The following is a 57671-nucleotide window of genomic DNA, read 5'->3' on the forward strand; positions in this document are numbered from 1 at the left end:
GTTTCTCTACACTCCACTTTCAGGTGAGGAAGTTGAGTCATGTCTTTAAAGAATAAATTGAACCGTTTAAAACCGCATCTTTCAATTAGTACTCATTCTGAAAAAGAACGAAAACTTCTTCCAAAGGTAACTGCCATTGAAATCCCATTTCTTGATAAATGGGAACAAGAAAAAGTCACTCCATATTTTTTAGATGGAAATTATTGTTTCATTCGAGAAGTAAGATACCCGCTTGCATATCAGCATGGGCTTTATCGTTTTGATGAATTACGAACTGCGGTCAATAGCTGGAATGAAAGCGAAATTATCCATCCATTATCATCTAAAGGGCATAGAGTAGAAGAATTATTCTTTTTTGACACAGAAACGACCGGGCTTGGCGGCGGGGTAGGAAATACTATTTTTATACTTGGTTATGCCAGCGTTTTAGGCGATGAGCTTATTTTAAGACAGCACATTCTGCCGAATCCAGGTGCTGAGGTCCCTCTTTATCAAAGTTTTTTGGAAAAAGTGAACTATCGAACCCTTGTCACATATAATGGAAAATCGTTTGATTGGCCGCAAGTAAAAACACGACATACGCTAGTTAGAGAACATGTCCCAAAACTGCCTGCGTTCGGACACTTTGATCTTTTTCACGCGGCTAGAAGACTTTGGAAGCATAAATTAGACAGAATGAAGTTGTCCATTGTTGAAAAAGAGGTATTAGGGGTAGAAAGGTTGGATGATATTCCTGGATATCTGGCTCCTATCATATATTTTGACTTTATAGAAAGTAAACAACCTGATGGAATGATTGGTATCCTTAAACATAATGAAATTGACATTTTATCCCTTGTAACGTTGTATACTCATCTGACATTCCAGATCACCGGAACAGACCGGAATCAATCACGCCCTGAAACGTATGAGGTAGGACGTTGGTTTGCCAGTTTAGGAGAAACGGAACAAGCGAAAAAGGTATTAACGACTTTAACTAAAGAACAGGATATAACATCAACAAAGGCAAAGCTAATTTTAGCCTATCAGCAAAAAAAGGAACGTAATTGGAACAGCGCACAAGAGTTGTTTTTGGATGTTGTTGAATCCGAGGATCTACAAATCAGGGCAGAAGCCTGTGTAGAGCTGGCCAAAATATTTGAGCATAGGCATAAAGACCTTTCAAAAGCAATTAGCTATTGCCAAGAAGCCATTAACTCTGTCTCTGTTGATCCAATAAACATGAGTAAACCTATGTTTGATCAACTTCAGACAAGACTTAAAAGGTTGGAACAAAAGTATTTAAAGTATCATGGATAAGCGTATTGTTCGTTCATTTCTTCCTAGTAAACAATTAATTTGAATGATTTAATCTTATGACACAAATTTTTAACATTTTTAGAGAAAAAATCGGCATTTCCATATTGTTTATCATAGTTGAAAAAGGTAAAATTGAAAATTGGGTTGAGAAAAAAACGACTATAAAACATATGGAGCTGGTAGTATGTATAAAGCAATTCTTTTCTTATTTTTTATTGTCGTCTGTTTGACTGCCGTTGTGTTTACAAGCCTAAAAGACAGTTTTTATACTATGTTATAAAGAAATATAGCTTCCATAACGAAAAATAGGTATTTTCATTAGTACAAGAGTAGCTCCTTTTACATAGGCTGTTAATGTAAACAGAATATTTGAAGGGAGATTATTATATGTATCTAGGAACTAATTTTTTACCGCCAGTCATTCATCCGACGCAACAAATCGTGAACCATACGTTTTCAACAACGGTGGTGCCGCATATTCATCCGGTTCATACAACCACAGTGAACCACCACATGTATCAACATAAACATTACTGTCCGCAAACCGCATCATGTGCAGAAGAGTGCTGCAATCAGCACATCGACTGCTGTAACACATGTGCACCGGCACCAGCGCCAATAGCGCCAATAGCAGCGCCAATGCCTAATGCATTACCAAATGCAGTACCAAATGCGCCAGGCTTTGGTGGAATGGGAGGTCCTGGCTTTGGTGGAATGGGAGGTCCTGGATTTGGCCCAGGCGCACCAGGATTTGGCCCTGGCCCTGGACCATATATGGGCCGCAGACGATAGTCTTAGGGATGTTATCGCAAGGGCTTCTTAGCCCTTGTTTTTTTATTTCTTTTTACTATATGTTATGTTCTTTATAATAAAATGTTTGTCCCATTTTTAAAAATTTTTTTAAAAAGGAGAACTAGTTTGCTAAAAGTTTTAGCCATTTCAGGTTATAAACCTTTTGAATTAGGGGTATTTAATAAGGATCATCCATCTGTTCTATATATCAAGGCAGCCATAAAGAAGGCTTTATTGCCAATGATTGAAGAAGAAGAAGTAGAGTGGATATTAATCAGCGGTCAACTAGGTGTAGAACTTTGGGCGGCCGAAGTGGTCTTTGACTTACAATCTGAATATCCTAAGTTAAAGCTTGCTGTCATTACACCGTTTTTAGAACAGGAATCGAAATGGAATGAAACTAATAAAGAGTGGTATGAAACGATTTTAATGCAAGCGGACTTTGTTGATTCTGTAACGAAAAAAGTCTATGAAAAGCCATGGCAATTCCGTTTGAAAAATCAATTCTTTGTTGAAAAAAGTGACGGCCTTCTAATGATGTATGATCATGAAAAAGAAGGAAGTCCTAAATACTTATACGAATTAGCATTAGAGTATAAAAAAAAGCACGACTATCGGGTAGAATTAATAACTTTTTATGATTTGCAAATGATTGTTGAGGAAGAGCAGTTCAAGCACTCGGACTTTTAAGGAATATAGCTTCTCCCCATAGTATGAAATGACTGCACAAATTCTGAATGTAAAAGAAAATTGACAAAAGGACATATTTTTGGAAAAATAAAAGGTAATGATTGGCTAAACTTGAGGTGATTTGAATGTTGGCTGATAAGGTCAAATTAACAGCTAAGGATATTTTAGAAAAAGAGTTTAAAACAGGTGTTCGTGGTTACAGGCAAGAAGATGTGGATAAATTTTTAGATTTAATTATTAAAGATTATGAAACGTTCCATCAAGAAATTGAGGATCTACAGCAGGAGAACCTTAGGCTTCGTAAGCAGCTTGAAGACACATCCAAAAGGCAGCCGGTGGCACAGCCAGCCGGTACGACCAATTTTGATATTTTGAAAAGATTGTCTAATCTAGAAAAGCATGTTTTTGGTAATAAACTTTACGATTAACATTTTGTACCGCTGTTTCCTAATAAAAACCATTGTATATTGAACAAGAAATACATATAATAAAAAGGTGTCATTAATGACGTTCGGGTAATCGCTGCGATGAGCGTTTCGCGAATCGTTGAGGAAAGTCCATGCTCGCACGAGCTGCGATGCTCGTAGTGTTCGTGCCTAGTGAATTCATAAGCTAGGGCAGCTGAGTCTAGCATTCAGTTGACGGCCGGGAAAATACCTAAGTCCCATCCGGATATGGTATGAATACCTATAAAAGTGCCACAGTGACGTAGCCTTTCTGGAAACAGAAAGGGTGGAACGGGTAAACCCCACGAGCGAGAAACCCAAATTATGGTAGGGGCGTTTTCTCTGAGGAATTGAACAAGGAGAAAGACAGGTTCTTTCTGAATCTGTAGATAGATGATTACCACCTAAGTACGAGACCTAATAGTCGCTTGCAGTACTATGGTACAGAACATGGCTTACAGAACGTTATTAATGTCAAGAAATGCTGGATATTAAGGGCTCTCCTAATATGGGGAGCTTTTTTATTGCAAATTACTGCATTCGTTTCCTTCATTTTGTCAATAATGTAAGCGACAAGTTGAACGATTAGCATGATTTTACATACATATGAAATATTTAAGGGTGAAGACATGGGAAAATATCAATTAATTGCAACTGCAGCGATGGGATTAGAATCCTTAGTAGCTAAAGAGGTTCGATCACTTGGCTATAATTGTGAAGTGGAAAATGGCAAGGTTACCTATACAGGTGATGAAGTAGCCATTGCACGTAGTAATTTATGGCTGCGAACAGCCGACCGCATCAAGATAAAGGTTGGAGAATTTAAGGCCTTTACCTTTGACGAACTGTTTGAAAAGACAAAGGCGCTCCCCTGGGAACAATTTTTACCTGAAGATGCAGAATTTCCGGTAATCGGAAAGTCTGTTAAATCAAAGTTGTTTAGTGTTTCAGACTGTCAGGCTATTGTTAAAAAGGCCGTGGTTGAACGTTTGAAAAAACATTATAATCGTAATTCTTGGTTTGAGGAAAATGGTGCTCTATACCGAATTGAAGTGGCTTTGTTAAAGGACGTTGCGACCATTACCATTGATGCCAGTGGCAGCGGTCTTCATAAACGAGGATATCGAGTTGATCAAGGTGAGGCGCCGCTAAAGGAAACATTGGCGGCTGCACTCGTGATGCTTACGAATTGGCAGGCTGACCGACCCTTTATTGACCCTTTTTGTGGATCAGGAACTATTCCAATTGAAGCAGCCATGATTGGGCAAAACATTGCACCCGGATTTAACAGAGAATTTGTTTCTGAAGCTTGGAAATGGATACCCGAAAAAGTGTGGCATGATGCTCGGATGGAAGCGGAGGACCTGGCAAAATATGACCAGCCATTAGACATTACCGGCTCTGACATCGATCATCGCATGGTTAGAATTGCGGAAGGCAACGCTGTAGAAGCTGGTTTTGGTGATCTAATTAATTTTAAACAAATGCAGGTACGAGACATATCCACGAATAAGGAGTATGGTGTCATTGTAGGAAACCCGCCATATGGTGAGCGGCTAGGGGATAAAAAGGCAGTGGAGCAAATGTATAAGGAAATGGGACAGGCTTTTAGTAAGCTCGATACCTGGTCCATTTATATCATGACTTCGAATGAAGATTTTGAGCAATTTTACGGTAAACCTGCAACCAAGAAACGGAAGCTGTTTAATGGATTCATTCGAACAGACCTATATCAATACTGGGGCAAAAAACCCCCAAGGCAATAATGTTTTGAAGTAGATGAATGGGGGAGGGGTTATCATGCAAAATCGGATGCCGTTTGAAATTTCCAAAACCGAGTCTTTTTATGACAAGTTAGGGGAATGGATTGGCGACCTATTTTATGATATTTTACCTGAAGCGGGTTTTGAACTGCGAGATGAGCAGATTTATATGGCTTTTCAATTAGAAAAAGCCTTTAAAGAGAAAAAAGTAATGTTTGCTGAGGCGGGAGTAGGAACGGGGAAAACCATTGTTTATTTACTTTATGCCATAATGTATGCTCGTTATACGAATAGGCCTGCCGTAATCGCTTGTGCTGACGAGACCTTAATAGAACAGCTGGTTAAAAAAGAAGGCGATATTGCAAAACTAGAGAAGATTTTAGACTTACAGATTGATGTTCGTTTGGCAAAATCGAGGGACCAATATCTCTGTTTAAAAAAGCTGGAGCAGGTTAAAAATAATGATTTTTCAGATGAGATTTCGGAAGTGTATCAAAAACTTCCTGATTTCGTTCATTCTGTTGGATCGATGCAGTCTTTTGAAAGATATGGTGATAGACGGGATTTTCCTTCTCTGTCTGATGAAGTATGGGGTAATGTGAATTGGGATGCGCTGCAGGATTGCTTTTCTTGTGATAAACGTCATCGCTGCGGCTTAACATTACACCGTGAGTTTTATCGACATGCAACTGATTTAATCATCTGTTCACATGATTTTTATATGGAGCATATCTGGACAAAGGAATCACGAAAGAGGGAAGGTCAGCTTCCTCTTTTGCCAGATCATTCTTCTGTCGTATTTGATGAAGGCCACCTGCTCGAATATGCTGCACAGAAAGCTTTAAGCTACCGTTTTACAGATTATACATTAGATACCTTACTAACAAGATTAATGGAAAATGAAGTACGTGAAAAAACGTTGTATACAATTGAAGAGGCACTTTTAGCAAATGAGGCATTTTTCGATGCCATCTCTCAATTTTCTTCTCAATCAAAAGGTTCTGAAAAACAAGTCATTACCAAGCATCCGTTAGTAATGAAAACCTGCAGAAAGCTGCTGTCTACGCTGCAGGCACTTGAAGAAGAACTTGTCTTTGAGAGTGAGTTATATGTCATTAATGAGTATGATTTAAAGATTGTCGAGGAGTATTTAGAACAAATAACTTATTCACTTTCTTTATTTCTTCAAGAACTAAACGGGATCACCTGGTTTGAAGAAAAGGGTGGAGAACGTACCCTAGTTATCATGCCTAAAATGGTCGAGGAAGTCATGCGAGAAGAAGTATTCTCACAGAAGAAGCCTTTTATTTTTTCCTCAGCGACACTTTCAAATCATAAGTCCTTTGATTATATGGCAAATAGTCTTGGCGTTAGCGAATACTTATCCTTTTCAGTTGCCTCGCCGTTTGATTATGATGAAAAGATGAAAATATATTTACCGCATTTTCCACAAGAAAGCCTTGAAGAGAGAGTTAAATATGTAATCAACAAAATTCACCAATCAGAGGGTCGAGCGTTAATCCTCCTTAATAACAATGAAGAAATGTTATACCTTAAGAAGCAGCTGCCGGATTTAATTCCTTACCCAGTCTATTTTGAAGGAGATGAGGAGATTAGCACGCTAGTTTCGAAATTCCAAAATGAAGAACATGCTGTGCTTTGTTCGATTCATTTATGGGAGGGGCTTGATATACCGGGCAGATCGTTAGAAAATGTAATTATTTTTTCCCTTCCGTTTCCGCCCAATGATCCAGTCTTTACCGCAAAAAAGAATGGGCTTAACAATCCATTCTTGGAAGTAGACTTACCCTATATGCTTCTCCGGCTTCGTCAAGGAATAGGGCGGTTAATTAGGTCTGAAAAGGACGAAGGAACCGTTTATATTCTTCTTGATGGTGATATTGATTTGAATGTATTACAAGAAATAAAAGCTGTTTTGCCGACTGAGCCAATTGAAAATTAAATGAAGAGTAGTGGAAGAACGTTTTCTTCCACTTACTTTTTTAATTGAATAATTCCTGTTCAAGAGCTTCCCGATTTATTAAGTAAAACCCATTCTCATTCTGGGAAACCAATGATTTCTTCTTCACTTGAGTAATCGTTCTGCTGACGGACTCTCTTGAGGTTCCAATCATATTGGCTAATTCACGATTGGTAAATTGAGTAGTTAATTTATAAAGTCCTCCAACCTTTTCCCCGTTAGATTTACATAACCTGATAAGCAATAATATAATTTGTTCATAAGTATTATGAAGTACCTGCGCTTCTAGCCTTCCTTGCAAGTCCGCAATCTTTTCGCCTAATACCTTAAAGAGTTTAATACATAATTCCGGGTAAGATATTAATATTTTTTCAAACCCATCAATAGGAATTACGATAAGCTGGGCATCCTCCAATACTTCTGCATACGCAGGGAAATTTCCCTTCCTAAAAAAACCGGCATGAGGAAACATTTCGCCTGGTTCTAAAATAGAGATTAATTGTTCCTTCCCCATAAAATCTGATTTATAGATTTTAATTTTACCAGAGTGAATAAAGAACACCCGATCAAGAGGGTCATCCTGCATAAAGACATACATTTTATGTTTATAAAAACGTGTTTGGGTAATTTTTACAATCGGATCAAGTTCTTTAGCTGATAACTCTTTAAAAATCGGCACTCTTGATAATCTTATTACAATATCTTCATGTTCCATTAATTTCACCTCAAATAAGTAATTCTCTTAATTAGTTACATTTTAGCAGTGTTTACCTTGGAATTATGTGACCTCCATCATAGTAGCTAAAATTATTGATACCCATTCTCATTGGTGTGGAAAAAATCACTAAGAGTTGATGAGGTACTTCACTTTAAAAGTTAGCTTTCAACGTTACAATACGAAATGTGATGAAACAAGAGAGGATGAATAGAAATGGAAATACAGCGGGGGACAACATTGAATAAAGTGGTAAAGACCAATCGGAATGGTTTATTAAAATCAGTTTGGTTACTATTTTATTAAGCTTTACTGTCCTGCTTGCCGGAGGCTATTGGATTTTCAAGGAACAGGCACCAAGACCATTAAAGGTAACAAATGAAAAGGGTGAGGTTCTTTTTACAAAAGAGTCGATAATGGGGGGCCAAGCCGTTTTCCAAAAGTATGGTTTAATGGATTACGGAACAGTGCTTGGACATGGTTCATATATGGGGCCAGATTATACGGCTGAAGCCTTGAAAATTTATACAGAGGGCATGCAGAATTTTAAAGCCAATGAACAATACGGTAGAGATTTTAAAGCCCTAACGGCAGACCAACAAACGGTTATCAAAACGAATGTGATAAAAGAGATGCGGAAAAATCGCTATGACAGTGCCAAAGATACAATGAAATTAACGAATGCTCAAGCTTTTGGCCTTAAGAAAGTAAGAGAACATTATCAAGAAGTGTTTACAAAAGGAGACGGCTGGGGGCTTAAGGCTAATTTAATTAAAGAAACGGGTATGCCGGAAAACAACCGTGCTTATGTTGCTAAAGGCGACCAAATTACACAAATATCTGATTTCTTCTTTTGGACTGCATGGTTATCTAGTACAGTACGTAAAGGCGATACCATTACGTACACGAATAACTGGCCATATTATGAAGATGCCGGAAACCATCTGTCCTTTTCTGCAGTTTGGTGGAGCGGGGCCAGCATCACATTATTCGTATTAATGGTTGGAATTATTTTATTTGTATTCTACCGTTATCAGTTTGGGATGAAGGAAGCATATAAAGAAGGGCATTTCCCTAAAATCGATTTAAGGAAAATTCCTGTGACAAGCTCACAAGTAAAGAGTGGAAAATATTTTGTAATTGTTTCTGCATTGTTTTTTGTGCAGTGTATGTTTGGTGCATTACTTGCACATTATTACATTGAACCGGATAGTTTCTTTGGCATTAAGTGGATACACGATATCCTTCCATTCAATATAACCAAAGGCTATCATCTACAGCTGGCCATTTTTTGGATTGCAACCGCTTGGCTTGGAATGGGAATCTATGTTGCACCTTTGGTGGGAGGTTATGAGCCAAAGAAACAAGGTCTTTTAGTTGATATCTTATTCTGGGCCCTCGTTGTTCTCGTAGTCGGCAGTATGGCAGGAGAATGGCTTGGAGCCAATGGGTATTTAGGCAACAATTGGTTCCTTCTTGGACATAATGGCTGGGAATATATCGAACTCGGACGGATATGGCAGCTAATTCTTATTGTCGGAATGCTGATCTGGCTGTTTATCGTTTATCGTGGTATTCGCGCCGGCCTTAAACGTGAACAAGATAAGGGTGGACTCATTCATTTATTATTCTACTCCGCCATAGCGGTTCCTGCTTTCTACATCTTTGCTTTGTTTATTAATCCTGGAACTAGCTTTACGTTTGCTGATTATTGGCGCTGGTGGATCATCCACTTATGGGTAGAGGGAATCTTTGAAGTATTTGCAGTTGTAGTCATCGGATTCTTAATGGTTCAGTTAGGACTTGTAACAAAAAAATCAACAGTTAGACAGTTGTATTTCCAATTGATTCTTTTATTAGCCAGCGGTGTTATTGGGATTGGCCACCACTATTATTATAATGGTTCCGCAGAGGTTTGGCTTGGTCTTGGGGCTGTTTTCTCGGCCTTAGAAGTTATTCCATTGACATTATTGATTCTTGAAGCGTACGAACAATATAAAATGATGCGAGAAGGCGGGATTGATTTCCCTTATAAAGGAACATTCTGGTTCTTAATTTCAGTCGCAATTTGGAACTTAGTAGGCGCAGGTGTTCTGGGATTTCTAATCAATCTGCCGGCAGTAAGTTATTTTGAACACGGACAATTCTTAACGCCAGCACATGGTCATGGTTCCATGATGGGGGGTTACGGAATGTTTGCCATTGCTGTTCTCCTGTACTCACTGCGTAATATTGTCAAACCTGAATTCTGGAATGACAAATGGATTAAAGTTAGCTGCATTTTGCTTAATGTCGGATTGGCAGGTATGGTCTTCTTATCCTTACTTCCTGTCGGGTTCATTCAAATAAAAGAAGCTTTCCATCATGGATATGCAGCATCCCGCTCAGCATCCTTCCTGCAAAAGGATCTTGTCCAGACACTATTAACCTTGCGTGCGGTGCCTGACACCATTTTCCTTATTGGGGTTGTGATATTGTTGTTATTCTGTATTAGAGCACTATTCCATTTGCGTAAACCAACACACAAAGAGGGAGAAAAGCTTCCTGTAAAGGACTTAGCGCTGGACGAAGATTAATAAAGAAAATCCGCAAAGCTAACTTTGCGGATTTTCTTTTTCATTTTGGAGTTTTTCAAAGCATTCAAAACAATAGATTTCTTTTTTGTCTCTATGGACACCATTTAAGAAACCATCTAAACAGTAAACCTCTTTCCTGCAACTGCAACAACAACCCACCAGCTCCATCATGTTTTAAGCCCCTTTTTCACATATTATTAATAAAATTTTATAAAAGGTGTGATAAACAGCACAATAGTATTTTACTTTTTTCATCTATAATAAAAATGAAGTAAACAAACTTTAGGAGGTGCAAATGTTATAAACCTTAAATGGTTAATGGACACGGGTTTTTTGTCTAAAAACCTCACTTATACCCTTTAACGGTACTATTATTTTCCAAAAACATCTCTACTTTTTAACAACAGATATGTTATTCTGTTGTTTTTTTATCCACTTCAACGACAGCTATTCATAATATTATGTTAAAATTTAACTAATGAGTAGGGAGGTTTTAATATGAATATGAAGCAAATAGAAAAGGAATTTTTAGACTTTGTAAAAAAAATCTCCGCTTATAATGAAGCACTTGGACTAATTTATTGGGATTTGAGAACCGGCGCTCCAAAACATGGGGTTGAGCAGCGGTCGGAAGTAATTGGCCTGCTTTCTTCTGAAGTATTTAAAATGTCTACTTCCGAGGAAATGGCAGCATACATAGCTACCCTTTCAAAACAGCGACTCTCAGAAAAGACAAGTAAAATTCTGCAAGAATGCAAACGGGAGTATGAACGAAATAAAAAGGTACCAGAAGAAGAGTACAAAGAATATGTCATCCTCCAATCAAAGGCTGAAAGTGTTTGGGAAGAGGCTAAAGAAACCGATAATTTTGCTTTGTATAGTCCTTACTTAGAAAAGCTGGTAGATAAGACAAAAAGATTTGTCAGCTATTGGGGATATCAAGAAAATAAGTATGATGTGTTATTAGATATGTATGAACCTGGGATGACAGTAAGTGTATTAGATCAGGTATTTTATGAACTTAAAGACAAGATTGTCCCCTTAGTTAAAGCCGTTTCTAAATCTCCCTATAAGCCAAAAACCGATTTCCTATTTGAAAAGTTTCCAAAGGAGTTACAACGGGAAGTTAGTTTAAAAATTCTAGAAAAAATGGGTTATAACTTTAATGCAGGGAGATTGGATGAAACAGTCCATCCTTTTGCGACCGGACTCAATCCGGGTGATGTCCGTGTTACCACAAATTATAATGAAAATGATTTCCGAACCGCCATTTTTGGTACTATTCACGAAGGTGGGCACGCATTATATGAACAAAATATCTCAAAAGATTTGATTGGTACACCGCTTTGTACTGGAACCTCAATGGGCATCCATGAGTCACAATCCCTTTTCTATGAAAATATTTTAGGCAGAAGCTATTCTTTTTGGAAAAACAACTTTGAACTTTTGAAGCAATATGCAGCAAATGGCCAGTTTGATGGAGTAGAACTGGAGGACTTCTATCGAGCTATCAATGAGTCAAAACCATCCTTCATTCGAATTGAGGCAGATGAATTAACCTATCCGCTCCATGTAATGATTCGCTATGAAATTGAAAAAGAGTTATTCAATGGTGAATTGGAGGTAAAAGATTTACCAGAAATCTGGAATAATAAATATGAAGAGTACCTTGGAATCCGTCCGAAAAATAATGCAGAAGGAGTCCTGCAGGACGTTCACTGGGCCGGAGGCAGCTTTGGTTATTTTCCGTCCTATGCATTAGGCTATATATATGCAGCTCAATTTAAACATAAAATGCTTGAGGAATTTGCCGATTTTAATCACATGGTGGAAAGTGGAGAACTTTTACCTATTCAAGAATGGTTGACTGAAAAGATTCATCAATACGGAAAATTAAAAAAACCGATCGAGATTTTAAAGGATGTTACTGGTGAAGGGTTAAATCCAAACTACCTAATAGATTATCTATATAAAAAATATACAGATGTTTACAAACTAAATTGACCATAAACAGACTCCAATCTCAAAGATTGGAGCCTGTTAAAATCCAATGATCTGTTACCATTTACCCCAAGTTTGGAATCCCTTTGAACCAGGAGGAGCGTTCTGGATAATATCAATAAACGGAATAGTGTAAGCAAATAGAATAAGTGCTGCTGTAATGCCAAGCCATAATTTCCAATTCTCAAATACCATTGGGGCTTGTTCCTCACTATTTTCAGCTTCTGCCACGGGAAATTCCTGTTCTCCTTTAGGAGCAAAGAAAGCAAGATTAACAAAGATAATGATGACTAAGATAATCCCAAGGAATAAAATAGTTCCGCCAACTGCTTGAGCGATTTGGTAAGGAATCCACTCAGCTGCCTGCTTTGATCCACCATAAGTTGAGAAAGCAGACCGTCTTGGTCCGCCTAGCAGACCTTGTATATGCATGGCCCCTGACATGAATACCATACCGATAAACCAAACCCATGCCTGGATTATTCCCAATTTATTCATGGCCTTCGTTAATTTACGTCCAGTTAAATGTGGTACCAGCCAATAAGAGATGCCAAAGAAAGTTAATACAACAGATGTTGCGGCCGTTAAATGGAAGTGACCTGTTACCCAAATTGTATTATGAACAACTTGGTCCATTTGGTTAGAGGCATTAATGATCCCGCCTGCACCAGCTGGTATAAATGAAGCCATGCCTATAAATGGAACAGTAAATCGGGCATCATGCCATGGCAGTACCTTAAACCAGCCAAAAAGACCAGTTGCCCCTTTGGAGCGGCCATACCTTTCAAAAGTCGCAAATAATGAGAAGGCAGTCATTAAAGATGGAATAATAACCATAAATGTTAAGATAACCTGTAAAAACTTCCAAGCTGGATCAATACCTGGCTCTGTTAATTGATGGTGAAACCCAACTGGAATGGAGAATAGTAAAAACAAAATAAACGAAAGTCGTGCTAACGAATCTGAGAAAATTTTTCCTCCAATTACTTTTGGGATAATAGCATACCAGCACATATACGCAGGAAGGAGCCAGAAATAAACTAATGGGTGACCGAAGTACCAGAATAATGTACGGCTGACTAAAACATCAACAGTGTCAACTAATCCCAGTGACCAAGGCAGCAGCTGGAATAAAACTGTTGCAGCAACACCTAATGTAGCAACAATCCAAAGGACTGTATTGATGACAGCCATAAAGCTTAATAATGGACTTGGTTTTCCTGGATTATTTTTGCGCCATCTGGCATAAGTCATGATTTGCGCTGCACCGTCAACCCAGCTTCCTACTACAACAAAGGTTAAACCTAAGTAAAAAATCCAGTGTGCTTTAAGAGGTGCATAAAAAGTATATAAAACGGATGCTTCTTTTAGTAAAACCATTGTTGCGGCCATTAGAGTACCAACTAACATCACCCAAAAACCAACCCAGCCGGTACGTCTCGCAGCATTTGAATGACCACCGGTTGTTCTGCTTACAGCAGCATATTGAAATCCCATAATAAAAAAGGTTGTTAATACAAGACCCATTAAAACACCATGGACCGTCAAAATTTGATAATAATCAATTCCCCAAGGAAGTTCCCATTTACCGGATCTCACAAGGGTTTGCAGGAGTCCCATTAATCCGCCAAGAGCAAGTGCCGAAAAGGCAACGAAAAAGTGTGCCATTGAAAGCATTGCATCACGCGGGTCTACTTTTACTTTAGCTTTATCGTTAGCCATTATTTAACCACCTCAATCTTTGCACTCATTAAGTGGTGTCCTGAACCACAGTATTCATTACAAACAACTAAATATTCGCCTGTTTTGTCAAATGTAGTCGTATACTCACTGACATACCCTGGCTCGAGCATCATATTTATATTCGTACCAGCCATTTCAAAGCCATGGATAACATCCTTTGTTGTGGCAATAACCTTCACCTTCGCTCCGAGCGGTACTTTTACCTGTGCAGGATTATATGAGAAAGTGGATGCTACAAAGACTAATTCATAGTCCCATTCTTTTCCCTCCACCTTATGTAAACCAGGTTTATCAAAAGGCTTAGTCTGATCAACTTTTTCAGAATTAATCGTAGTTAAACAACTTGCCGGTTTGTTGCCTAGGTAGAAAGCGCTGACACCAACAACCGATAGGAAAATGACAAGGCAGCCAATACCAAAGGTCAACCAGATTTTTTCAAATTTATGCATGTGCATAATATCTTCCCCCTTCCAACAGTTAAAAACGCTCGACGAATAGATAATAGACACCTACCCAAGTAACAATAATAAACGCTCCCAAAAAGAAAACGGACGCTAATGTCCCTTTAAGAGAAGAGCTATCTTCCACTTCTGTTTTTTGTTTTGTTTTCAGTTCCGCCTTCGCCATCCCCCTAGCACTCCCTTCAGAAAATTAAATGAATCCTTTCTCTCTTTCATAATACAAAACAATTGCGAAAGAAAAATAAGAATTTGCGAAGTTCACAAATAGTTCATTCCTTATCTAACTACAATGTTAATGGTAAAAACTTGATACAACAGTGATTAATATCACTAACTCGATCTGTAAATATGAATAAACTGTGAACACGTTAAATACTCATGTGATATATGTAATTGATATTATTTTACAAACACTTGAGTGCTTGTTTAAAGAACGAGGTAACACTCTTGAATTTAAAAAATAAGCTAATGATAGATTCTTATATTTTATTGGAAAAGAGTGATGATGTTGGAGAAATATTATTGTGAGAACTGTCGCCTATTATATGATGAAAAAGAGTATTGCAAGGTGTGTGGTGTATTGGCAAATAACAAAATTAAAATAGAGGTACAAAAACAGTCAGAAAAATAGAAGAGGAGAGAATGCTTGAAGGACATATAATTGGAAAAGTTTATCTAATGAAGGAAATCCAAAACCGCGATATAATTTAAATGCACAGCAACAACCTTCAAAACGTTTGCTTCCCGGCAGTGGGAAGCTTTTTTTTTGCCTTTAACTACTGGGAATAATTTCATCTTCAACGGAAAAAATAGCCTTATCCATGCTGAAGGAGATAGATAAATGCCTGCCATTATTTCCGTTTCTGAAGTTATTCCACCCTACCAAGTAAATCAAGATCAAGCATCTGCGTTTGCTCGAGAGCTTTTTGCAGACTCATTTAAGGATATTGAGAGGCTATTAAAAGCCTTTCAGAACGGGCAAATTGAAAAAAGACACTTTGTTCAAGGATTAGAATGGTTTAAAGAGAGCCATACCTTTGAAGAAAAAAACAATGCCTACATTGAATCCGCTGTAGCTCTCGGCCGAGAGGCAATCGTTAAATGCTTACAAAATGACAGCTTTCTTAAAGAAGAAATTTCCTTTGAAGAAATTGACGCCATTTTCTTTATCTCGACAACAGGGTTTTCGACTCCAAGTATAGATGCAAGGATTATTAATCTTTTGCCTTTTAATGCGCATATAAAAAGAATTCCAATTTGGGGATTGGGCTGTGCCGGGGGGGCTGCAGGATTATCTAGGGCATTTGAATACTGTTCAGCCTTTCCTATGGCAAAGGTACTTGTCCTATCAATTGAGCTCTGCAGTTTGACATTCCAAAAGAATGACCTTTCAAAAAGTAATTTAATCGGCACATCACTATTTGCCGATGGTATCGCCTGTGCGTTGGTGATAGGTGATGAAGTTAGAAAAGACGCATTTAGTAAAAAGGCAGCCGTACCATTCATTGTAGCCACTCAATCAACACTAATGCCTAATTCCTTAGATGTGATGGGTTGGGACATACGAAATACAGGATTATTTGTCATTTTTTCTCGAGATATTCCTCACATTATTGAAGCTTGGTTAAAACCAAATGTGATTGGTTTTTTAACAGAGCAGCAATTGGAGCTTTGCCAAATCAACCACTTTATTGCTCATCCTGGCGGTAAAAAAGTATTAGACGCTTATGTTAAATCATTAGAGATTCCTTCTTCAATGAATGAGACCTCCCGAGATATTTTAAAGAATTATGGCAATATGTCTTCAGCAACTATTCTGTATGTGCTAAAGCGTTTTATGGAGCGTGATGTAGCTGTAGGTGATTTAGGACTTGCAACAGCCCTTGGCCCGGGATTTAGCTCAGAATTACTTCTTTTGAGGTGGCAATAAATGATAGTCATGACTCCGTTAGTTTTGTTAATAACTTTTATCGTCGTTCAACGGGTCGTCGAACTTTTTGTTGCCAAAAGGAATGAGATATGGATGAAACAGCAAGGTGCAGTTGAATTCGGAGAGAAGCACTATAAGTTTATGGTTCTCATACATATGATGTTTTTTATATCCTTATTGACTGAAACGTTACTACTTAAGCGAGGGATTTCACCTTTATGGCCTGTGTTATTAAGTTTATTTGCTCTTGCACAGGTTGTGAGAATATGGGTAATCACTTCACTAGGAAGATTTTGGAACACAAAAATACTTGTTTTATCAAACGCAAAGATCGTGAGGAAAGGACCATACCGTTATTTAAAACATCCCAATTACATGGTGGTCGCACTGGAGTTGTTTGCTGTTCCGATGCTGTTTAGCTCTTACTTTACAGCCATTCTTTTTACAGTCTTAAACATCATAATCCTAATGATTCGAATCCCGACTGAAGAAAAAGCTCTTAAAACATTAACTGAGTATGATGTCACCTTTCGAGACTGTCACCGTTTTATCCCAAAGATTGTTAAATAATTGTGACAATTGCCTATTGTTATTGAAAATCATTATCACCCATGTTAAAATAACGATAATAATGAAAATCATTCTCAGATGATTCTAACAAGGAAGGTGTAAAAAATGACTTTTGCTTTTGTTGGTGGAACGGTGATTATATATGCATTTGTCATGAAGCACGTCTTGAAAAATGTAACTCAATAAATTATTTCAAAAGCCAGGGAGAAATCCTTGGCTTTTGTTTTGATTAAAAATTTTCACCCCAAATGGAGTGTGCATTATAGGAAATATTTGAATTATCGTATAAAATAAAAAATATTACTACGATGCTAAGGGGAATATCAATGGTGCAAACAGCTAGACGGGAAGACACTTTTCTTACACTTAAAAGCAAAATGGTTTCGGTATATGAATATTTAAGAAATCAGCACGATCAAGTCCAAGCTGAAAAGGTAAAACAGCTCGCAAGAAAGTTAGAGAATCGAGAGTATTCGATTGCTTTTTGCGGCCATTTTTCAGCTGGGAAATCGACAATGATCAATCAGGTGGTTGGGGAAAATCTGCTTCCATCAAGCCCCATTCCAACAAGTGCAAACTTGGTAAAAGTAAAATCTGGTGAGGATTATGCAAAAGTATATTTTAAAAATGAAAAACCAAGGCTTTATTTAGCTCCCTATGATTATGATTTAGTCAAAAATTATTGTAAAGACGGCGACAAAATCGAGGAAGTAGAAATCAGCCATAGCGACACTAGATTACCGTCCAATACAATGATATTGGATACACCAGGGATAGATTCAGCTGATGATGCTCATCGGATCGCTACAGAATCCGCTATCCACCTAGCCGATGTCATTTTTTATGTCATGGACTACAATCATGTCCAAGCTGAATTGAATTTCTTATTTACAAAGGAGTTAACGGAGGCAGGTAAAGAGGTATACCTCGTTATCAATCAAATTGATAAACATAAAGATGAGGAATTAACTTTTCAAGCTTTTCAAAAGAGTGTTGTAGATTCATTTGCCTCTTGGGGTGTGAAACCAGCAAGGATCTTTTATACCTCTTTAAAAGATAAAAGACATCAATTTAACCAGTTTCAAGAATTACAAGAATTTATTGCTGATAAATTGGCCGAGAAAGACGAACTGATCGTTCCATCTATTTTCCATTCATTAAAGAAAATTGCCTTTGACCATTTAAGGTTTGTAAATAAGCAGGAGGCAGAAGAAATTGCCTCTTCACTCGAAGTACTGAATGAACTACCAGATAAGCAGAAAGAAGATTTATTAATAAACTTTCAAACACTTGTATCCGATCTTAATAAAGTTAAAGATGTACCTTTAGAAAAAGAAAAGGAATTTGATTTAGAAATTGCCCAAATCATGAAAAATTCCTACCTTATGCCATTTCAAACAAGAGAATTAGCTGAAAAGTATTTGGAAAGTTGTCAAAAGGATTTTAAAGTTGGTTTTTTATTTTCGAAACAGAAAACCGAAGAAGAGCGGAATAAAAGGTTAACCAGTTTTTATAATGATTTGCTTGAGAAAACTAGAACTCAGCTTGAGTGGCATTTACGGGAATTTTTACTGTCTATCTTAAAGGTAACAGAACTTGACAAACCTGAACTCCAAGGATTAGCACAGTCTTTTTCTATAGCAGTATCAATGGATTTATTAAGGAATACAGTTAAGCAGGGGGCTCGTGTTACCGGGGATTATGTGCTTCATTATACAGAAGACGTGGCGAATGAGATTAAGAGAGTTGCTCGGACCCAATTAACAGATTTCAAAGAAAAATTAATGGAAGCTTTAAAAGAACATAGTGCTAACATAATCGAAAAATATGAACGAGAATTCCAAAAGATTGAAAAGTATGTTAATGCATTAGATGAGCTGAAAAAGCATGAACAAGCAAATTTACATCGAGAAAATTTACTAAATGAACTGTTAGCAAATACGAAAGCCTTACAGGAGGATATATACCAGCTTTTTAGTGATGAAGAAGAAGAGTACGAAGTAGTTAACTCCCTTGGGGAAGTCAATAAGGTGAAAGCAAAACCCGAAAAAACAAGGGAAACCAAAGCACTTAAGACAGAGATTAAATCTGTGAGAGAACTAACAGGTGATCTCTTACAGCTAACAACAGCAAAACTTAAACGAGCATCAAACCTTATAAAGGACCTGCCCGGTTTTCATAAAATATCAAAAGAATTAACCGAAAAGGCTGATAGGCTGGCTAATAAGGGGTTTACAGTCGCACTATTTGGCGCGTTTAGTGCTGGTAAATCCTCTTTCGCCAATGCCTTGATGGGAGAGAAGGTCCTGCCTGTTTCTCCAAACCCAACCACAGCGGCAATTAACAAAATTAAGCCTGTCACTGCCGAATATCCGCATGGCACCGTTTTAGTGAAGTTTAAAGAGTCAAATACACTGCTTGATGATATTAATCGCTCTTTAAAGTTTTTTGACCTCCATGCAGATAGTTTTTCAGATGCTATAAACATAATCGATCAAATTAATCTCGAGTCAGGTCAAGGGGTATTAGAAAAGACACATATAACCTTTTTATATGCATTTAAAAAGGGCTATCACTCCTTCGTTCCATTACTTGGTACGATTAAGACAACAGATTTAGCTGACTTTCATGAGTTTGTCGCACAGGAAGAAAAATCATGTTACGTGGAATGGATTGAGCTTTACTATGATTGTGATCTGACACGAAAGGGAATTACTCTTGTCGATACGCCTGGGGCAGATTCCATTAATGCCAGACATACTGGTGTAGCTTTTGATTACATTAAAAATTCAGATGCGATTCTTTTTGTGACCTATTATAATCATGCTTTTTCTAAAGCGGACCGCGAATTTTTAATACAGCTTGGACGTGTAAAGGAATCGTTTCAAATGGATAAGATGTTCTTTATCATTAACGCGATTGACCTGGCTGAAAATGGGGAAGAAAAGGATTCCGTTGTCGATTATGTTGAGGAACATTTAATTAAGTATGGGGTAAGAAATCCTCATCTATATTCCTTATCTAGTCTTTTGGCATTAAAGGAAAAAAACAATCCCGATTTAAATGTGATCTCTGGTATGAAACCATTTGAGCAGGCATTTTATCATTTTATTTCTAATGACCTTACAGAAATGGCGATTTCTTCGGCAGAAAATGAATTAACAAGGGTTCATGAATTGGTAAAGACACTTATTCAGAATTCTCAACAAGACCAGTCCATAAAAGCACAAAAACGAGCAGAAATTGAAAAGCAACAAGCAAAGGTTAGGATTATTCTTAACAACGAAACTGTTGCTTCTTTACAAAATCGATTGATCCAAGAAGCAGAAGAATTAATTTTTTATATTAAGCAAAGAGTCTTCTTACGGTTTGGTGATTTCTTTAAGGAGGCATTTAACCCATCTACTTTAAGGGATGATGGCCGTAACTTGAAAAAGGCTCTGCATGCAGGACTTGATGAATTTCTTGAGAGTTTTGGCTTTGATTTTGCCCAAGAACTTAGGGCTACAACTGTAAGATTAGATCGGTTTATTGACAATTTGTTTAGGGATTATCAAGAACGACTTTCTCGGAATTTACTTGAAATAAACCAAGATCTTTCTTTTTCAATGTTTGAAAAAAAGGAAAGTAATAAAATTGATTTCCCGATAGCTTTTAAGAACGTAAATCAGCAGCAGTTTAGTAAAGCACTATCCCATTTTAAAAATCCTAAGTCCTTTTTTGAGAAAAATGAGAAAAAGTTAATGAGTGATGAGTTGTATCATATACTGAATGCACTTGCAGATGATTATCTAAAGGATGAAGCGGCCCGATTAAATCAACATTATGATTCAGAACTGAAGGATAATTTCAGTCAACTAATAAATAAAATAGATGAACAGACTGAGGAGTTTTACTTAAGCCTGCTTTCTACCTTAGACGGAGGAGTTTCCGTTGATCTTTTACTGGGAATAGAGCATAAGCTTTCGGAATAAATGGGAGGCGAAAGGCATGAAATATGTAAAAGACAGTGAATGGTTATTGAAACATTTAAATGATGTGAATGTAAAAATTGTAGATTGCCGTTTTTCTTTAGCTGAACCACAAAAAGGAAAAATTAATTATCTGCAAAGTCACCTGCCTGGGGCGGTCTACTTTGATTTAGAACAAGATTTATCAGGAACTGTCGGTGATCATGGTGGACGCCATCCCTTGCCAGATGTTGATGTCTTTGTCAATAAGCTTGAAAATGCAGGTATCAATCATGAAATTACAGTCATTGCTTATGATGATGGGGAAGGCGCTTTTGCAGCTCGTTTTTGGTGGCTATTGAAATATCTCGGCCACGAAAATGTGTATGTATTGGATGGTGGCTTCAAAAACTGGCTGAAAGCAGATTTTCCTGTAACCGCAGATATTCCAACCTTTAAAAGGGAAGATTTTCGCTTGAGTTTGCGGTCTGAGTTACTTGCAATATATGAAGAGGTGAAAGCTGCGGTTGCCAAACAAGACAAGGTTTTAATTGATTCCCGTGAAGCCAAACGCTACCTTGGTTTAGAAGAACCGATAGATAAAAAAGCAGGGCATATTCCGGGTGCACTTAATAAACCATGGATGGAAGGATTACGAGGAGGCCGTTATTTGCCAAATTCTGTACAAATGCAGCGATTCTCTGATCTTGACTTAAACCAGCCGATTATCGTGTATTGCGGCTCTGGGGTAACGGCTGTCCCCAATTTCCTCGCACTAAAGCAAGCGGGATTTAAAAACGTGAAGCTGTATGTGGGAAGCTTTAGCGACTGGATTTCGTATGAAGAAAATAAAATTGAATCATCATCCTAGTCTTCTTATGGTATAATGGTAGACGTGCTGTTTTTTAGTATACCAAGAGGAGGACTAAAAAATTGGAAAATCAAAAGCCTTCACTAATGCTCGTTGATGGTATGGCCTTACTATTCCGTGCTTTTTACGCTACTGCGGTAACAGGCCAATTTATGATAAATTCAAAAGGAATTCCGACTAATGGAATCCATGGTTTCGTTAAACATTTATTTACGGCTGTATCCTCATTTAACCCGACACACCTTGCTGTATGCTGGGATATGGGGAGCAAAACCTTTCGAACAGAAATATTTGCTGATTATAAGGGTAATCGGGGCGAGGCGCCGATTGAGCTTATTCCACAATTTGATTTAGTGAAAGAGGTTGTTGAGTCCTTTGATATTCCTAATATTGGTTTGGCAGGGTATGAGGCCGATGATTGCATAGGTACGATTGCACAGCAAATGAAGGGTACTGCACATGTATCGATTTTAACGGGTGACCAGGATATTCTCCAGCTTTTAGATGAGGATATTTCGGTTATATTACTCAAAAAGGGATATGGTAATTATCTAGTTCATACACCGCAAACCTTCTTTGAAGATAAGGGGATCATGCCAAGACAGATGATTGATTTAAAGGCTCTCATGGGTGATCCTAGCGATAATTACCCTGGGGTTAAAGGGATTGGTGAAAAAACAGCTCTTAAGCTTTTAAAAGAGTTCGAACATGTAGAGGGAATTATTTCTAATCTCGACCGCTTATCAAAATCCCATAAATCAAAAATAGAGCAGGATTTAGATATGCTCCATTTGTCTAGGACCTTAGCCGAAATAAAATGCGATGTTCCCGTAACATGTCAACTTGACCAGGCTGGATTGTCCATTCCAAGGGAAAGGGCATTAAATAAATTGAAGGAAGTCGAACTTCGAGGTATTCAGCGGCTGCTTCCGCTTGATGAGGCGATTATTTCCTAAGTATAAAGGGTGTTCCACACGTTGGGACACCCTTCTTTATTACCCGTAAACAGTGCAAATGTTATATTTTAGTATTACTTTTCTTTGCTCTATTTTCTAACTTGCTTTTTGGATCCTCGGTCATTTCTGCATCCTGCCCATATCCCTGCGGATTTACGCTCGGAGCTTTCACTCCTCGACTAGCGTTGCCTTTTTTAGTCAAAACACTTCACCTCCCACTTTTTTAGTATTTCCACTAGGAATAATAAAACACCACTTTCTGAACAATAATGGGTAGAGGTGATATGATGAACAAAGGTGTTTATTTAGCCCTTTTTAGCATTGGTCTTGCCCAAGGTGTTAAGATTCCCATCCATTATTTTAAAAAGAAAGAATGGCGGCCTGACTTATTTTTTGGAACAGGCGGAATGCCAAGTTCCCATTCCGCTGGTGTTTCCACTTTGACTACGTATATTGCACTGCAAAGGGGTTTGACAACTTTTGACTTTGCCCTTTCGCTTGTCTACGGCTTAATTGTTATGTATGATGCGCAAGGGGTACGGAGGCAGACGGGAGAACTTACTCTAAAAGTAAATTCAATGAATGATTTAATTGAGAAAATTCAAAAAGAAGAAAGTCTGGAATATAAACAAGAGGCCCCAAAAAAGCTGAAAGAAATGTTAGGTCACCAGCCAGAAGAAGTAGTGGGAGGGGCCGTGTTAGGAGTATTAGTTGGTGTCATCGGTCATCTTTGTACAAAAAAGGATAGAAAATTGTCAAAATTTAAGTTAAAATTTTAACTGTCATATGTGTGGGAGAGGATTGGTCTGAACCGTGTTAACAGTTGAAGATTATTTGCACTACTTGAAAGGGAAGGGCTTTCAATTTCAAGAAGATGCGATTGGTTTTATTTTCTTCGGAAAACACTATACAAATGCTTCCGATGAAATCATTAATACCGCAATTGAATTGACTTTAAAAGCACAAAAACGTTTTGACGGAAGTTTCTATGTGGCCTTGCTCGAAATGTTAACAGCAAATAATATTAACTCGAGAAAAGCTGCGTTAAAATATTTAAAGGATAGAGAATTACTTGCTATATAATTAAATTAGAAAAGCTCCCTGAAGAAGAGGGAGCTTTTAACTTTCCAGACTTTTACTTTTTCTAAACAAAGCCAGCTTTACTGCTGGAAGCTCGGCCATAATCATTCCCAGAAAGATTAGAATACATCCAAAAAGGGCACTTAACGATAAACGTTCATGGGCCCAAAAATAACCTGTTATAGCGGCAAAAACTGGTTCCATAGCAAAAATTAACGCAACCCTTGTTGCTGAAGTATATTTTTGAAAATTAGTTTGGATAAAAAAAGCAATTGCTGTAGCAAAAACGCTTGTAATGACCAATGCAGCCATAACATCTTTTGACACTAAAATATCCAGTCTTACTGACTTCCTCCAATTCTCAAAAAAGAAAGAAGAGAAAGAGGATAACAGGCCGACGGTTGATATTTGAATAACCGTTAATAGCAAAGTAGGGTAATTATTGCTGACCTTACCGGTTATAATAATATGCATACCAAAACTAATTGCACAAATAAAAACAAACCCATCACCAATATTAAAGCCTGAAACATCAGTCAACGTCAAAAAAAATAAACCTAGTGTCGCAGTTATTACACCAAAGACCGCATTTTTACTCGGGTATTGTTTAAGTAACAACATGGAGAATAGTGGAACCAGTACTACGCTGAGTCCTGTGATAAACCCTGCCTTTGATGTAGTGGTATACAAGAGACCAATTGTTTGGGTTACATAACCAAGGAAAAGCCAAAAACCGATAAATACTCCTGATGATAGTAATTTCAAGTTTATCTGTTTTAACTGCTTAAAATCAAAAAAGAGTAAGCAGAAAAATAAAAGAAGAGCTGCCAGGGAAAACCGGATGCCATTAAAAGCAAATGGCGGGAGAAAATCAATCGCATTTTGGACTAGAACAAAAGTTGTACCCCAAATTAATGTAACAAATAGCAGGCTTAAATCGGCAATTAATGATCGTTTCATGTTGTCTAGTGTTTCTCCTCTCTTATATTTTTTTGAATCGCCAATCTAGCCAGTTCATCCGCAACTTTGTTTTCGGCACTTGGAATCCACTTCATGAAGAATAAATCAAATTTTTTTGTAAGTTTTAATGCCTTTTCAAGTAAGGGTGCATACGATTTATTTTTAGTAAACTCTTTTTCCACAGCCATGTTTACTAGTTCAGAGTCTGTTCGAAATGAGATAATGGAATGGACTAATCCTTTTTTATAACAGATGTCAAGAGCTTCAATAAAAGCATGAAATTCTGCTTCATGGTTTGACATGCTTCCAAGCGGTATCGAATACTTTTCTAAAGTACCGTTTCCTTTAATGAATATCCCGGCTCCACTTGGTCCAGGATTACCAGCACTTGCCCCATCAATATAGACTTCAATCAATGCTGATTCCTCCTCGGGTGATAATAGTTACAACTTAATATAGAAGAGTTTAACATATTTTCACAAAGACATGCAGGGAATTATTTTTTCTATGGGACAAGTGGGGCAGAATAAAAGCATCGATATTTTTATTCTTACTGAATAAGCTAATTGGTAAGACGATGAAAACCATCATGAAAGGCTGAAAATAATGAAATATAAGCTTGAGTGGATATATAATGTAAAAAGTATTGAAAAGGTTCAATGTTCTTCAGATTGGTTAACGGGTGAATTAGCTGTTCAATTTGCTGAGGAGATTGAGGCTAGCGGAAAAGTAACCGAGTTATACTTTTATGATGAAGCCGGCACATCTTGGATATTGAAGGAAATGAAAAAGCTGCTAACGGAAATTGAGGAGGACCCCCATGATATTACGGTCTTTTTTGACGGCGGTTTTCAAAAGGAAAATAACCAAGCAGGACTTGGAGCTGTTATCTTTTTTAAACAAGGAAAGAAGAAATATCGCATCCGGGCAAATCAACGTTTTGATGAAATGGAATCAAATAATGAAGCAGAATATGCTGCATTTTATTTTGCATTAAACATCTTAGAAGACTTAGGAGTACATCATTTATCTTGCGAATTTAAAGGTGATTCACAAGGGATATTAAAGCAGCTTGAAGGAGAATGGCCGTGTTACGAAGAAACCCTCAACCGCTGGCTTGACAAAATTGAAGGAAAAATAAAGACTTTAGGTATCCACCCAAAATTCACGGTAGTACCTCGTAAAGATAATAAGGAAGCCGATAAATTGGCCACCCAAGCATTAGAGGGGAAAGAGATATTCGCTAAAACATTAATACTATGAGGAGAGGGTGTCTATCATCATGAAGCCTTCAGTCAGAAAGGAATTATTGAGCCAGGTAGAAGGCTTAATGAACCAATATTGTAATGGCTGCTTTTTGCATAAATATTTAAAAAAGGCAGACGGGCGGAGAGCTGCACATCGTTTTTGTATTTCTCAATGTACAGTGGGCGAACAGCTTCGGGATTATGGGAAAAAATTAAAGTAAGTATATAAGAAAAGCGCAAGGCGCCTGCCTATCGGCGACAAGCACAAGACGAGCAGGCCGAAAGGTTGTTCTTTAACCTTTTGGACGGATTGGCTTGTGACCTCGAGCTTATGGCGCCTGGAGCTGGACAATTCTCAAAGTCAAAAACTTTTATACTTTCTTAATCTACTTAAAAAGGCTGACAAATTTCGTCAGCCTTGAATGGTTATTATTTGAACTGATTATAGTTTTACTACGTTAGCAGCTTGTGGTCCACGGTTTCCTTCAACGATTTCGAAAGAAACTTCTTGACCTTCTTCTAATGATTTGAAACCGTCGCCTTGAATCGCACTGAAATGTACGAATACATCGTCTCCGCCTTCAACTTCGATAAAACCAAAACCTTTTTCGTTGTTAAACCATTTTACTTTACCGTTTTGCATGTACTTCTTCCTCCTAAGCCTATCGTGGCACCTATTCGGTACCAGTTAAATATTATCATGTATCGCTTACATGATGCTTTAAATATACAATAATGAAAATGGACAGTCAAGGAATCGCAGGTGGTTTTTTCCTAAAAAAAGCATTGTTTTGAATAATTTATTAATATAAGTGAATAAATTATTTGATGAATATAATATAGGCTCTTCCTCATATGTTTATTAATAACATTTCAATTTGAGGTGAGGGAGCCCATGTACCGATTTTCAATTGAAGGAGAAGAATGGATTTTAAGATTCTCACCAAAAGTCTTAATTGAAGCAGATGAAAAGCAGGCTATACTCATGTCATTGCTGCAAATAGGAAATGATTTAGCTGATTTTTCTCATGGGAATGGCTTTATCATGTTTACTAAGAAAATTGGAGCCATTGTCTTTGATGTAGAGCGAATTCCCTCTTTCATTTTAACTGTCTCTAATATTGTTCCTGAAGAGAATTGGTATGTTCAAGATAAGAACTCGTTTAAGCCGAATAGCTAGATAGATAAAACATAGTTTTTAAGACCTGCCAATTGTTGAGCAGGTTATTTTTTATTTTTCTGACTATTGTACTGCCTTATTTTTTACCTTTACGAAATAGATTTGAAGTGGGAAAATGAATCAGGGATGCTTTAAGAAGGAGCAAATTAAGATGAAATTAATTATTGCTGAAAAACCCGATCAAGGTTCAACATTAGCTTCAATTTTTAAACATAAAAAGCAAAACGGTTTTATTGAAATATTTCCTAATGAAACATTTATGAGAGGGGCATATGTGACTTGGGCAATTGGACATTTATGCCAGTTGGTTGCCCCTGAAAAGTATGAATCCGGTTGGAAAAAATGGTCATTAGACACTTTGCCCATCATACCCGAACACTTTCAATACGAAGTAACAAAAGATAAGGCAAAGCAATTTGCCGTTATAAAAAAACTAGTATCTGACCCGAATGTCACGGAAATTATTCATGCAGGTGATGCCGGGCGTGAAGGTGAATTGATCATTCGTAATATCCTCCGCTTAACTAACTGCAAAAAACCAATGAAACGACTTTGGATTTCATCCTTAACGCCAAATGCAATTCGAGAAGGGTTTAACAAATTATTGGATGAGCAGGATACTAAAAGCTTATACTTTGAGGCCTATACTCGTGCGTGTGCAGACTGGATTGTCGGTATGAATGGCTCAAGGCTTTATAGCTTACTGCTTCAGCAAAAAGGATTCTCAGATGTATTCTCAGTTGGCAGGGTCCAAACTCCAACTTTAGCCCTTATTGTAAAACGAGAACTAGAGATTGAGAATTTTAAGTCTGAACCATTTTGGGAGGTTACTGCACGCTTTACGATAAATGGCAAAAAATACAGTGGAAAGTGGCAGAATGAAGGGGAAACCCGTGTGAAGACGAAAGAGTTGGCTGGAAAAGTAGCCGCCTTTTGTCGAGACAAGCCGGCTGAAGTTGCAGAGGTACTTTCGGAAAGAAAAGAATTTTTACCACCACTGTTATATAATCTTTCAGCTTTACAGGCGGAAGCCAATAAACGTTTTAAATCCTCTCCAAAAAACACGTTAGATATGCTGCAAAAACTCTATCAAAAAGGGTATGTTTCATATCCCCGCTCCGATTCGAGGTATGTTACAAAAGAAGAGGCTAATACCTTTCCTGATATTTTAAATCGATTAAGTCATCTAAAAGACTACGAAAGTTATTTCCCACTTCCGATTGCTTCTATTGCAGATAACAAACGATACGTGAATGAAAAAAAGGTAACCGATCACTATGCCATTATTCCAACTGAGCAAATCCCGAATTTAGATAGGCTTGGTTCTGATGAGCGGAAGATTTATGATTTAATTGTGACTAGCTTAATTGCTGCCCATTATAATAAGTCTGTCGCAGAATATACAACCGTTACTACATTAGTAGATGGCAGAGCATCTTTTATTTCAAAAGGAAAGGTGCAACTAGAAGAAGGATGGAGAAAAGTCCTAAATCATAAGGAACGTGAGGATGTTCCTGAACTGCCTGCTTTAACAAAAGGAGAACAGGGTAAAACGGTAAAAGTAGATGTGAAAGAAAGCCAGACACAACCGCCGAAGCGGTATACTGAAGGCCAGTTGATTACATTAATGAAAACCGCCGGAAAACATATAGATGATAAAGAGCTCGAGAAAATCCTTTCTAAAACGGAAGGATTAGGAACGGAAGCTACTCGAGCTGGGATTATTACTATGCTTAAGGACCGTTTATACATTGAAGTGAAAAAAAACTTAGTTTATGCAACTGCCAAAGCTAAAATATTGATCGAAGCGATAGGTCAAGAAATTCTCGCTTCACCGGAAATGACAGCAAAATGGGAGCAAAAACTAAAGGAAATATCGGAAGGTGCTGCTGTGCCAAAGCATTTTATGGAGCAAACGAAAAAGATGGTTCTCCATCTAATTTCTTCCAGTTTGGAACAATCTGCAGCGTGGGTCTTTTCTGAAGATATTACTCAAAACTTCACTCCTGGAAAACAAAAAGGAAAGAGAAGAACTTCAACTAAACTAGGGCCTTGTAAAAAATGTGATGGTGATATCATTGATAAAGGCACCTTCTACGGATGCAGTAATTATAAAAAAAATCAGTGTAACTTTACAATTTCAAAGAAAATCCTTGGGAAAAATATTACTCAAAAAAATGTAAAACTTCTCCTGTCAGGTGAAAAGACAGAACTAATCGAAGGATTTACGAATAAGGACAAAACCTTTAATGCCAGACTATTCCTAGATGGACAGGAAAATAGAATAAAATTTTTATTCGAGGAGACTGCCGTAAAATAATTCCTCACTTGTCACTCATTTTTTAATATAGTAAACTTTTAGAAGAGTAATTTTTTGGAGGTTAAGGGATGCCAACACCTAGTATGGAAGATTATATCGAACAAATATATATTTTAATTGAAGAAAAAGGTTACGCCCGGGTATCGGATATTGCCGAAGCGTTATCTGTCCATCCCTCCTCAGTAACAAAAATGGTGCAAAAGCTTGATAAAGATGAATATTTAGTTTATGAAAAATATAGAGGACTTAGCTTAACACCCAAGGGTAATAAGATTGGTAAACGCCTAGTTTTTAGACATGAACTACTTGAACAATTTCTCAAAATTATTGGGGTAAAGGATGAAAACATCTATCATGATGTTGAAGGAATCGAGCATCATTTAAGCTGGGACTCTATTGATCGGATTGGCGATCTTGTTCAGTTCTTTGAGGAAGACCAGAATAGGATTGACGCGTTAAAAGAAGTTCAAAAACAAAATGAACATGAATAGAGTAAATATTTTCAATCTAAAATAAGTATACAGAAAGCACCTAGCAATCAAGCTAGGTGCTTTTAAAATAAATTTGGATAATCGTCAAAGGATTGTTCGAGTTCCGGCATAAGAGATAATGCTCCATTTGTATCCTGCACTGTTTGAAGACCTTGAATTAAGCCTTGTTCAACATCCAATAATGCCTTGCGGTAAGATATGACCCGCCCTTCGGAAGTAACAAAATTGATAATCTCTCCATTGTAATTTCGCTGGATTGCAGTAATTGTTTCCATAGGGACACTCCTTTCCTATGTATTATAGCTATAAATAGCGAATAATAAACAAAGCTGCAATTGAAAAAAGCATCGGTAACCGATGCTTATTGACCCCAATTGAAAGGTGTTTCTTGGTAAACATAGTAATTTAACCAATTAGAGAAGAATAAATGACCATGTGAGCGCCACCGATTAATTGGTGGTTGTGTTGGGTCATTGTTTGGAAAGTAATTTTCAGGCATATGAATCTCTAGACCTTTTTTTAAGTCTCTCTCATATTCTTGTGCCAAGGAATCGGAGTCATATTCCAGATGACCTGTGATCATGACATGTTTTCGATCCCTCGAGGCAATCAATAATGCCCCGGCTTCCTCTGAGGCAGCTAATAATTTTAATTCTGGATTTTTCATAATGGATTCAATTGCTATATCTGTGTAACGTGAATGCGGAGCATAAAAATGATCGTCAAACCCTCGCAATAAGATATCATTGTGCTCAAAGATTTGATGGGCGTAAATTCCGGAGCATTTACGTTTCAACTCAAATTTACCTATGCCATAGTGATAGTATAGGCCCGCCTGTGCACCCCAGCAAATATGTAAGGTCGAGGTGACATTTTGATCGGCCCAATCCATGATCTCTTTTAATTCAGACCAATATTTCACTTGATCAAATTCTAATAATTCAACCGGTGCACCAGTGATAATCATTCCGTCAAATTTTAAATTTTTAATTTCCGGAAATGTTGTATAGAACTGTTCTAAATGCTGCTTACTAGTATGGGTTGACTCATATGAATCGGTTTTTAAAAAATTCACATTTACTTGTAATGGTGAGTTTCCTAATAAGCGCAATAACTGTGTTTCCGCTTTTTCTTTTTCGGGCATTAAATTTAATATTAAGATATTTAAAGGCCTAATATCCTGGGTGATTGCCCTCTCATCGTCCATTATGAAAATATTTTCCTGTTCAAGTATCTCCCTTGCAGGTAATTGCTTAGGTATGTTAATAGGCAAGTGAACGTCCCCTTTCTTAAATCCATAAAATATAAAGGTGTTTTTTAATGACCTGCGGATGGAGTCTTTGAATATTAAAAAAATTCGATAATTACATTATAAACATTATTATAATTTCAGGAAAGATACTAATTTCGATATAATAATAATCGGAATAAAAAAACCTTATTTGCTACCATGGTAGTGCTATGGAAATTAATGCTGAATGTGGGGGATTAACATGAAGATGAAAACATCAGTGAAGTCAGACATTGAAATTGCACAAGCATCCAAAATGAAGCCAATTGTTGAAATTGCGGAAAATATTGGTTTACTAGAAAATGATTTGGAACTTTATGGAAGATATAAAGCGAAAATTTCCAATGAAGCACTAAACAAAATAAAGACAAATAATGATGGGAAAATTATCCTTGTTACCTCGATTAATCCAACTCCGGCGGGCGAAGGGAAATCTACTGTTACAGTCGGCCTTGCTGATGCATTTAATAGAATTGGGAAAAAGGTAATGATTGCAATGCGTGAGCCCTCGCTTGGGCCAACTATGGGCATAAAAGGCGGTGCAACGGGCGGCGGCTATTCTCAAGTTCTTCCAATGGAGGACATTAACCTCCATTTTACCGGAGACATTCATGCTATTACGACTGCAAATAATGCTCTTGCTGCGTTAATTGATAACCATCTACAGCAAGGCAATGAGTTAAACATAGATCAGCGAAAAATTGTTTGGAAACGGGCATTAGACTTAAATGATCGTGCATTACGAAAAGTGATTATCGGACTTGGAGGTCCACTTCAAGGTGTCCCTCGTGAGGATGGTTTCGACATTACCGTTGCCTCTGAAATTATTGCTGTTCTTTGTTTAGCAACTGACTTAAAGGATTTAAAATTACGATTATCAAGAATGGTTGTTGCTTATAATGTAAATAAACAACCAGTGACAGTTGGAGATCTTGGTGTAGAGGGTGCATTAGCGCTATTGTTAAAGGACGCGGTTAAACCAAATCTTGTTCAAACCATTGAACACACACCAGCGCTGATACACGGAGGTCCGTTTGCAAATATCGCGCATGGCTGCAACAGTGTCATTGCCACAAAGGCAGCTCAAAAGTTAGCAGATTATGTCATCACTGAAGGTGGCTTTGGGGCTGATTTAGGTGCTGAGAAGTTTTTACATATCAAAGCACGCAGTGCAAGAATTAAACCAGAAGCTGTAGTTGTAGTTGCTACCATCCGTGCCTTAAAAATGCATGGTGGTGTCGAAAAAAAGGATTTGGCAAGTGAGAATATCTCAGCACTTACACTTGGTTTTAGTAATTTGCAAAAACATATTGAAACAATAAAAAGTTTTGGCCTTCCGGTGGTCGTTGCGATCAATAAATTTATTACCGATACAAGTTTAGAAGTGCAAACATTGCTTGACTGGTGTGAAAGGGAAAATGTACCTGCGGCATTAACGGAAGTTTGGGAAAAAGGAGGGGAAGGGGGGATGGAGCTTGCGCAAACACTCTTGTCAGTGATGGATAAAGAGGAAAATCATTTTCATCCCTTATATGAACTTTCTGACTCGATTGAACAAAAAATTCGGACAATTGCCCAAGCCGTATACGGCGGGAAGGACGTAGAGTTTTTACCGAAAGCAAAAAAACAATTAGCTGATTTTGAAAGGTTCGGCTGGTCTCATTTACCCGTTTGCATGGCGAAATCACAATATTCACTATCGGATGATCCTTCAAAGCTTGGCAGGCCGACCGATTTTATCGTAACGATTAGGGAATTTAAACCTTCAATCGGAGCAGGCTTTATTGTGGCCTTAACAGGAGAGGTCATGACGATGCCGGGACTCCCTAAAAATCCAGCCGCTCTTAATATGGATGTGGACGATCAAGGGAATGCGCTAGGACTTTTCTAAAGGAGTCGAGTAAACAATGTTTGACCCAACAGCCTTTGATAATATGAAAGTAGTGATTGAAGGGGGCCTTTATGATTTAGATATAAAGGGTGACATTATCATTACTGATCGAAATGATTTAATTAACTTAGCAAAAATGTCCCGCTCTTTTGACGTATCCTTTCAGTTGCCGGATGGTAATGGTATTGCAAAAGTAGAATTGAAGTCGACATTGTTAAATTTAACAGCTGAGCTCTTACCGTCTATACAGACGGAACACCAGGCTGGATGTTATGTAAGACTGGAATTTTTCCTTGAACAGGAAAAAGAGCCGGATTTTTATGAATTAAAAGATATCCTTCTAGATATATGGGGAGATTCTCGGAATTTTTCATTGACCAGTCATGTTCACCCGTTAGATACAGACCAAAAAATTTCAATCATTCTTGCAGTGGAATTTGGCCGCTTGGTTACCGAGGACCAGATGGATGATTTGGTCAATATGACTGATTTTGTAGTTACGACACTAGAGCGGCTGAACATTAGATAATTATCATAACCAGCTATTCGTTAGCTGGTTATATTTATTTTTAAAATATTTACAATATTCAAATTTGAGGTTACAGTTATATTAGCGTGATATTATGACCTCATACTAATAGCAGGGGGAGAGACGCATGGTTAAGACCGCATGGGTAACTGATAGTACAGCCTATTTAGATGATGAGCTAAGCAACCATCCAGATTTATATACCATCCCGTTAACTGTTGTTCTGGACGGGGAGGAATATTTGGATGGAATAGACTTAACCCCAAAGGAATTATTTGGCCGATTAAAGGAATTAAAAAACCCGCCGTTAACCTCGCAGCCATCGGTTGGTTCTTTTCAATCTTTATATGAACAATTGTCAAAAGAATATGATCAAATTGTAACCATTCTTATCTCAGGAAAGTTAAGTGGGACAGTCTCCTCAAGTAAGCAGGCAGCGGCACTTGTCGATATTCCGGTCACTACCTTTGATTCACACATCCTTACTTTTCCGATGTCCGCATTAATTAAAAAAGGGATGGAACTGGTTAGGGACGGTAAAAGTATTGAATCGATGGTAGAGCAGCTTGAACAAATACGGGAAACATGCGAGACCTATGTTCTTGTCGGAAGTTTAGAACAGCTTCATCGGGGCGGTCGTATGAGCGGACTGCAATTTTTTCTTGGAAGTATGCTTAATGTCAAACCGATTATTTCAATTGAAGATGGGGCTCTTGGCGTGAAAGAAAAAGTTAGAGGTGAAAAGAAGGCCAAAGAGAAAATTCTTGATTATTTTCGATTATCATATGAACAGAATCGATTTAAAGAAGTATACCTATTGTACGGTTTACATGAAGAACAAGCCAAAGCTTGGCAGTGTGAACTACAGGAGAAGTATCCTGATGTTAAAATTATCAACTGTCCATTAGGGGCTGTAATCGGCGTTCATGCTGGCGAAAACACCCTTGGAATTAGTTGGTTTAATGGCTTAAAATAACTTTACCTCCGATTGTGCATACTATGAATGCAGTCAACATGAAGGAGAGGGGTGTGCACATGAGTAAGCAAGGAAGACAAAATCCAAACCAGACGAGAGAACAAATTGAAAAACAGGATATTAGTAATGATGTGGAACTAGGAAGTGAATTTCAAATTGGCAACAATAAGTCACAAAGTCAGAAAAAAAGCGGGCGTCAGGCAAACAAAAAATAACCTCGAAACATCGGGGTTATTTTTTGTTTGCCTTTCATGTTAAAATAACAAAGGGTAAAGGCAGGTGCTTGAAAATGAAGGACTTATTAATTAAACAAACGGAAAAATTTGTCCGAAATGAACTAGGTGAAGATGCCACTGGCCATGACTGGTACCATGTTGACCGTGTCCGGCGTAATGCCTTACATATTTGCAAAGAAGAAAGGTTTGGAGATCCGTTTGTCATTGAAATGGCAGCACTTCTTCATGATATACCAGATGAAAAACTAAACAAAACAGTGGAACTAGGGAGGGCCAAGCTCGAATCTTTTTTCAAAACCATCTCGGTTCCAGATGAGGTCAAAGAACATATTATTCAAATCATTGACTCGATTTCATATAAAGGCGGCAGGAAAACAAAGCTAAAAACCATTGAAGCAAAGATCGTACAGGATGCAGACCGTTTAGATGCAATTGGAGCCATTGGGATTGCAAGAGCCTTCGCTTATGGCGGTAAAAAAGGCCGGCCTATCTTTGATCCTGCTGTCCAAGTCAGGGAAGTAATGAGCTTGGAAGAATATCGAAAAGGAAAATCAACAAGTATTCACCATTTTTATGAAAAATTATTAAAATTAAAAGATTTATTAAATACAGATACAGCTAAGAAAATCGCAGAGAAAAGGCAGGAAATGATGCTTAGCTTTTTAGAACAATTTTACCAAGAATGGGATGGACAAGATTTATGAAGATGCTCACAGTAGAAAATGTTTCAAAAACGTATGGTGAGAAGCAGCTCTTTGACCATATTTCCTTTACAATTAGTGAAAAGGAGCGGGTGGGATTAATTGGCATAAATGGGACCGGAAAATCCTCCTTATTAAAAATAATTGCTGGGTTAGATGCACCTGATGAGGGGAAAATTCTCTCTCCTAAGGAGTACACCATTTCGTTTTTATCCCAACAGCCCGAATTAGATTTAGATAAAACAGTACTTGAACAAGTCTTCCGCGGCGATGCGCCGATTCTAAAACTGATGCGCGGATATGAAGAGACTCTATTAAAACTAAATATCTCCCCATCTGATACAAAAGTTCAAGACGAGCTTTTTCAATTACAAAAGCAAATGGATGCTTTAAATGCCTGGGATGCCAGCACAAATGCCAAGTCCATTTTAATGAAATTAGGAATTGAGGATTTCACAAAGAAAATTGGAGAACTTTCAGGCGGTCAAAAAAAGCGTGTCGCACTTGCGCAAGTATTAATTGCTGAGCCGGATTTATTAATTTTAGACGAACCAACCAACCATCTTGATTTTGATTCCGTTAAGTGGTTAGAAGATTATTTAAGCCGATATAACGGTTCGATTTTGCTAGTTACGCATGACCGTTACTTCCTTGACCGTGTTGCCAATCGGATGTTTGAATTAGATGGCGGTAATCTCTACAGCTACAAAGGAAACTATGCTGCCTTTTTGGAAGCAAAAGCGGTTCGCGAGGAAAACGAAGCAGCAACCTATGAAAAAAATAAAAACTTATTTCGCAGAGAGCTGGAATGGATTAGACGGGGTGCCAAGGCGAGGTCAACAAAACAAAAAGCTAGAATTCAGCGTTTTGAAGATCTAGATGACAAGCTTACAACCGGAAAGCCATCCGGTGAAAAATTAGATATTACGTTAAATGGCAGCCGGCTAGGTAAGCAGGTTTTTGAATTGAAAAATGCATCGAAACGATATGACCAAAAAGTAATCCTTAATCATTTCGATTTATTGGTTAAGCCGGGAGACCGGATTGGGATTATTGGTAAAAACGGTGCCGGTAAATCGACATTACTGAATATTTTAGCAAAGAGGATCCCGCTGGATGAGGGTGAATTTAACATTGGGCAAACAGTGAAGCTCAGCTTTTATACACAAGAAAGCGAAGACATGGATGATAATAAGCGGATGATTGAATACATCAAAGAGACAGCTGAAGTTATCGATACATCGGATGGTAAGACTATTTCTGCTGCACAAATGCTTGAACGTTTTTTATTTCCACCGTTTACTCACGGCACTCCGATACGAAAATTATCTGGTGGAGAAAAACGCCGTCTTTACCTCTTAAAGCTGTTAATGACAGCACCAAATGTCCTCTTGTTGGATGAGCCAACGAATGATTTGGATACACAAACCTTAACCGTTTTGGAAGACTATTTGGAGGATTTCCCAGGTGTTGTTATTACGGTTTCCCATGATCGTTATTTCCTAGATAAAGTGGCGGAACAGCTGCTAGTTCTTCGCGGAGAAGGTGAAATAGGCTCTTTCTATGGGAATTACAGCGATTATCTTGAAAAAGAAACAGATCTTGAAGTACAAAAAAACGCGGTATCTAAGCCAATATCACCAACTAAAGCTCCAGAAAAGGAAAAAAAGAAGCGGTTAACGTTTAAGGAGAAAAAAGAGTGGGAAGAAATTGACACGGTGATTTCCAATACAGAGGCAAAAATTGAAGAAGTAGCTGCGGAAATGGCTGCAACCGGCAGTGACTTTACAAAAGCACAGGAATTAATGAAACAGGAAAAGGAATTAAACGAAAAGCTAGAGTATTTAATTGAGCGCTGGTCCTATCTAGCAGAGATAGCTGAACAAGAATAAGAAAACGACAAGAATTAGGTGATTGTGTTGAAAATAAGGGCGATTGAACCAACGCCAAGTCCAAATACAATGAAAATTAATATAGACCAAGAACTTCCAATGGGCAAAAGCCATAATTATAAAAAAGAAACTTCCTCAGATGCCCCTCCTATTATTCAAGCAATCCTGCAAATTGAAGGAATAAAGGGTGTATACCATGTTGCTGATTTTTTAGCTGTTGAGCGAAACGCAAAATATGATTGGAAGGAATTATTACCTCAAGTCCGCCAGGCGTTTGGTGAAAAAACAGAGGAAACTGCTAATATAAACATGCTAGACGAGCATTTTGGCGAAATTAAGGTTGAAATTCAAATGTTTAAAGACATTCCTCTTCAAGTTAAATTGACAGATAGTTCCACGGAACGAAGGTATGGAATGCCAGATTACTTTTTAAAAGCAAGGGAACAAGCACAACTTCCCGAGGATAATTATATCCTTTTGCGTAAATGGCAAAATCAAGGAGTCCGCTATGGCGATTTTGATCAGATTGGTCAAGAGGTTGTCGAGGAATTAATTGCAGCCTATCCAAAGGAGCGCCTTGAAGCACTTGTAACAAAAGCGCAAAGCTCAGGTAAACCAATTGTCCAGAAAGCAAAGAGAACTCGTAAAAAAGTAACAACTGAGGATTTAAACAATCCTGACTGGCAGGTACGCTATCAGCTGCTAGAACAAATGGATGACCCTGAACTCGATGATTTACCTATGCTTGAAAAAGCATTACAAGATGAGAAACCCTCCATACGGAGACTGGCAACAGTATATCTTGGTATGATCAAGGAGAAGGAAGTTCTGCCGTTACTATATATTGCATTAAAAGATAAAACGGTAACCGTGCGCAGAACAGCAGGTGATTGCTTATCCGATTTAGGCTTCCCTGAGGCAGCAAAGGAAATGGTCAAAGCATTGAAGGATACGAGTAAGCTTGTAAGGTGGAGAGCGGCTATGTTTCTCTATGAGGCTGGCGATGAAGAGTCTTTACCAGCCCTTAAAGAGGCTGAAAAAGATCCGGAATTTGAAGTCAGTATGCAAATCAAAATGGCGATTGAAAGAATTGAAGGCGGAGAAGAAGCGAAAGGTTCAGTCTGGAAACAGATGACGGAAGCAAGAAAGTCTGATCAGTAATTTTGTAAATTAGCCATGATTATAGTATTCTATAGGGAGAAGAAATGGAGTGAATGTGGATGTCAAATGCATATGAAGAATATATGAAACAAATGGTTTTACCAATGCGTGAAGAATTAACAAGAGCTGGCTTTGAAGAGCTAAAAAGTGCTGAAGAGGTCGAAGATTTTATGGAAAAAACAACGGGTTTAACACTTGTTGTAGTAAATTCCGTATGCGGCTGTGCCGCGGGCTTAGCAAGACCTGCAGCAACCCAAGCTGTGTTAAATAGTGAGAAAAAACCAGAGCATTTAGTAACTGTTTTTGCTGGACAAGATAAAGAAGCGACAGCAAAAATGCGTGAGTACTTTGAAGGAATCGAACCTTCATCACCATCAATGGCATTACTAAAAGATAAACAGGTAGTTCATTTTATTCCGAGACATGATATTGAAGGCATGCCGATGGAAGTTGTTATGCAAAACCTATTGGGCGCATTTGAAGCTCATTGCTAAAGGGATGTCAGTAGACATCCTTTTTTTAATAAATTAAAAGAGATGATTGTATGATTGTAACAACAGCAGGAAGAACAAACGAGGAAATGATTGAACGTGCACTGCAAATTTCTGAGTTTTTACAGGTTCCTTATATCCCGCGCAAAAAGAAATCGATTTACCATATTCAACACCAGGCTGACAATGGCTGTATTGTGGTGGGGAAAGAACGATTGGAGCTTTTTGAGAAAAATAGTAACCAGCCATTTTTCTTCCACCCTAATTCAGCGATGTTTCGGATTAAGCGGCTAATCAGTGGTGATTACGACCCATTTGCTGATGCCGTAAAACTTACAAAAGGTATGACATTTCTTGACTGTACCCTTGGTCTTGCTTCAGATGCGATAATTGCAAGCTTCCTCGTTGGGCGAGAAGGGATGGTAACCGGTATAGAGGGGCAGAAATACTTGGCTTTCATTGTTCAACAGGGACTGCAAAATTGGGACTCCGGACTTCCTGTCATGGATGAGGCCATGAATCGCATCCGTGTTATTCAAACGAACGCCCGCTATTATTTAAAAAGTCAACGAGATTCATCAGCTGACTGTGTCTATTTTGATCCAATGTTTGAAGAAACGATTCTTGAATCTGATGGGATTAAAGCTTTAGGCCATTTTGCTATTCATGATAATCTGACTGATGAAATGATTACCGAGGCCATCAGGGTAGCTAAATATAGAGTAGTCTTAAAAGATCATTACAAAAGCTTGCGCTTTGAAAAATATGGATTTCAAGTCATGCGCAGAAAAACCGCAAAATTTCATTTTGGAGTTATAGAAAAAAACTGAAAGCTCTTTCTTTCAGTTTTTTTCCAATTTGCCCAAAAAAGAAGTATAATAATTTGTAAGAAACTTAAATTCAGAAATCTCTTACAATAAAGGTGTGAACCGATTATGAACAAGTGGCTGCGTAAATCACTTTTTGTCACCATATCGATTTTAACATTTGGTCTTGTAACTCCATCACAACTAATAAATCAAGCGAATGCAGAAAAAATTAATGATCGAGACGGTTTCGAAACTCCAGCACCTGAAAGAAGTTTCGTTCAGGCAAATAGTTATTTAATAGAAACAGAATTTAATAGAGAAAAGTTTATGCAGGAACTAATTAAACAGGCAGAAATTCAATCCTATCAAAAGTTTGGGAGTAGAATAAAGCCAGTCATCGAAAGTGAATTCCGAGAAATAATTTTACCGAATATTGAAAAGGCAATCGAAGAAACAGCTTCGCATTTTCCAGAGGATCGTGTTAAGAATCTAACCATAACAGAACAGCCTGGTTCCGGGCTTTCTGAGAAAATTTTTAATATAAAAGATAGTGCTTCAGGGAAAGATATTATACGTTTCCATGTAAGACGCGATAATCCGCCGCAGGCAGGCTACTGGTTTAATTTTCATTATCATACCTATCATGATGATTTTCATACCCATCATGAACTGGGTTCCATTTATTGGGACAGAAATACTCCGCCAAAATGGATGAGCTAGTCCTTCATAAATTTTTTTATAATAAATGAAACCTTTTTAAAAGAAACTCGTAAATAATCTATCACCAAAATTGGAGGAATGTAAAAATGGCAGTAAGTTTATCTAAAGGTCAAAAAGTTGATTTAACAAAAACAAATCCTGGTTTAACAAATGTTGTGGTTGGATTAGGATGGGACACTAATAAATATGATGGCGGTAATGATTTTGACTTGGATTCATCCATATTCCTTTTAGGAGAGAATGGCAAAGTCACGAATGAATCAGACTTCATTTTCTACAATAATCGTGAAGGAGCAGGCGGTGCTGTCGTACATACTGGAGATAACCGCACGGGTGCTGGCGACGGTGATGATGAACAAGTGAAAATTAATCTTACAACTGTTCCAGCTAATATTCAGAGAATTGCATTTACCATTACCATTCATGAGGCGGACAGCCGGAACCAAAACTTTGGTCAGGTCAGTAATTCTTATGCGAGAATCTTCAACGAGGCAACTGGCGAAGAATTAATCCGTTATGATTTAGGGGAAGATTTTTCAATTGAGACTGCCGTTGTTGTTGGAGAATTATATCGCCACAATGGTGAATGGAAATTTAGTGCGATTGGCAGCGGATATCAGGGTGGATTAGCTGCGTTAGCAACAGATTTTGGCTTATCAATTGGTTAAAAATTTAAAATAAGATGTGTTAAAGGTCATTATAGATTTATAACAATGTTGATTGGAGTGAAAGTCAACAGCCAAGTTTAACACTGCCAAAAAAAGACCCAGTTAGATGGGTCTTTTTAAAAAATGATGCTTACAAACTAGGAGGAATTCTTTTAATGTCAGTTTTACAACATATACTAGATACATACTCACAGTTTTTTAACTGGGAAATGTGGGGAGAGGTGTTAACAAATCCTGTCAGCTGGGGATTGATAGGTACTCTTGTTATTTTAGAAGGATTACTTTCTGCAGATAATGCCTTAGTTTTAGCTGTTATGGTTAAACATCTGCCACCCGAAAAACGGAAGAAAGCTCTGTTTTACGGTTTATTAGGTGCCTATGCATTCAGGTTTATAGCGATTGGCATCGGTGTGTTCTTAATCAAACTTTGGTGGGTAAAAATATTAGGTGCAGGTTACTTGGCATGGTTATCCATTAAGTACTTTTTAGATAAGCGAAAAGGTGCTGATGAAGAAGAGCAGCAAGAAGAAGGTATGAATCAAAAAGGACTCTTAATTCGCTTATTTGGAACATTCTGGGGAACCGTTGCTGCTGTCGAATTGATGGATATTGCTTTTTCCGTTGACAGCGTTTTGGCAGCATTTGGTGTTAGTGAAGAAGTTTGGGTTTTATTAATTGGCGGTATGCTCGGCGTCTTAATGATGCGGGGGGTAGCAGGTGTTTTCTTAACACTAATTGATCGCGTGCCAGAACTTGAAACAACTGCTTATATTTTAATCCTAATTATTGCGATTAAAATGCTTCTTGCAGTATTTCATATTGAAATGGGACATATTACATTCTTTATTATCTTACTATTAACCTTTGGTGCTACTTTTATCGTTCATTATAACAATAAAAAAAAGGAAGGCAGCAGGGAAAATAATTCATAATGTTTGTCAAAGGGGTGGGGAGCTGACGAAAGTCTGTTTCCCTCTCTTTTTTACCATTCACAGAGGAGAAACGGGTTATGGAATTTTTTACATACTTTTACGAAGATGAAATTGAACGTTTTTTCTTCCAAAGACCTGGGACATTTTCAAAATACACAAACCGTGACCTTTTGTCTTACGGTTTAGGTGCAACACTCTATATGCCAGCTACCCGCCCAAATATCCATCAGGAAATCCTTTCAAAAAAGCATGAGGGTTTAACCTCGCTCGTCATAGATTTGGAGGATGCAGTAAGCGACCATGAAGTGGATACCGCTGAAAATTTACTTGTTGGGGAATTATTAAAGTTACAAGATGAATGTAGTAAAGGATTCTTAAACTATGAGGATTTACCGCTTATGTTTATCCGGATTCGTCAACTCGAACAATTGCAACACCTTAAGAATCAGTTGGGTGATGCATTGAACCTTTTAACAGGCGTAGTCATACCTAAATTCAGCGTCGAATTTGGCAAGGATTTATTGGAAATAGTACGTGATGTTCATACTGAGGCTCATCCTTTTTATGCAATGCCCATACTTGAATCAGCTAAGGTTATCCAGAAGGAAACAAGGATGGATGAACTAATGGAGATCAAGAACCTTTTAGATCAATACAAGGATTATATTCTGAATGTTCGAATAGGGGCGACTGATTTCTGTGGTTTGTACGGCATACGGAGAAATATGGATACAACTGTTTATGATATTGCTGTTTTAAGAGATTGCATTTCCGATATTATAAATGTCTTTCAACGATTTGATAGTTCGTATGTGATCTCAGGTCCTGTCTGGGAATACTTCTCTGCGAAAAAAAGGATGTTAAAGCCCCAGCTCCGGCAAACTCCGTTCCGTGAACGATACGGAGCAGAAGGCCTCAAATGGAGAGCCCAATTAATTGATGATAACATGGATGGTCTAATCCGTGAAATCCTGATGGATATTAGTAATGGGTTAACAGGTAAAACAATCATTCATCCATCACATATAAAGGTCGTTCAGGCCCTTAATGTGGTTTCCTATGAGGAATTTATTGATGCCAGTAATATAGTAAAAGCATTCGATGAAAATAATGGGGTTATGAAAAGTGAATTTGCGAATAAAATGAACGAAGTAAAGCCTCATTATTTTTGGGCCCAAAAAATATTATTAAAATCACAGGTTTACGGGGTGTTACATGAAGAATTCACAAGCATTGACCTTATCAGAAAAGAAGTATATGTTTAACATCCTTGATTCTATTAAGGTGGAAATAGATCGTCTTCAAAATCCGTTTCATATTCCTATAGACGAGCTTTTTACAATGGCCGCTAGAATCAATAAAAAGCGTTCGTTTTTATTTATTAGCAAGGTGCTTGGAAAACATTTACCCATTGAACCAAATAAGGGACTGCTAATCGCTGCTCTTCTAGGTGCAAGATATATAGAAAAGGTTAAGGGAGGAGAATGTCAGGAAAAAGAGAGATTGCTATCTTTATTCCTAACAGGCGGAACTTATTACAGCCGCCCCTTTATTCCAAAACATTTCAATCCGGTCATTATTGGTTTTGCGGAAACGGCCACTGCTCTTGGACATGCTTTTTTTGATTGTTTCCAAGCTGCTGAGTTTTTTCATACAACTAGAGAAGAAATTAGCGGGGAAACGCCTGTAATAACGTTTGAGGAGGAACACTCCCATGCAACATCCCATCGTTGTTATGTTTCCCTAGAGATGATTGATCATAAGCGTGAAATTATACTCGTTGATGATGAAATAACGACCGGTAACACTGCCTTAAATATTATCAAATCCATTCATGAAAAATTTCCGAGACCTGTTTATACTGTAGTAAGTATTTTGGATTGGCGTTCACATGAATATCAGCAAAAGTTTTTAAGGTTGGAACAAGAATTAGGAATTAAAATAAATGTGGTCAGTTTGCTATCTGGTCATATCGAGATTCAGCAATTAAAAGAATTAGAAAATCGTTCTAAAATGCTCAGAACAACCAACCGAGAGACTTCTATAGAAGTATTGCGCCTAGGATCTTATTTTACAGCTTCCAAGTATTTTTCTAAGGATCAACTGAATGGAATCCCTTATCTAAACGAAACTGGGCGTTTTGGTTTAAATAGCTTGGAAAATTTTAATGTACATGAAAGAGTCTCTTCTGCTGCAGACTTCCTAAGGCAAAATAGAGTGGGGGGTCGTACACTATGCCTCGGAACTGGAGAATTTATGTATTTACCTATGAAACTAGCAGCTGAAATGGGCAGAGATGTTTATTATCAATCCACGACCAGAAGTCCGATATTTATCGAGAATAAAGAAGGGTACGGGGCGAGGTTTGGGGTTAACTTCCCTAATCCGGAGAACGAGAAAATTTCACACTCGGTTTATAATATCCCTCCGAACTACTATGATGAATTATTTGTATTTTTTGAAAGGGAAGTATCTGAAGAACAGCTTCAGCCAATGCTTGATGAATTAGGAGAATTATCTTTTCAAACAATAAAAATTGTCTTTTTTTCAACGGACAGAGGTGAATAAGATGCAAAAAATACTCAATAAACCTGCAAAAATCGGAACCTACCATAAGGATGATGTTCTTTTTTTATTAAAGGATTTAAGTGACATAGTTTTGGAGGATACGGCACTAAATCGCGAAACAAAGATTCAATCAGGGGGTCATTACAGCGAATCGCTGCCGATAGAATATCAGCCACCTAAAGAGTATGTAAAGGTTTTCTGGGACACTTTACAGCAATATAAACAAAAAGTAGCCTTATGTGTGGGGATTGTCTCAGAGCAAATATTTCAATTAAAGGGTTCTAATGCGGTTCTCGTTTCGCTTGCCCGGGCTGGGACACCAGTTGGAATCTTAATTAAACGATATATAAAGTTGAAATACGGGATTAGCTTACCTCATTATAGTATCTCCATAATCCGTGATAAGGGAATTGACGAAAATGCCCTTCTCTATATTCAACAAGAGCATCCAGGTGCTGAAATTCAATTTGTGGACGGCTGGACAGGGAAAGGGGCAATCACGTTAGAATTAATAAATGCATGCCGAAAATATGAGGAAAAATATCGCTTAAAGCTTGATGATACACTTGCCGTTATTGCTGATCCTGGCTGTTGCACGACACTTTATGGTACACGAGAGGACTTTTTAATACCAAGTGCTTGTTTAAATTCTACCGTATCTGGGCTTGTCAGCAGAACCGTGTTAAATGAAGCATTTATTGGTAAGGATGATTTTCACGGGGCTAAATTTTATCGGAATCTGCTTTCAGAGGATGTTTCTAATGAGTTTATTAATTTGATATCAGAAGAGTTTTCTACCATCGGTAAGGAAGCAAAGGAATCAGCCTTAGATCTTTTGTCTAGAGAACTCGAAACAGGATTTATAGGATTAGAAGATGTAAAAAAAATACAGGCGGATTTTTCGATAGAGAGTGCCCATTATATTAAACCTGGGGTTGGAGAAACAACTAGGGTCCTTCTCCGCAGGGTGCCATGGAAAATTTTATTGCGTGATCCTTCAAGTCCATTTGTTAAGCATATCCTAATGCTTGCTGAAGAAAAAGGTGTGGAAGTCCAGGCTTATCCAGATATGAGGTATTTGTGCTGTGGTCTAATCAAAAAGATCAAGGAGATGCAAGCATGATTGTTGCATCTGACCTCGACCGGACATTAATTTTTTCCAAAAGGGCAATTGAAGAGTTTGGGGTGCCTGAAGGTTTAGCATTAACACCAGTTGAACAAAAGGATGGCAGCTGGGTGGCTTTTATGACAGAAGACTCCTATAACCAGTTAAAAGAGCTATCAAGTCAAGGCTTGTTCGTACCTGTCACTACCAGGACGACAGAACAGTTTAGCCGATTTGTCATTTTTGCAAAAGATATTAAAATTAAATATGCCATAACGTCAAATGGTGCTAACATTCTTTATCAAGGGACTCCAATGAAGGAATGGTCGAAGCAGCTCCGTGACCGTTTAAAACTAGAGTCTGTTACGCAAGCTGAGTTGCTTTCCAGACTGGACAGGGAAAGTGTTTATTTAGACGGGGTAAGGAAACAGGCCGAGGAATGGTTTTTCTATTTTCTATTAAACTGCCTTCCGTCTGATACAGAAAGAAAATCCATTGAGGATTTGGCTGCCAAGTCAGGCTGGAGAATTTCGCTCCAAGGAAGAAAACTCTACTTTATCCCTCAGGCAATTAGTAAAGGGAGCGCGCTTGATTTTATTTGTCAACTTGAAGGGGTGAAAACGGTTGCTGGAGCGGGCGATTCTATTCTTGATTGGGACTTCCTAAAGAACTGTCAGCACCGATTTGTTCCAAACCATGGAGAGCTTGCCAAACATCTGGCGCATGTGTCAGGCGGCCGCACCTCGATTTTAACAATAAATAGCGGTGTTCGTGCAGGAGAAGAGATTATCCAACATTTCTATCAACTAATCCACACTAATCCTATTTTTTTATCGTGATTTTACTAATAACAAAATAGTAAAGGCAGCCAAAAAAACTGTAGCTTGCAAGAAAAAACAGAAGGGCCATGGTTAATGACGGGATAACTGGAGATAAAAATATAGTAAAGATAAAGCTGAATATAAATAAATCTAAATAAATAAATAGGTCAGAAACCATTACTTCCATTAAGGTTTCTAACTCCTCTGATACGTGATCCAGTTTCGGTCGTTTATATAAAAATCTCATTTGAGTCACCTACTTAGTATGAGTACTCCATTAATATGTAGGGACATGTGAAAATGTGAAAAAGTAGGATTAGAGCTAAAAATGAAACAAATTTGGCTCTCTTTCGTATAAACAAATGAACCAATGAAATAACTGTGATATGATGAAATGGAAACCTTACATAATTTTCTAATCGATAACAATAAGCTTCGCTTTTAGAGGGAAGGGATTATGATTGTATCCAACATTAAATCAGTTAAACGTCCATCCTGTATCCCTTTCATTTGAAAATTGGCAGGGCATGCTGAAAAAAACGCTGCCGGAACGGCCGAATTATTCAGTTGAAAATGGAACGATTCAGATTGGGCAAGTAATTGGAAAGTTTTTGGGCTTACCTATAGACACGGATGAGTATTATAACCAGTTGCATGATTATGTCCATAACCAGGAATGGAACCTTGAACTGTTAAGTGAGGATTCTCTGGATAAAACCATACATAATACTCACTTTCAAGCGATTCAAAGGGTCATAAATATAAATTACGAGCAGAAGCTTTCTATTAATCGTTTCACGGCGTTTCTTGATGGTGAACAGCTGTTGTTAAAATCCAGGGTACCTGTTATTCACCGAAAACTAAGAGAAGCAATGATTTCCACACTTGAATTATTTGCAAACCGTGAAACGAATGGGTTGAAAAATCATGAACTCAGAAGGGTTTTGGTCGATCTTGTAAAATGGTCCTTAAACCACTTACAACTCTTGTTAGAACAAGCTGATCCGCAAAAGGAAATGCCCAAATTCTTGTGGTATGGCGACTTTAAAAAAAGTCATCAATACTTTGTATATTATTTAATTAAGCTTGGCTGCGATCTCATCATCTTCCATCCGGAAGGCAGAGATATATTATCCGGCATAGTCACGGAAGAAATCTTCACCTATCATTACCCAAATCAGCAGCCTGCAGAGCCATTTCCTCAGGAAAAACGCAGCCGGAAAACGACAGTTGCTTACCGGGCATCAAAAGAGATTGAGTCGATCCTAAATTCTGAGGGGTCCGGCCTTTATAAGCCCTGGCAATTACGGGATTATACACCTTCGTCTATTACGTTAAAAACGACCTATGACGAGCTGTTTATCCTAGCGAAAGAAATAGCAATGATCCGTCCGGACTTTGAGGTGAGTAACGGTGAAGTTAAGATTCCCTCGATATTTGCTAAAGTCCAAGGAGTAAGTAAGAATCGGAAAGAATATTGGGAACGGCTTCAATCGATTAGTCAATTAAACAATAGCTTGTTGATTAGAGGGCTGCCCATTACGAGTCCAAGTACTAGTGATTTTCGATATCACTATCGAAACGCTCTCGGCAAAGATGGTTTGCTGAGTGCTAAGAAGGTAATACAATCACATTATTGGCCCTATTCCTTTTTAGCTGCAGGGTTGCAAAAAGGAATAGTCCAAGCCATAAGAAGGATTTGTGAAGCACCCGCTTTAAAACCGCTCTCAGTGGAAACTGACGAAGAAGTAAGAGTTTATCTGTTTACCCAGGCGATGTTTATGCCCAAGAATATCATTCAGTTAATGGAGAAATTTGATTATTCTCAAGCTGTCCCTAAATTAATTATTTACAATAACGAAACGACAGGAAGGCTATCAAGGTCGGATGCAGCACTGCTTTTGCTTCTAAATCAATTTGGGATCGATCTCATTTTGTATAATCCATCAGGCCATAATGATATCGAAAACTATGTCGATGAACGATTATTTGATAAGCACTGGCTTGATGAAGTGGTGTTTGACTTGGAGTTTAAGGAACCATCGCTTTTTAAAAAAGGGCTTTTTCAAGGAATCTTAAAAAATCTAAGGGGAGATTAAACAGTGAATTTATCACCAAATCCATCTAACGGTTTAACACCTGCAGCGGCTGATGATGTTCTAACCGAAACAAAAGTATCAGATATAAAACTTGCTTTACGAAAAGAACCAGAAATTCAAAATTTAGCTCGTACTATTGATGAACGAGACCAAATTCAAATATTGGAGTTTGGAAAAGAGCCGGCCGTGCAAATATCTCGTTTCTCGGATCAAATCCTAAGTAATATGAAGACAACAAAAGTAGAAGATTCTGGTGAACTGCTGAAACATCTTGGGCGGATAATGGATAAATTTGATGCTAAGGACTTTCAAAAGTCTTCTGGGGGACTTTTTGGCAAGCTGTTTAAAAAGGGCGAAAAAATCGTCGAAAAGCTGTTTGGAAAGTATCAGACAATGGGATCCGAAATCGACAAAGTTTACGTGGAAATCTCAAAATATCAGCATGAAATGGTCGATGCCACTAATATGCTTGAACAAATGTATGAACAAAATTATCAATACTATCTAACACTTGAAAAATATATTGTTGCCGGTGAATTAAAGGCAGAAGAATTGAAAAACACCAGCCTTCCACAGCTTGAGGCCCGCGTCGCTCAAGGTGATCAACTTGCTTCGATGCAGTTGGATTCGTTAAAAAATGCAATTGACCTGTTGGAACAGAGGATATATGACCTTGAAATGGCGAAGATGGTTGCTCTTCAGACAGCTCCACAAATTCGATTGTTGCAAAGAGGGAATACCAAACTTATTGGAAAAATTAACTCTGCTTTTGTAACAACTATTCCTATTTTTAAAAATGGGTTAATTCAAGCAGTTGCAGCAAAAAGGCAGAAGCTTGTGGCCGATTCGATGAGCGAGCTTGACCGAAGAACCAATGAAATGTTATTAAGAAATGCTCAGAATATTTCTCAACAAAGTACTGATATCACAAGACTTGCTGGCGGTCCTAGTATTAAAATCGAGACAATTGAAGAATCCTGGAATATTATCATCAAAGGGATGCAGGAAACACGTGCAATTGAAGAGGAGAATAAACGTCTACGACTTGAAGGTACAAAACGGTTAGAACAGCTGCAAGAAAACTTTAAAAAATTGAAACAATCCTAAATTCTATACAAATATTCTAATGGGGTGAATAATATGGCAATTAATTTACAAAAAGGCCAGCGAGTTGATTTAACAAAAGGAAATCCAGGATTAACGAAAATCATGGTAGGTTTAGGCTGGGATCCTGTCCAAAGCGGTGGCGGCGGCAAGTTATTCGGCGGCCTATTTGGCGGCGGTGCTAGCAGCTCCAATGTAGACTGTGATGCCTCTGTCATAATGCTCGGGGCGAATGACAAATTACAAAACAATAAAGATGTTATTTATTTCGGAAACTTAAAAAGTAACGATGGCAGTGTCCAGCACTCCGGTGATAACTTAACAGGAGATGGAGACGGTGATGATGAACAAATAATGATTGACCTAAGCCGTGTTCCAGCGAACATTCAAAAACTAGTTTTTGTTGTTAATATTTATGATTGTGTAAAAAGAAAACAACATTTTGGAATGATTCAAAATGCGTTTATTCGAGTTGTGAATCCCACTACAAACCAAGAGCTGCTTCACTATAATTTAACAGATAATTATAGCGGACTTACATGCCTTGTGACGGGTGAAATCTATCGCCACGGCAATGAGTGGAAGTTTGCTGCGGTTGGTAGTGGAACGAATGCTGCCAGCCTAAGTGAGGTTGTACGTTCTTATAGTTAATTAAGAAAAAGGCTCGTAAAGAGGTGATCTATTTGGGAATTAACTTATCAAAAGGACAAAGAATTGACTTAACCAAAACCAACCCGGGCTTAACAAAGGTTATTGTCGGGCTTGGCTGGGATACAAACCGCTATCATGGCGGTTACGACTTTGACTTGGATGCTTCCGCATTCTTAACAGATGCAAACAACAGAGTGGTCCAGGATGCCGACTTTATCTTTTATAATAACTTAGTGGATCCTTCTGGAGCTGTCGAACATACAGGGGATAACCGAACTGGTGAAGGGGACGGCGATGATGAACAAATTAGGATTGACTTCAGTAAAGTGCCCTCCCATGTGCATCGAATAGCGATTACAGTCACAATCCACGATGCTGAGGCTAGAAATCAAAATTTTGGTCAAGTCTCTAATGCCTTTGTTCGTTTAGTGAATGAGGAGACGGATAGAGAGGTCCTCAGATTTGACCTAGGCGAGGATTTTTCAGTTGAAACAGCTGTGGTTATTTGTGAGGTTTACCGTCATAATGGTGAATGGAAATTTAACGCTGTCGGAAGTGGTTTTGCAGGCGGATTGGCCGCCCTTTGTCGGAATTTTGGGTTAGAAGTTTAGCATATTGATTCGGGGAGCTGTCAACGATGTTGATAGCTTCTCTTTTTTCTAGCATGGCAATCCCCAATAATTATGATAAAATGGAGAAATATGAATCACAGGGAGTGTCTTAAGTTGAAACAATATCTACAATTATGTGAACATGTACTGAAAAATGGCCATGTTAAAGGTGACCGAACTGGTACTGGGACGATTAGCACATTTGGCTACCAAATGAGATTTAACCTTGAGGAAGGTTTCCCGCTTTTAACTACAAAGAAGCTGCACCTAAGATCCATTATTTATGAATTGCTTTGGTTTCTAAAAGGAGACACAAATGTACGTTACCTCCAGGAGAACGGAGTGCGGATCTGGAATGAGTGGGCGGATGAACATGGTGAATTAGGTCCGGTTTACGGTCATCAATGGCGCTCTTGGACAGGGGCTGATGGTAATACCGTTGATCAAATCAGCGAATTAATTGAGCAAATTATAACCAATCCAAATTCCCGAAGATTGCTTGTGAATGCTTGGAATGTAGCTGAAATTGACAAGATGGCCCTGCCGCCTTGTCACTGTCTGTTTCAATTTTATGTTGCTGATGGAAAATTGTCTTGTCAGTTATACCAGCGTTCTGCAGACGTCTTTCTTGGTGTCCCTTTTAATATTGCATCATATGCGCTTTTAACGTTAATGATTGCCCAGGTCTGTGATTTAAAACCGGGTGAGTTCATTCATACATTTGGGGATGTGCATATTTATCAGAACCATCTCGAACAAGTAAAAGAACAATTGTCGAGGGAACCGCGAAAATTGCCAACCTTGAAAATCAATCCAAATGTGAAGGATATCTACTCTTTTGAATATAACGACTTTATTTTAGAAGGTTACGACCCACATCCACACATTAAAGGAGCCGTCAGTGTATGATTTCTTTTATTGTCGCAATGGATCAAAATGGTGCAATCGGTAAGGATAATCAACTCCCATGGCATTTACCGGAGGACTTAAAGTTTTTTAAAAGGGTAACAATGGGACACCCGATTGCAATGGGGAGAAAAACACATGAATCGATTGGACGCGTCCTGCCAGGCCGAGAAAATATCGTAATTACCAGACAGCCTGACTATCAAAGTGAAGGCTGTACCGTTTACTCCTCAATCGATGAGTTTGTGATGAATAGCCGAAAGCAAGATAACGAATTTTTTGTTATTGGCGGAGCTGAAATTTTTCGGGAGACATTTCCATTTGCGGATAGACTATACATTACCTATATTGATGAAAATTTTGCTGCAGATACCTTTTTTCCTCCGTTTAAACAAGAGGATTGGGTCCTAACATCGGTTGAAAAAGGGATTAAAAATGAAAAAAATCCTTACGATTACGAATTTAGAATCTACGAGAGAAAAAACGGACACTAATAGAAAAAAGCATCTATAGATGCTTTTTTATTAAGAAATTGGTCCCTAATGCATGTTCCTCTAATATCTAACCAAAAATAGCAGTCATAATATTTTAAAGATTTAATCAACACTGAGAAGATTGACTTAAGCGCTTGTAATTGTTAAATTGTCTATAGTGAATTACTATTAATTGTGAAAACGTTAAATGTCACTTTAATTGAATTTTTATTGGATTTTGTGAAATAACTATGAATTATTGAGGATAATTACCTCAAAAGGATATTTCAATACTATAATCATAGTAGAAATATACAACATCATTTGAAGGGGATGTAAATCCATGTTTTCTAATATCGGAGTGCCCGGATTAATTTTGATATTAACTCTTGCATTAATTATTTTTGGACCAAAGAAACTTCCTGAAATCGGTAAGGCTTTTGGACAAACTTTAAAAGAATTTAAAAAATCTACTCGTGAATTAACGGATGATGTTATGGAAGATATTACAGAAGAAAAGAAAAATTTGACTAAATAAGGTGTAAGATTCTATCTTGCACCTTTTTCTTCACGAAGATAAACCTATATGGATGCGTGAAAACATGTTAATCTCTCTAGTGAAGTGACTATTTACAGACAGAAGATTTTAACATACTTTCACTTTTTTAACCTTTGAAATTGGCAGGGGAATTACATGGAAGATAAAGAATTAAATTTAGTTGATCATTTAGAGGAATTGCGCAAACGGATTATTATATCTGCTCTGGCATTTATCGTCTTTTTTATTGTTGGCTTTATCTATGTAGACGATATTTATAAATGGTTTGTTGGAAATACCAAGCTTCTCGTTCTCGGACCAAGTGATATTATGTGGATTTATTTCATGCTCGCAGGCGTTGTCGCCTTGGCTGGGACAATTCCAGTTTTAGCCTTACAAATCTGGTTATTTGTCAGGCCTGCACTACGACCAAATGAACGAAAAATAACCGTCACCTATGTCCCAGCACTATTTATATTATTTGTTTTGGGGCTTGCATTTGGATATTTTGTAATTTTTCCAATGGTACTTAACTTTTTGGTGAACATTGGTCAAGATATGTTTGTTACGAACTTCACTGCTGACAGGTATTTTAGTTTTATATTGAATATGACTCTTCCATTTGGGGTTTTGTTTGAATTACCAGTAGTAGTTATGTTTTTAACCTCTCTTGGAATCATTAATCCGTTTGTTTTAGCGAAAATTCGTAAGTATGCCTATTTTGTTCTAATTATCATTGCCGTTGTTATTACACCTCCTGATTTTATGTCTGATTTTGTTGTAACTTTACCATTGTTACTTCTTTATGAAGTGAGCATTAATTTATCAAAGTTCGTTTATCGAAAAAAATTAAAAAAGCAGCAAAATGAAGATCATGAAGAAGAAGTTATAGAAGCATAATCTAGTTAAGAATGACTTTAAAATGGATGAGTCAAATTGACATCATCCATTTTATTTTAGTTTGACTAATTGACAATCCATTCCTATGACTTCATAGCCTAGTCTGTTTAAGTGCTTCCGAATTCCGCTTCTTTCCCATGTTTTGAGTATCGTGTTTTCTAAACTTTTCTTTGGATAAAATATGCCAACATTAGTAAGTTCATCAAAGTTCATCCCCTGCTGAACATAACGGGTGACTAGTTCATCCCGCTGCTCGATCTTCGCTAGAAATCGGTCCATTGCCTTAATAAATTCCTGTTTGGAGAAGATTCCTTTTTGATGCCCAGTTATATAGGTATCAGCATCAAGTGTTAACAGTCGTTTACCAGATTCAATAAAATCTTCAATATCTCCATCAGTTCCGTTGTACCAGGGTCCAAATGAGGTCATATCATAATCACCTGTAAAAACAACTCCTAATTCCGGAAAGTATGGACATGAAAAGCCGCTTGTATGTCCTGGCGTGTGTAAAAATTGTACCTTTATTCCCCCAAATTTATATTCGATCTCATAATGATATGCTCCGGAAATTTCTCCAAGGTTTCTCACCCAATCATCTGGAAGCGTGGCTTTCCACTTTTCAACACCCTCTTGCCCCCACTCCTGAAAAACTCCATTAACACTAGCAACGCCTTCAATCGTAAGCGATGTCTCATACTCAATTGGATTAATTAATTTTGATATATTTTTGAATAAATGGTTATGAAGTGTGTGATCAGGATGATAATGGGTGTTGAGGATTAATTGGACACCATGTTCTCGGTCGACATTTTTGAGAACCTTTTCCTCGGCCCCAGTATCAATTAGTACCTTGTCAGAACAGTTTAGATAAAGACTTCTGGAATTAGGAACTTTACTGAAATTGGCGCCTTCTAGGATTAAGATTGGCCCAATTCGATTCATTTTGTTCACCCCACTTTTGAAATTTAAATATTCATTTAACCGAGTGAATGCTCATTCATAATATCATAATTTTCTAATAATTAAAAGATGAAGTTATACCTTTTTAATATATCCCTAGCTTGTTATAAAAGCAGAGGATGCCACTAAATTCTAAGAAGCTGTTTACTTTCATCTAGTCAATAACTTTGCTACACTATTCTCGATATAGAATAAAAAGGTTGCAGGTGATTGAATGAAGACACGTTCTTATTTTGTATTTGGACTGGTTTTAATTTTATTATTATCCGGTTGCGGAAAAAAGCAAATTGAAAGTGCAGTAAATTGGCCAATTAAGGACTTTACGGCAACAAATCAGCAAAACAAGCAAATAGGACTTAAGGATTTAAAAGGAAAGGTTTGGGTTTCAGCATTTATTTTCACTAGCTGTGCAGATGTTTGCCCTCCTATGACTGCTAATATGGTAAAACTGCAAAAGAAATTAAAAGAAGAAAATCTGAAGGATGTTGAATTAGTTTCCTTTAGTGTTGATCCAACTGTTGATACACCTGAAGTTTTGACAAACTACGCTAAACAATTTGGTGTGGAATTTAGTAATTGGACATTCCTAACCGGTTATTCTCAAGAATTTATTGAAAAATTTGCAACGGAAAGCTTCAAAACGATTGTTAAGAAACCTGCGGAAGGAAATCAGGTGATTCATCAAACTTATCTTTATTTGGTTGATCAAGAGGGGAATATTAAAAAGACATACAGTGGTTATAAAGATGTTCCCTATGAGGAAATCATCAATGATATAAAAACATTACAATAGACCTTTATTGGTCTATTTTTTATAGGAAAAGGATATTGTACATATTTGTTTTGAATATTTATAGTCGTGTTATAATAAAGAAAACTTAGGAGGCAGGTGAATAGAGTTGAAAAAGTTTTTCCCCCTTCTAATTCTTTCGATCATGTTATTATGTTCGTGCAGTCCATCCAATTCATTAGTGTTTCATCAGGAAAAGAAAGTCGCTGCACAAGTTTTTCAACCAATCCCAGCTGATTTTATACCTCGAAAGCTAACGGTGTTAGCTGCAGGTGATTCTCTCACTCAAGGGGTCGGAGATAGTACAGATCAAGGCGGTTATTTGCCATATCTTGAATCGATGCTCGAAAAAGATAAAGGAGTTCAAGAAGTTGATTTTTACAATTATGGTGTCAAGGGAAATCGGACAACACAGCTGTTAAAAAGACTCAAATCCCCTAAAATTAAGCCCATTTTGCAGCAGTCCAATTTGGTGATTCTCACCATTGGTGGGAATGATATCATGAAGATTGTCAAAGACAATATTTCAGACTTGCAGGTATCAGATTTTCTTAAGGAAAAAGAATCCTATCGCAGCCATTTAACGCAAATTTTCGACGTGATATTCAAAGAAAACCCAAATGCATCCATCGTGTTAGTTGGCGTGTATAACCCATTTTCGAAATGGTTTTCGGATATAAAAGAAATGGATCAAATTGTCGCTGAATGGAATCAAATCGGCCAAAGTGTAGTTAACCAATATTCTCTTTCCTATTTTGTGTCAATCGGAGACCTTTTCTTAAATGCAGATGAAGATGTTTTGTATACAGATAATTTCCATCCTAATGACAAAGGATATAAACTAATGGCAGAGAGAATTAATGAAGCTTTAGCAAATCAGGTTTTACCTGATATAGAGAAAAAGGCCTACACGGTGAGCACTGAGGAGAATTAGATGAAAAATAAATGGAAACTGGGATTCCTTATTTTGTTAGGAATCAATCTATTAATTGCAATTATTCTTTTTTCGTTAGTTATGGCCCCAATTAATGAGAAGGAACCCGTAAAAACAAACACTTCGAGTGAAGACTATGTATCTTTTCATGTTAGATCAAACAAGTATGACTTAAACAGATTAATTAACCATTATTTGAAAGAAGAAGCAGCTGACTCTCCTATAGAATATAAGGTTCTGTTGGGAGATGAGGTCGAATTATATGGTACACTTCCTTTTTTTAGTGAAAAGTTAAAATTGAAGCTGACTTTTGAACCATCGGCCCAAAAAAATGGCGATTTAATTTTAAAGCAAAAGTCGATGTCAGTTGGAAAATTGCATCTCCCCATTTCGTACGTTTTAAACTTTATTAGGGAGAAATATAAGCTGCCGAAAGGTGTTGAAATCAGACCCAATGATCATCTGGTCTATATTCATATGCAGCAGTTAAAACAAAAAAGCGATTTGAAAATTAAGGTAGACAAATTTAATTTGAAAAAAGATGATATTGCTTTTACAATATTAGTCCCAGTGAAATAGGCGTCCGCTTAGGACACCTATTTTTTAATCCTTTATACTAATATATTGTAATTCAGGTTTATCCTGTGATAGCCCTAAAAAGACAATCGTGTAGCTTTCATTAGGCTTAAAACTTGCTTTTGTTATTGGAAGTAGGAGATTTTTACTGCCAGCAGTCCTTGCTTCCAAATCCACTGTCATAGGAGTCAATCCTAAATATTCGGTTGATTGTTTGTACTGGACCGTAGGAAAAATCACATCGCGTTCTTTAACAGCAATATCAAGTGCGGGGGAATCGGGAGATAAATGGATAAAACGGACCTTTGCTTCATTT

General features: G+C 37.7%; 62 protein-coding genes and 1 other RNA gene (2 of these 63 cut by a window edge). 49 read left to right on the forward strand and 14 right to left on the reverse strand.

Going from position 1 to position 57671, the window contains the following annotated elements:
- The 8 genes from AAHB15_RS16000 to AAHB15_RS16040 form a co-directional block, all read left to right on the forward strand.
- A protein-coding gene (locus tag AAHB15_RS16000; RefSeq protein WP_342042790.1) for a DEAD/DEAH box helicase crosses the window boundary here: on the forward strand, positions 1-49 show its end. The gene continues 2255 nt to the left of window position 1, outside the view; 49 of the gene's 2304 nt are visible here — the last part of the coding sequence; its start codon lies off the left edge, out of view; the stop codon is at positions 47-49.
- Positions 40-1299 (forward strand): ribonuclease H-like domain-containing protein, encoded by a 1260-nt coding sequence (locus AAHB15_RS16005; protein WP_335575183.1) that lies wholly within the window; start codon positions 40-42, stop codon positions 1297-1299. The genes AAHB15_RS16000 and AAHB15_RS16005 overlap by 10 nt, the downstream gene beginning before the upstream one ends.
- Positions 1300-1686: 387 nt before the next feature.
- Positions 1687-2091: a CotD family spore coat protein gene (locus tag AAHB15_RS16015; protein ID WP_335575184.1), complete on the forward strand. Its 405-nt coding sequence runs from the start codon at positions 1687-1689 to the stop codon at positions 2089-2091.
- A 126-nt stretch (positions 2092-2217) separates the two neighbouring features.
- The gene (locus tag AAHB15_RS16020) at positions 2218-2781 is read left to right on the forward strand and encodes a DUF1273 domain-containing protein (protein ID WP_335575185.1); all 564 of its coding nucleotides are present in this window, start codon (positions 2218-2220) and stop codon (positions 2779-2781) included.
- Positions 2782-2906: 125 nt separating this feature from the next.
- Positions 2907-3209: a cell division regulator GpsB gene (gene gpsB, locus AAHB15_RS16025; RefSeq protein ID WP_098530451.1), complete on the forward strand. Its 303-nt coding sequence runs from the start codon at positions 2907-2909 to the stop codon at positions 3207-3209.
- 79 nt (positions 3210-3288) lie between these two features.
- Positions 3289-3690, forward strand: an RNA gene (gene rnpB, locus AAHB15_RS16030) — RNase P RNA component class B.
- Positions 3691-3856: 166 nt separating this feature from the next.
- Positions 3857-4993 carry a THUMP domain-containing class I SAM-dependent RNA methyltransferase gene (locus tag AAHB15_RS16035; RefSeq protein ID WP_342042791.1) on the forward strand — a complete coding sequence of 379 codons (1137 nt, stop codon included), beginning with the start codon at positions 3857-3859 and terminating at the stop codon, positions 4991-4993.
- 34 nt (positions 4994-5027) lie between these two features.
- Entirely contained in the window at positions 5028-6953 is a 1926-nt protein-coding gene (locus AAHB15_RS16040) for an ATP-dependent DNA helicase (RefSeq protein WP_342042792.1), read from the forward strand.
- A gap of 40 nt (positions 6954-6993) precedes the next feature.
- On the opposite strand, the gene AAHB15_RS16045 is transcribed toward AAHB15_RS16040, so the two are convergent.
- Positions 6994-7686, reverse strand: a complete 693-nt coding sequence (locus AAHB15_RS16045) for a Crp/Fnr family transcriptional regulator (protein WP_335575187.1) — start codon at positions 7684-7686, stop codon at positions 6994-6996.
- Positions 7687-7967: 281 nt separating this feature from the next.
- Between AAHB15_RS16045 and AAHB15_RS16050 the strand changes: the two genes are divergently transcribed.
- A complete protein-coding gene (locus AAHB15_RS16050) occupies positions 7968-10262 on the forward strand; it encodes a nitric-oxide reductase large subunit (protein WP_446715872.1) in 2295 nt (764 codons plus the stop codon).
- Between the two features lie 18 nt (positions 10263-10280).
- Here AAHB15_RS16050 and AAHB15_RS16055 read toward each other — a convergent pair whose 3' ends face one another.
- Positions 10281-10433 (reverse strand): hypothetical protein, encoded by a 153-nt coding sequence (locus AAHB15_RS16055; RefSeq protein WP_342042794.1) that lies wholly within the window; start codon positions 10431-10433, stop codon positions 10281-10283.
- A gap of 327 nt (positions 10434-10760) precedes the next feature.
- On the opposite strand from AAHB15_RS16055, the gene AAHB15_RS16060 reads away from it, so the two are divergent.
- Complete coding sequence (locus tag AAHB15_RS16060; protein WP_335575189.1) at positions 10761-12266, forward strand: carboxypeptidase M32; 1506 nt, start codon at positions 10761-10763, stop codon at positions 12264-12266.
- 54 nt (positions 12267-12320) lie between these two features.
- On the opposite strand, the gene AAHB15_RS16065 is transcribed toward AAHB15_RS16060, so the two are convergent.
- Genes AAHB15_RS16065 through AAHB15_RS16075 form a run of 3 tightly spaced genes read right to left on the reverse strand, consistent with a single transcriptional unit; the run spans position 12321 to position 14633 of the window.
- Positions 12321-13985: a b(o/a)3-type cytochrome-c oxidase subunit 1 gene (locus AAHB15_RS16065; RefSeq protein WP_335575190.1), complete on the reverse strand. Its 1665-nt coding sequence runs from the start codon at positions 13983-13985 to the stop codon at positions 12321-12323.
- Positions 13985-14461 carry a cytochrome c oxidase subunit II gene (locus AAHB15_RS16070; RefSeq protein WP_098530458.1) on the reverse strand — a complete coding sequence of 159 codons (477 nt, stop codon included), beginning with the start codon at positions 14459-14461 and terminating at the stop codon, positions 13985-13987. The genes AAHB15_RS16065 and AAHB15_RS16070 overlap by 1 nt, the downstream gene beginning before the upstream one ends.
- A 22-nt stretch (positions 14462-14483) precedes the next feature.
- Positions 14484-14633, reverse strand: coding sequence for a cytochrome c oxidase subunit 2A (locus AAHB15_RS16075; RefSeq protein WP_098530459.1), 150 nt, complete (start codon positions 14631-14633; stop codon positions 14484-14486).
- A 675-nt stretch (positions 14634-15308) separates the two neighbouring features.
- On the opposite strand from AAHB15_RS16075, the gene AAHB15_RS16080 reads away from it, so the two are divergent.
- The 5 genes from AAHB15_RS16080 (at position 15309) to AAHB15_RS16100 (ending at position 22744) form a co-directional block, all read left to right on the forward strand.
- On the forward strand, positions 15309-16397 hold the full coding sequence (locus tag AAHB15_RS16080; protein ID WP_335572107.1) for a type III polyketide synthase: 1089 nt from the start codon (positions 15309-15311) through the stop codon (positions 16395-16397).
- A complete protein-coding gene (locus AAHB15_RS16085; RefSeq protein ID WP_335572108.1) occupies positions 16398-16967 on the forward strand; it encodes an isoprenylcysteine carboxyl methyltransferase family protein in 570 nt (189 codons plus the stop codon).
- A gap of 326 nt (positions 16968-17293) precedes the next feature.
- Positions 17294-20941: a dynamin family protein gene (locus tag AAHB15_RS16090; RefSeq protein WP_342042795.1), complete on the forward strand. Its 3648-nt coding sequence runs from the start codon at positions 17294-17296 to the stop codon at positions 20939-20941.
- 16 nt (positions 20942-20957) lie between these two features.
- Positions 20958-21788, forward strand: a complete 831-nt coding sequence (locus AAHB15_RS16095) for a sulfurtransferase (RefSeq protein ID WP_342042796.1) — start codon at positions 20958-20960, stop codon at positions 21786-21788.
- Between the two features lie 62 nt (positions 21789-21850).
- Positions 21851-22744 (forward strand): 5'-3' exonuclease, encoded by an 894-nt coding sequence (locus AAHB15_RS16100; RefSeq protein WP_335572111.1) that lies wholly within the window; start codon positions 21851-21853, stop codon positions 22742-22744.
- A gap of 61 nt (positions 22745-22805) precedes the next feature.
- Here the strand turns inward: AAHB15_RS16100 and sspL are convergent, their stop codons facing one another.
- The gene (gene sspL, locus AAHB15_RS16105) at positions 22806-22946 is read right to left on the reverse strand and encodes a small, acid-soluble spore protein L (protein ID WP_098530465.1); all 141 of its coding nucleotides are present in this window, start codon (positions 22944-22946) and stop codon (positions 22806-22808) included.
- An 85-nt stretch (positions 22947-23031) separates the two neighbouring features.
- Between sspL and AAHB15_RS16110 the strand changes: the two genes are divergently transcribed.
- Positions 23032-23523, forward strand: coding sequence for a divergent PAP2 family protein (locus AAHB15_RS16110; protein WP_335572112.1), 492 nt, complete (start codon positions 23032-23034; stop codon positions 23521-23523).
- 34 nt (positions 23524-23557) lie between these two features.
- On the forward strand, positions 23558-23827 hold the full coding sequence (locus AAHB15_RS16115; protein ID WP_144562943.1) for a DUF6123 family protein: 270 nt from the start codon (positions 23558-23560) through the stop codon (positions 23825-23827).
- A gap of 36 nt (positions 23828-23863) precedes the next feature.
- Here AAHB15_RS16115 and AAHB15_RS16120 read toward each other — a convergent pair whose 3' ends face one another.
- Both AAHB15_RS16120 and AAHB15_RS16125 read right to left on the reverse strand, forming a co-directional pair.
- Positions 23864-24784: a DMT family transporter gene (locus AAHB15_RS16120; protein WP_342042797.1), complete on the reverse strand. Its 921-nt coding sequence runs from the start codon at positions 24782-24784 to the stop codon at positions 23864-23866.
- A gap of 5 nt (positions 24785-24789) precedes the next feature.
- Positions 24790-25200, reverse strand: coding sequence for a reverse transcriptase-like protein (locus AAHB15_RS16125; RefSeq protein WP_144562941.1), 411 nt, complete (start codon positions 25198-25200; stop codon positions 24790-24792).
- Positions 25201-25390: 190 nt separating this feature from the next.
- Here AAHB15_RS16125 and AAHB15_RS16130 point away from each other — a divergent pair, with 190 nt between their 5' ends.
- Complete coding sequence (locus tag AAHB15_RS16130; RefSeq protein ID WP_335572114.1) at positions 25391-26047, forward strand: reverse transcriptase-like protein; 657 nt, start codon at positions 25391-25393, stop codon at positions 26045-26047.
- A 19-nt stretch (positions 26048-26066) separates the two neighbouring features.
- A complete protein-coding gene (locus tag AAHB15_RS16135; protein WP_335572115.1) occupies positions 26067-26252 on the forward strand; it encodes a zinc-finger domain-containing protein in 186 nt (61 codons plus the stop codon).
- A 221-nt stretch (positions 26253-26473) separates the two neighbouring features.
- On the opposite strand, the gene cspD is transcribed toward AAHB15_RS16135, so the two are convergent.
- Entirely contained in the window at positions 26474-26674 is a 201-nt protein-coding gene (gene cspD, locus AAHB15_RS16140) for a cold-shock protein CspD (RefSeq protein ID WP_071459908.1), read from the reverse strand.
- 252 nt (positions 26675-26926) lie between these two features.
- Between cspD and AAHB15_RS16145 the strand changes: the two genes are divergently transcribed.
- The 3 genes from AAHB15_RS16145 (at position 26927) to mntR (ending at position 30022) form a co-directional block, all read left to right on the forward strand.
- Positions 26927-27211, forward strand: a complete 285-nt coding sequence (locus AAHB15_RS16145; RefSeq protein WP_335572116.1) for a hypothetical protein — start codon at positions 26927-26929, stop codon at positions 27209-27211.
- A 151-nt stretch (positions 27212-27362) separates the two neighbouring features.
- Entirely contained in the window at positions 27363-29531 is a 2169-nt protein-coding gene (locus tag AAHB15_RS16150; RefSeq protein WP_335572117.1) for a DNA topoisomerase III, read from the forward strand.
- 68 nt (positions 29532-29599) lie between these two features.
- Positions 29600-30022 (forward strand): transcriptional regulator MntR, encoded by a 423-nt coding sequence (gene mntR, locus AAHB15_RS16155; protein WP_098530474.1) that lies wholly within the window; start codon positions 29600-29602, stop codon positions 30020-30022.
- A 62-nt stretch (positions 30023-30084) separates the two neighbouring features.
- Here the strand turns inward: mntR and AAHB15_RS16160 are convergent, their stop codons facing one another.
- Together AAHB15_RS16160 and metA are read right to left on the reverse strand one after the other, a co-directional pair.
- Positions 30085-30297, reverse strand: coding sequence for a DUF3892 domain-containing protein (locus AAHB15_RS16160; protein WP_098530475.1), 213 nt, complete (start codon positions 30295-30297; stop codon positions 30085-30087).
- Between the two features lie 86 nt (positions 30298-30383).
- Positions 30384-31295, reverse strand: coding sequence for a homoserine O-acetyltransferase MetA (metA, locus tag AAHB15_RS16165; protein WP_335572118.1), 912 nt, complete (start codon positions 31293-31295; stop codon positions 30384-30386).
- A gap of 220 nt (positions 31296-31515) precedes the next feature.
- Here metA and AAHB15_RS16170 point away from each other — a divergent pair, with 220 nt between their 5' ends.
- From AAHB15_RS16170 to AAHB15_RS16245, 16 genes are all read left to right on the forward strand, one after another.
- Positions 31516-33204: a formate--tetrahydrofolate ligase gene (locus AAHB15_RS16170; RefSeq protein WP_342042798.1), complete on the forward strand. Its 1689-nt coding sequence runs from the start codon at positions 31516-31518 to the stop codon at positions 33202-33204.
- A gap of 16 nt (positions 33205-33220) precedes the next feature.
- The gene (locus tag AAHB15_RS16175; RefSeq protein ID WP_335572120.1) at positions 33221-33733 is read left to right on the forward strand and encodes a hypothetical protein; all 513 of its coding nucleotides are present in this window, start codon (positions 33221-33223) and stop codon (positions 33731-33733) included.
- Between the two features lie 127 nt (positions 33734-33860).
- A complete protein-coding gene (locus AAHB15_RS16180) occupies positions 33861-34709 on the forward strand; it encodes a DegV family protein (protein ID WP_335572121.1) in 849 nt (282 codons plus the stop codon).
- A gap of 59 nt (positions 34710-34768) precedes the next feature.
- The gene (locus tag AAHB15_RS16185) at positions 34769-34924 is read left to right on the forward strand and encodes a hypothetical protein (RefSeq protein WP_176541200.1); all 156 of its coding nucleotides are present in this window, start codon (positions 34769-34771) and stop codon (positions 34922-34924) included.
- A gap of 74 nt (positions 34925-34998) precedes the next feature.
- Positions 34999-35649, forward strand: a complete 651-nt coding sequence (locus AAHB15_RS16190; RefSeq protein ID WP_335572122.1) for an HD domain-containing protein — start codon at positions 34999-35001, stop codon at positions 35647-35649.
- Positions 35646-37538 (forward strand): ABC-F family ATP-binding cassette domain-containing protein, encoded by a 1893-nt coding sequence (locus AAHB15_RS16195; RefSeq protein ID WP_335572123.1) that lies wholly within the window; start codon positions 35646-35648, stop codon positions 37536-37538. The genes AAHB15_RS16190 and AAHB15_RS16195 overlap by 4 nt, the downstream gene beginning before the upstream one ends.
- A 27-nt stretch (positions 37539-37565) precedes the next feature.
- A complete protein-coding gene (locus AAHB15_RS16200; RefSeq protein WP_335572156.1) occupies positions 37566-38699 on the forward strand; it encodes a conserved virulence factor C family protein in 1134 nt (377 codons plus the stop codon).
- Between the two features lie 59 nt (positions 38700-38758).
- Positions 38759-39193, forward strand: coding sequence for a BrxA/BrxB family bacilliredoxin (locus AAHB15_RS16205; protein ID WP_144562930.1), 435 nt, complete (start codon positions 38759-38761; stop codon positions 39191-39193).
- A 50-nt stretch (positions 39194-39243) separates the two neighbouring features.
- Complete coding sequence (locus AAHB15_RS16210) at positions 39244-40020, forward strand: class I SAM-dependent methyltransferase (protein ID WP_335572124.1); 777 nt, start codon at positions 39244-39246, stop codon at positions 40018-40020.
- 105 nt (positions 40021-40125) lie between these two features.
- Complete coding sequence (locus AAHB15_RS16215) at positions 40126-40719, forward strand: YpjP family protein (RefSeq protein ID WP_335572125.1); 594 nt, start codon at positions 40126-40128, stop codon at positions 40717-40719.
- 86 nt (positions 40720-40805) lie between these two features.
- Positions 40806-41387, forward strand: coding sequence for a TerD family protein (locus tag AAHB15_RS16220; protein WP_144562927.1), 582 nt, complete (start codon positions 40806-40808; stop codon positions 41385-41387).
- 155 nt (positions 41388-41542) lie between these two features.
- The gene (locus AAHB15_RS16225) at positions 41543-42319 is read left to right on the forward strand and encodes a TerC family protein (protein ID WP_335572126.1); all 777 of its coding nucleotides are present in this window, start codon (positions 41543-41545) and stop codon (positions 42317-42319) included.
- A 77-nt stretch (positions 42320-42396) separates the two neighbouring features.
- Positions 42397-43584 (forward strand): HpcH/HpaI aldolase/citrate lyase family protein, encoded by a 1188-nt coding sequence (locus AAHB15_RS16230; RefSeq protein WP_335572127.1) that lies wholly within the window; start codon positions 42397-42399, stop codon positions 43582-43584.
- Positions 43535-44887: a phosphoribosyltransferase family protein gene (locus tag AAHB15_RS16235; RefSeq protein WP_335572128.1), complete on the forward strand. Its 1353-nt coding sequence runs from the start codon at positions 43535-43537 to the stop codon at positions 44885-44887. The genes AAHB15_RS16230 and AAHB15_RS16235 overlap by 50 nt, the downstream gene beginning before the upstream one ends.
- A 1-nt stretch (position 44888) precedes the next feature.
- The gene (locus AAHB15_RS16240; RefSeq protein WP_335572129.1) at positions 44889-46010 is read left to right on the forward strand and encodes a cysteine protease StiP family protein; all 1122 of its coding nucleotides are present in this window, start codon (positions 44889-44891) and stop codon (positions 46008-46010) included.
- Positions 46007-46831 carry a hypothetical protein gene (locus AAHB15_RS16245; protein WP_335572130.1) on the forward strand — a complete coding sequence of 275 codons (825 nt, stop codon included), beginning with the start codon at positions 46007-46009 and terminating at the stop codon, positions 46829-46831. Before AAHB15_RS16240 ends, AAHB15_RS16245 begins: the two co-directional genes overlap by 4 nt.
- Here AAHB15_RS16245 and AAHB15_RS16250 read toward each other — a convergent pair.
- A complete protein-coding gene (locus tag AAHB15_RS16250) occupies positions 46815-47060 on the reverse strand; it encodes a hypothetical protein (RefSeq protein WP_098530491.1) in 246 nt (81 codons plus the stop codon). The genes AAHB15_RS16245 and AAHB15_RS16250 overlap by 17 nt on opposite strands.
- Before the next feature lie 214 nt (positions 47061-47274).
- Here AAHB15_RS16250 and AAHB15_RS16255 point away from each other — a divergent pair, with 214 nt between their 5' ends.
- The 8 genes from AAHB15_RS16255 to tatC all read left to right on the forward strand — a co-directional run bounded on the left by AAHB15_RS16255 (position 47275) and on the right by tatC (position 54095).
- Positions 47275-48912: a YceG family protein gene (locus AAHB15_RS16255; RefSeq protein WP_335572131.1), complete on the forward strand. Its 1638-nt coding sequence runs from the start codon at positions 47275-47277 to the stop codon at positions 48910-48912.
- A gap of 3 nt (positions 48913-48915) precedes the next feature.
- The gene (locus AAHB15_RS16260) at positions 48916-50019 is read left to right on the forward strand and encodes a toxic anion resistance protein (RefSeq protein WP_335572132.1); all 1104 of its coding nucleotides are present in this window, start codon (positions 48916-48918) and stop codon (positions 50017-50019) included.
- Between the two features lie 33 nt (positions 50020-50052).
- A complete protein-coding gene (locus tag AAHB15_RS16265) occupies positions 50053-50667 on the forward strand; it encodes a TerD family protein (protein WP_335572133.1) in 615 nt (204 codons plus the stop codon).
- Positions 50668-50699: 32 nt separating this feature from the next.
- The gene (locus AAHB15_RS16270) at positions 50700-51278 is read left to right on the forward strand and encodes a TerD family protein (RefSeq protein ID WP_335572134.1); all 579 of its coding nucleotides are present in this window, start codon (positions 50700-50702) and stop codon (positions 51276-51278) included.
- A 114-nt stretch (positions 51279-51392) separates the two neighbouring features.
- A complete protein-coding gene (locus tag AAHB15_RS16275; RefSeq protein ID WP_335572135.1) occupies positions 51393-52187 on the forward strand; it encodes a thymidylate synthase in 795 nt (264 codons plus the stop codon).
- The gene (locus tag AAHB15_RS16280; RefSeq protein WP_335572136.1) at positions 52184-52678 is read left to right on the forward strand and encodes a dihydrofolate reductase; all 495 of its coding nucleotides are present in this window, start codon (positions 52184-52186) and stop codon (positions 52676-52678) included. Before AAHB15_RS16275 ends, AAHB15_RS16280 begins: the two co-directional genes overlap by 4 nt.
- A 322-nt stretch (positions 52679-53000) precedes the next feature.
- Complete coding sequence (tatA, locus tag AAHB15_RS16285) at positions 53001-53195, forward strand: twin-arginine translocase TatA/TatE family subunit (RefSeq protein ID WP_098530498.1); 195 nt, start codon at positions 53001-53003, stop codon at positions 53193-53195.
- 156 nt (positions 53196-53351) lie between these two features.
- Positions 53352-54095 carry a twin-arginine translocase subunit TatC gene (tatC, locus tag AAHB15_RS16290; protein WP_098530499.1) on the forward strand — a complete coding sequence of 248 codons (744 nt, stop codon included), beginning with the start codon at positions 53352-53354 and terminating at the stop codon, positions 54093-54095.
- A 51-nt stretch (positions 54096-54146) separates the two neighbouring features.
- Here the strand turns inward: tatC and AAHB15_RS16295 are convergent, their stop codons facing one another.
- Positions 54147-55037, reverse strand: a complete 891-nt coding sequence (locus AAHB15_RS16295; RefSeq protein WP_335572137.1) for an MBL fold metallo-hydrolase — start codon at positions 55035-55037, stop codon at positions 54147-54149.
- 232 nt (positions 55038-55269) lie between these two features.
- On the opposite strand from AAHB15_RS16295, the gene AAHB15_RS16300 reads away from it, so the two are divergent.
- From AAHB15_RS16300 to AAHB15_RS16310, 3 genes are all read left to right on the forward strand, one after another.
- Positions 55270-55848, forward strand: coding sequence for an SCO family protein (locus tag AAHB15_RS16300; RefSeq protein ID WP_335572138.1), 579 nt, complete (start codon positions 55270-55272; stop codon positions 55846-55848).
- A gap of 106 nt (positions 55849-55954) precedes the next feature.
- On the forward strand, positions 55955-56779 hold the full coding sequence (locus tag AAHB15_RS16305) for an SGNH/GDSL hydrolase family protein (RefSeq protein ID WP_335572139.1): 825 nt from the start codon (positions 55955-55957) through the stop codon (positions 56777-56779).
- On the forward strand, positions 56780-57358 hold the full coding sequence (locus AAHB15_RS16310; protein ID WP_335572140.1) for a YpmS family protein: 579 nt from the start codon (positions 56780-56782) through the stop codon (positions 57356-57358). It begins immediately after the preceding gene.
- Positions 57359-57382: 24 nt separating this feature from the next.
- On the opposite strand, the gene AAHB15_RS16315 is transcribed toward AAHB15_RS16310, so the two are convergent.
- Positions 57383-57671, reverse strand: partial view of a DUF4397 domain-containing protein gene (locus AAHB15_RS16315; protein ID WP_335572141.1) — the final stretch only. The gene runs 464 nt beyond the window's last position; only the last 289 of its 753 coding nucleotides appear in the window; the start codon falls outside the window, past its right edge — the gene reads right to left on this strand; it ends in the stop codon at positions 57383-57385.

It is taken from the genome of Bacillus sp. OTU2372, assembly GCF_038440275.1.
GTDB lineage: Bacteria > Bacillota > Bacilli > Bacillales > Cytobacillaceae > Neobacillus > Neobacillus bataviensis_B.

Bases quoted from the DNA above. Each gene is read 5' to 3' on its own strand.
- AAHB15_RS16005 (WP_335575183.1), top strand. From the start codon at position 40: ATGTCTTTAAAGAATAAATTGAACCGTTTAAAACCGCATCTTTCAATT.
- AAHB15_RS16015 (WP_335575184.1), top strand. From the start codon at position 1,687: ATGTATCTAGGAACTAATTTTTTACCGCCAGTCATTCATCCGACGCAA.
- gpsB (WP_098530451.1), top strand. From the start codon at position 2,907: ATGTTGGCTGATAAGGTCAAATTAACAGCTAAGGATATTTTAGAAAAA.
- AAHB15_RS16035 (WP_342042791.1), top strand. From the start codon at position 3,857: ATGGGAAAATATCAATTAATTGCAACTGCAGCGATGGGATTAGAATCC.
- AAHB15_RS16040 (WP_342042792.1), top strand. From the start codon at position 5,028: ATGCAAAATCGGATGCCGTTTGAAATTTCCAAAACCGAGTCTTTTTAT.
- AAHB15_RS16045 (WP_335575187.1), bottom strand. From the start codon at position 7,686: ATGGAACATGAAGATATTGTAATAAGATTATCAAGAGTGCCGATTTTT.
- AAHB15_RS16055 (WP_342042794.1), bottom strand. From the start codon at position 10,433: ATGATGGAGCTGGTGGGTTGTTGTTGCAGTTGCAGGAAAGAGGTTTAC.
- AAHB15_RS16060 (WP_335575189.1), top strand. From the start codon at position 10,761: ATGAATATGAAGCAAATAGAAAAGGAATTTTTAGACTTTGTAAAAAAA.
- AAHB15_RS16065 (WP_335575190.1), bottom strand. From the start codon at position 13,985: ATGGCTAACGATAAAGCTAAAGTAAAAGTAGACCCGCGTGATGCAATG.
- AAHB15_RS16070 (WP_098530458.1), bottom strand. From the start codon at position 14,461: ATGCACATGCATAAATTTGAAAAAATCTGGTTGACCTTTGGTATTGGC.
- AAHB15_RS16075 (WP_098530459.1), bottom strand. From the start codon at position 14,633: ATGGCGAAGGCGGAACTGAAAACAAAACAAAAAACAGAAGTGGAAGAT.
- AAHB15_RS16080 (WP_335572107.1), top strand. From the start codon at position 15,309: ATGCCTGCCATTATTTCCGTTTCTGAAGTTATTCCACCCTACCAAGTA.
- AAHB15_RS16085 (WP_335572108.1), top strand. From the start codon at position 16,398: ATGATAGTCATGACTCCGTTAGTTTTGTTAATAACTTTTATCGTCGTT.
- AAHB15_RS16090 (WP_342042795.1), top strand. From the start codon at position 17,294: ATGGTGCAAACAGCTAGACGGGAAGACACTTTTCTTACACTTAAAAGC.
- AAHB15_RS16095 (WP_342042796.1), top strand. From the start codon at position 20,958: ATGAAATATGTAAAAGACAGTGAATGGTTATTGAAACATTTAAATGAT.
- AAHB15_RS16110 (WP_335572112.1), top strand. From the start codon at position 23,032: ATGAACAAAGGTGTTTATTTAGCCCTTTTTAGCATTGGTCTTGCCCAA.
- AAHB15_RS16120 (WP_342042797.1), bottom strand. From the start codon at position 24,784: ATGAAACGATCATTAATTGCCGATTTAAGCCTGCTATTTGTTACATTA.
- AAHB15_RS16130 (WP_335572114.1), top strand. From the start codon at position 25,391: ATGAAATATAAGCTTGAGTGGATATATAATGTAAAAAGTATTGAAAAG.
- AAHB15_RS16135 (WP_335572115.1), top strand. From the start codon at position 26,067: ATGAAGCCTTCAGTCAGAAAGGAATTATTGAGCCAGGTAGAAGGCTTA.
- cspD (WP_071459908.1), bottom strand. From the start codon at position 26,674: ATGCAAAACGGTAAAGTAAAATGGTTTAACAACGAAAAAGGTTTTGGT.
- AAHB15_RS16145 (WP_335572116.1), top strand. From the start codon at position 26,927: ATGTACCGATTTTCAATTGAAGGAGAAGAATGGATTTTAAGATTCTCA.
- AAHB15_RS16150 (WP_335572117.1), top strand. From the start codon at position 27,363: ATGAAATTAATTATTGCTGAAAAACCCGATCAAGGTTCAACATTAGCT.
- mntR (WP_098530474.1), top strand. From the start codon at position 29,600: ATGCCAACACCTAGTATGGAAGATTATATCGAACAAATATATATTTTA.
- AAHB15_RS16160 (WP_098530475.1), bottom strand. From the start codon at position 30,297: ATGGAAACAATTACTGCAATCCAGCGAAATTACAATGGAGAGATTATC.
- AAHB15_RS16170 (WP_342042798.1), top strand. From the start codon at position 31,516: ATGAAGATGAAAACATCAGTGAAGTCAGACATTGAAATTGCACAAGCA.
- AAHB15_RS16175 (WP_335572120.1), top strand. From the start codon at position 33,221: ATGTTTGACCCAACAGCCTTTGATAATATGAAAGTAGTGATTGAAGGG.
- AAHB15_RS16180 (WP_335572121.1), top strand. From the start codon at position 33,861: ATGGTTAAGACCGCATGGGTAACTGATAGTACAGCCTATTTAGATGAT.
- AAHB15_RS16185 (WP_176541200.1), top strand. From the start codon at position 34,769: ATGAGTAAGCAAGGAAGACAAAATCCAAACCAGACGAGAGAACAAATT.
- AAHB15_RS16190 (WP_335572122.1), top strand. From the start codon at position 34,999: ATGAAGGACTTATTAATTAAACAAACGGAAAAATTTGTCCGAAATGAA.
- AAHB15_RS16195 (WP_335572123.1), top strand. From the start codon at position 35,646: ATGAAGATGCTCACAGTAGAAAATGTTTCAAAAACGTATGGTGAGAAG.
- AAHB15_RS16205 (WP_144562930.1), top strand. From the start codon at position 38,759: ATGTCAAATGCATATGAAGAATATATGAAACAAATGGTTTTACCAATG.
- AAHB15_RS16210 (WP_335572124.1), top strand. From the start codon at position 39,244: ATGATTGTAACAACAGCAGGAAGAACAAACGAGGAAATGATTGAACGT.
- AAHB15_RS16215 (WP_335572125.1), top strand. From the start codon at position 40,126: ATGAACAAGTGGCTGCGTAAATCACTTTTTGTCACCATATCGATTTTA.
- AAHB15_RS16220 (WP_144562927.1), top strand. From the start codon at position 40,806: ATGGCAGTAAGTTTATCTAAAGGTCAAAAAGTTGATTTAACAAAAACA.
- AAHB15_RS16225 (WP_335572126.1), top strand. From the start codon at position 41,543: ATGTCAGTTTTACAACATATACTAGATACATACTCACAGTTTTTTAAC.
- AAHB15_RS16230 (WP_335572127.1), top strand. From the start codon at position 42,397: ATGGAATTTTTTACATACTTTTACGAAGATGAAATTGAACGTTTTTTC.
- AAHB15_RS16235 (WP_335572128.1), top strand. From the start codon at position 43,535: ATGAAGAATTCACAAGCATTGACCTTATCAGAAAAGAAGTATATGTTT.
- AAHB15_RS16240 (WP_335572129.1), top strand. From the start codon at position 44,889: ATGCAAAAAATACTCAATAAACCTGCAAAAATCGGAACCTACCATAAG.
- AAHB15_RS16245 (WP_335572130.1), top strand. From the start codon at position 46,007: ATGATTGTTGCATCTGACCTCGACCGGACATTAATTTTTTCCAAAAGG.
- AAHB15_RS16250 (WP_098530491.1), bottom strand. From the start codon at position 47,060: ATGAGATTTTTATATAAACGACCGAAACTGGATCACGTATCAGAGGAG.
- AAHB15_RS16265 (WP_335572133.1), top strand. From the start codon at position 50,053: ATGGCAATTAATTTACAAAAAGGCCAGCGAGTTGATTTAACAAAAGGA.
- AAHB15_RS16280 (WP_335572136.1), top strand. From the start codon at position 52,184: ATGATTTCTTTTATTGTCGCAATGGATCAAAATGGTGCAATCGGTAAG.
- tatA (WP_098530498.1), top strand. From the start codon at position 53,001: ATGTTTTCTAATATCGGAGTGCCCGGATTAATTTTGATATTAACTCTT.
- tatC (WP_098530499.1), top strand. From the start codon at position 53,352: ATGGAAGATAAAGAATTAAATTTAGTTGATCATTTAGAGGAATTGCGC.
- AAHB15_RS16295 (WP_335572137.1), bottom strand. From the start codon at position 55,037: ATGAATCGAATTGGGCCAATCTTAATCCTAGAAGGCGCCAATTTCAGT.
- AAHB15_RS16300 (WP_335572138.1), top strand. From the start codon at position 55,270: ATGAAGACACGTTCTTATTTTGTATTTGGACTGGTTTTAATTTTATTA.
- AAHB15_RS16310 (WP_335572140.1), top strand. From the start codon at position 56,780: ATGAAAAATAAATGGAAACTGGGATTCCTTATTTTGTTAGGAATCAAT.